General features: G+C 38.9%; 52 protein-coding genes and 2 pseudogenes (1 of these 54 running past the window's edge). 29 read left to right on the plus strand and 25 right to left on the minus strand.

Going from position 1 to position 57,671, the window contains the following annotated elements; all coding sequences use genetic code 11:
* Positions 1-273 precede the first annotated feature (273 nt).
* Positions 274-1,350: a mechanosensitive ion channel family protein gene (locus H5119_RS08590; protein ID WP_182701920.1), complete on the minus strand. Its 1,077-nt coding sequence runs from the start codon at positions 1,348-1,350 to the stop codon at positions 274-276.
* Between the two features lie 120 nt (positions 1,351-1,470).
* On the opposite strand from H5119_RS08590, the gene H5119_RS08595 reads away from it, so the two are divergent.
* The gene (locus tag H5119_RS08595) at positions 1,471-2,415 is read left to right on the plus strand and encodes a YihY/virulence factor BrkB family protein (protein ID WP_182701921.1); all 945 of its coding nucleotides are present in this window, start codon (positions 1,471-1,473) and stop codon (positions 2,413-2,415) included.
* Positions 2,416-2,445: 30 nt separating this feature from the next.
* Here H5119_RS08595 and H5119_RS08600 read toward each other — a convergent pair.
* From H5119_RS08600 to H5119_RS08620, 5 genes and pseudogenes are all read right to left on the minus strand, one after another.
* Positions 2,446-3,345 (minus strand): annotated as a pseudogene (locus H5119_RS08600) (LysR family transcriptional regulator).
* Positions 3,346-3,441: 96 nt separating this feature from the next.
* Positions 3,442-6,486 (minus strand): EAL domain-containing protein, encoded by a 3,045-nt coding sequence (locus H5119_RS08605; protein ID WP_182701961.1) that lies wholly within the window; start codon positions 6,484-6,486, stop codon positions 3,442-3,444.
* 643 nt (positions 6,487-7,129) lie between these two features.
* Positions 7,130-7,372, minus strand: coding sequence for a hypothetical protein (locus H5119_RS08610; protein WP_182701922.1), 243 nt, complete (start codon positions 7,370-7,372; stop codon positions 7,130-7,132).
* A gap of 10 nt (positions 7,373-7,382) precedes the next feature.
* The gene (locus H5119_RS08615; protein WP_182701923.1) at positions 7,383-7,829 is read right to left on the minus strand and encodes a hypothetical protein; all 447 of its coding nucleotides are present in this window, start codon (positions 7,827-7,829) and stop codon (positions 7,383-7,385) included.
* Positions 7,830-7,835: 6 nt separating this feature from the next.
* Positions 7,836-8,174, minus strand: coding sequence for a DUF883 domain-containing protein (locus H5119_RS08620; protein WP_182701924.1), 339 nt, complete (start codon positions 8,172-8,174; stop codon positions 7,836-7,838).
* A gap of 497 nt (positions 8,175-8,671) precedes the next feature.
* On the opposite strand from H5119_RS08620, the gene mraZ reads away from it, so the two are divergent.
* The 16 genes from mraZ (at position 8,672) to lpxC (ending at position 26,415) form a co-directional block, all read left to right on the plus strand.
* Entirely contained in the window at positions 8,672-9,130 is a 459-nt protein-coding gene (mraZ, locus tag H5119_RS08625) for a division/cell wall cluster transcriptional repressor MraZ (RefSeq protein ID WP_077535981.1), read from the plus strand.
* Between the two features lie 28 nt (positions 9,131-9,158).
* On the plus strand, positions 9,159-10,097 hold the full coding sequence (gene rsmH / locus H5119_RS08630; protein ID WP_077535980.1) for a 16S rRNA (cytosine(1402)-N(4))-methyltransferase RsmH: 939 nt from the start codon (positions 9,159-9,161) through the stop codon (positions 10,095-10,097).
* Positions 10,094-10,423: a cell division protein FtsL gene (gene ftsL, locus H5119_RS08635; RefSeq protein WP_182701925.1), complete on the plus strand. Its 330-nt coding sequence runs from the start codon at positions 10,094-10,096 to the stop codon at positions 10,421-10,423. Before rsmH ends, ftsL begins: the two co-directional genes overlap by 4 nt.
* Positions 10,420-12,237, plus strand: a complete 1,818-nt coding sequence (locus H5119_RS08640) for a penicillin-binding transpeptidase domain-containing protein (RefSeq protein ID WP_182701926.1) — start codon at positions 10,420-10,422, stop codon at positions 12,235-12,237. Before ftsL ends, H5119_RS08640 begins: the two co-directional genes overlap by 4 nt.
* On the plus strand, positions 12,230-13,708 hold the full coding sequence (murE, locus tag H5119_RS08645; RefSeq protein ID WP_182701927.1) for a UDP-N-acetylmuramoyl-L-alanyl-D-glutamate--2,6-diaminopimelate ligase: 1,479 nt from the start codon (positions 12,230-12,232) through the stop codon (positions 13,706-13,708). Before H5119_RS08640 ends, murE begins: the two co-directional genes overlap by 8 nt.
* Positions 13,705-15,087: a UDP-N-acetylmuramoyl-tripeptide--D-alanyl-D-alanine ligase gene (gene murF, locus H5119_RS08650; RefSeq protein WP_182701928.1), complete on the plus strand. Its 1,383-nt coding sequence runs from the start codon at positions 13,705-13,707 to the stop codon at positions 15,085-15,087. The genes murE and murF overlap by 4 nt, the downstream gene beginning before the upstream one ends.
* Positions 15,087-16,169 (plus strand): phospho-N-acetylmuramoyl-pentapeptide-transferase, encoded by a 1,083-nt coding sequence (gene mraY, locus H5119_RS08655; protein ID WP_077535975.1) that lies wholly within the window; start codon positions 15,087-15,089, stop codon positions 16,167-16,169. The genes murF and mraY overlap by 1 nt, the downstream gene beginning before the upstream one ends.
* Positions 16,170-17,504, plus strand: coding sequence for a UDP-N-acetylmuramoyl-L-alanine--D-glutamate ligase (gene murD / locus H5119_RS08660; protein WP_182701929.1), 1,335 nt, complete (start codon positions 16,170-16,172; stop codon positions 17,502-17,504). It abuts the gene before it with no gap.
* The gene (ftsW, locus tag H5119_RS08665; RefSeq protein ID WP_077535973.1) at positions 17,501-18,676 is read left to right on the plus strand and encodes a cell division protein FtsW; all 1,176 of its coding nucleotides are present in this window, start codon (positions 17,501-17,503) and stop codon (positions 18,674-18,676) included. The genes murD and ftsW overlap by 4 nt, the downstream gene beginning before the upstream one ends.
* Entirely contained in the window at positions 18,673-19,749 is a 1,077-nt protein-coding gene (murG, locus tag H5119_RS08670; protein ID WP_182701930.1) for an undecaprenyldiphospho-muramoylpentapeptide beta-N-acetylglucosaminyltransferase, read from the plus strand. Before ftsW ends, murG begins: the two co-directional genes overlap by 4 nt.
* Complete coding sequence (gene murC, locus H5119_RS08675) at positions 19,750-21,201, plus strand: UDP-N-acetylmuramate--L-alanine ligase (RefSeq protein WP_182701931.1); 1,452 nt, start codon at positions 19,750-19,752, stop codon at positions 21,199-21,201.
* Positions 21,198-22,118: a D-alanine--D-alanine ligase gene (locus tag H5119_RS08680; RefSeq protein ID WP_182701932.1), complete on the plus strand. Its 921-nt coding sequence runs from the start codon at positions 21,198-21,200 to the stop codon at positions 22,116-22,118. Before murC ends, H5119_RS08680 begins: the two co-directional genes overlap by 4 nt.
* Position 22,119: 1 nt before the next feature.
* Positions 22,120-22,899, plus strand: a complete 780-nt coding sequence (locus H5119_RS08685; protein WP_182701933.1) for a cell division protein FtsQ/DivIB — start codon at positions 22,120-22,122, stop codon at positions 22,897-22,899.
* The gene (gene ftsA / locus H5119_RS08690) at positions 22,896-24,128 is read left to right on the plus strand and encodes a cell division protein FtsA (protein WP_077535968.1); all 1,233 of its coding nucleotides are present in this window, start codon (positions 22,896-22,898) and stop codon (positions 24,126-24,128) included. The genes H5119_RS08685 and ftsA overlap by 4 nt, the downstream gene beginning before the upstream one ends.
* 21 nt (positions 24,129-24,149) lie before the next feature.
* Positions 24,150-25,400, plus strand: coding sequence for a cell division protein FtsZ (ftsZ, locus tag H5119_RS08695; protein WP_182701934.1), 1,251 nt, complete (start codon positions 24,150-24,152; stop codon positions 25,398-25,400).
* Between the two features lie 103 nt (positions 25,401-25,503).
* Positions 25,504-26,415 carry a UDP-3-O-acyl-N-acetylglucosamine deacetylase gene (lpxC, locus tag H5119_RS08700; protein WP_138584671.1) on the plus strand — a complete coding sequence of 304 codons (912 nt, stop codon included), beginning with the start codon at positions 25,504-25,506 and terminating at the stop codon, positions 26,413-26,415.
* A gap of 80 nt (positions 26,416-26,495) precedes the next feature.
* Here the strand turns inward: lpxC and yjjG are convergent, their stop codons facing one another.
* The 3 genes from yjjG to H5119_RS08715 all read right to left on the minus strand — a co-directional run bounded on the left by yjjG (position 26,496) and on the right by H5119_RS08715 (position 28,692).
* The gene (gene yjjG / locus H5119_RS08705) at positions 26,496-27,170 is read right to left on the minus strand and encodes a pyrimidine 5'-nucleotidase (protein WP_182701935.1); all 675 of its coding nucleotides are present in this window, start codon (positions 27,168-27,170) and stop codon (positions 26,496-26,498) included.
* A gap of 12 nt (positions 27,171-27,182) precedes the next feature.
* Positions 27,183-27,728, minus strand: coding sequence for an inosine/xanthosine triphosphatase (yjjX, locus tag H5119_RS08710; RefSeq protein ID WP_182701936.1), 546 nt, complete (start codon positions 27,726-27,728; stop codon positions 27,183-27,185).
* A 64-nt stretch (positions 27,729-27,792) separates the two neighbouring features.
* Positions 27,793-28,692, minus strand: a complete 900-nt coding sequence (locus H5119_RS08715) for a phosphoribulokinase (RefSeq protein WP_182701937.1) — start codon at positions 28,690-28,692, stop codon at positions 27,793-27,795.
* A gap of 157 nt (positions 28,693-28,849) precedes the next feature.
* Between H5119_RS08715 and H5119_RS08720 the strand changes: the two genes are divergently transcribed.
* Complete coding sequence (locus H5119_RS08720) at positions 28,850-29,725, plus strand: hypothetical protein (protein WP_182701938.1); 876 nt, start codon at positions 28,850-28,852, stop codon at positions 29,723-29,725.
* Between the two features lie 73 nt (positions 29,726-29,798).
* On the plus strand, positions 29,799-30,164 hold the full coding sequence (locus H5119_RS08725; protein WP_007579906.1) for a hypothetical protein: 366 nt from the start codon (positions 29,799-29,801) through the stop codon (positions 30,162-30,164).
* Between the two features lie 75 nt (positions 30,165-30,239).
* Here the strand turns inward: H5119_RS08725 and H5119_RS08730 are convergent, their stop codons facing one another.
* From H5119_RS08730 to H5119_RS08750, 5 genes are all read right to left on the minus strand, one after another.
* A complete protein-coding gene (locus tag H5119_RS08730; protein WP_182701939.1) occupies positions 30,240-32,813 on the minus strand; it encodes a M1 family metallopeptidase in 2,574 nt (857 codons plus the stop codon).
* Positions 32,814-32,939: 126 nt separating this feature from the next.
* Positions 32,940-33,620, minus strand: a complete 681-nt coding sequence (locus H5119_RS08735) for a hypothetical protein (RefSeq protein WP_182701940.1) — start codon at positions 33,618-33,620, stop codon at positions 32,940-32,942.
* A gap of 98 nt (positions 33,621-33,718) precedes the next feature.
* Complete coding sequence (locus H5119_RS08740; protein ID WP_007579911.1) at positions 33,719-34,069, minus strand: DUF2750 domain-containing protein; 351 nt, start codon at positions 34,067-34,069, stop codon at positions 33,719-33,721.
* 696 nt (positions 34,070-34,765) lie between these two features.
* Positions 34,766-35,047, minus strand: a complete 282-nt coding sequence (locus tag H5119_RS08745; protein WP_077535960.1) for a peptidylprolyl isomerase — start codon at positions 35,045-35,047, stop codon at positions 34,766-34,768.
* An 83-nt stretch (positions 35,048-35,130) separates the two neighbouring features.
* Positions 35,131-35,706 carry a glutathione peroxidase gene (locus H5119_RS08750; RefSeq protein WP_182701941.1) on the minus strand — a complete coding sequence of 192 codons (576 nt, stop codon included), beginning with the start codon at positions 35,704-35,706 and terminating at the stop codon, positions 35,131-35,133.
* A gap of 81 nt (positions 35,707-35,787) precedes the next feature.
* Between H5119_RS08750 and H5119_RS08755 the strand changes: the two genes are divergently transcribed.
* From H5119_RS08755 to H5119_RS08765, 3 genes are all read left to right on the plus strand, one after another.
* Complete coding sequence (locus tag H5119_RS08755; RefSeq protein ID WP_182701942.1) at positions 35,788-36,276, plus strand: GNAT family N-acetyltransferase; 489 nt, start codon at positions 35,788-35,790, stop codon at positions 36,274-36,276.
* A 116-nt stretch (positions 36,277-36,392) separates the two neighbouring features.
* Positions 36,393-38,387: an ATP-binding protein gene (locus tag H5119_RS08760; RefSeq protein ID WP_138586085.1), complete on the plus strand. Its 1,995-nt coding sequence runs from the start codon at positions 36,393-36,395 to the stop codon at positions 38,385-38,387.
* Between the two features lie 51 nt (positions 38,388-38,438).
* On the plus strand, positions 38,439-39,566 hold the full coding sequence (locus tag H5119_RS08765; RefSeq protein ID WP_182701943.1) for a PleD family two-component system response regulator: 1,128 nt from the start codon (positions 38,439-38,441) through the stop codon (positions 39,564-39,566).
* 34 nt (positions 39,567-39,600) lie between these two features.
* Here H5119_RS08765 and queG read toward each other — a convergent pair whose 3' ends face one another.
* The 4 genes from queG to H5119_RS08785 form a co-directional block, all read right to left on the minus strand.
* Positions 39,601-40,740 (minus strand): tRNA epoxyqueuosine(34) reductase QueG, encoded by a 1,140-nt coding sequence (queG, locus tag H5119_RS08770; RefSeq protein ID WP_220492871.1) that lies wholly within the window; start codon positions 40,738-40,740, stop codon positions 39,601-39,603.
* Positions 40,741-40,857: 117 nt separating this feature from the next.
* On the minus strand, positions 40,858-42,078 hold the full coding sequence (locus H5119_RS08775) for a methyl-accepting chemotaxis protein (RefSeq protein WP_182701945.1): 1,221 nt from the start codon (positions 42,076-42,078) through the stop codon (positions 40,858-40,860).
* A 51-nt stretch (positions 42,079-42,129) separates the two neighbouring features.
* Entirely contained in the window at positions 42,130-42,834 is a 705-nt protein-coding gene (locus H5119_RS08780; RefSeq protein WP_138586081.1) for a glycerophosphodiester phosphodiesterase family protein, read from the minus strand.
* Positions 42,831-43,697: a DMT family transporter gene (locus H5119_RS08785; protein WP_182701946.1), complete on the minus strand. Its 867-nt coding sequence runs from the start codon at positions 43,695-43,697 to the stop codon at positions 42,831-42,833. The genes H5119_RS08780 and H5119_RS08785 overlap by 4 nt, the downstream gene beginning before the upstream one ends.
* Before the next feature lie 164 nt (positions 43,698-43,861).
* Between H5119_RS08785 and H5119_RS08790 the strand changes: the two genes are divergently transcribed.
* The 3 genes from H5119_RS08790 to H5119_RS08800 are packed head-to-tail and all read left to right on the plus strand — an operon-like array spanning position 43,862 to position 45,725.
* The gene (locus H5119_RS08790; RefSeq protein WP_182701947.1) at positions 43,862-44,014 is read left to right on the plus strand and encodes a hypothetical protein; all 153 of its coding nucleotides are present in this window, start codon (positions 43,862-43,864) and stop codon (positions 44,012-44,014) included.
* Positions 44,011-45,114, plus strand: a complete 1,104-nt coding sequence (locus H5119_RS08795) for a sensor histidine kinase (protein WP_182701948.1) — start codon at positions 44,011-44,013, stop codon at positions 45,112-45,114. Before H5119_RS08790 ends, H5119_RS08795 begins: the two co-directional genes overlap by 4 nt.
* Positions 45,111-45,725: a DNA-binding response regulator gene (locus H5119_RS08800; protein WP_077535951.1), complete on the plus strand. Its 615-nt coding sequence runs from the start codon at positions 45,111-45,113 to the stop codon at positions 45,723-45,725. The genes H5119_RS08795 and H5119_RS08800 overlap by 4 nt, the downstream gene beginning before the upstream one ends.
* 106 nt (positions 45,726-45,831) lie before the next feature.
* On the opposite strand, the gene H5119_RS08805 is transcribed toward H5119_RS08800, so the two are convergent.
* The 6 genes from H5119_RS08805 to H5119_RS08825 all read right to left on the minus strand — a co-directional run bounded on the left by H5119_RS08805 (position 45,832) and on the right by H5119_RS08825 (position 50,732).
* Positions 45,832-47,469: an ABC transporter ATP-binding protein gene (locus tag H5119_RS08805; RefSeq protein WP_182701949.1), complete on the minus strand. Its 1,638-nt coding sequence runs from the start codon at positions 47,467-47,469 to the stop codon at positions 45,832-45,834.
* A complete protein-coding gene (locus H5119_RS08810) occupies positions 47,466-48,008 on the minus strand; it encodes a hypothetical protein (protein ID WP_182701950.1) in 543 nt (180 codons plus the stop codon). The genes H5119_RS08805 and H5119_RS08810 overlap by 4 nt, the downstream gene beginning before the upstream one ends.
* A 2-nt stretch (positions 48,009-48,010) precedes the next feature.
* On the minus strand, positions 48,011-48,511 hold the full coding sequence (locus H5119_RS20775; RefSeq protein ID WP_404936395.1) for a MauE/DoxX family redox-associated membrane protein: 501 nt from the start codon (positions 48,509-48,511) through the stop codon (positions 48,011-48,013).
* Entirely contained in the window at positions 48,512-49,411 is a 900-nt protein-coding gene (locus H5119_RS08815) for an SDH family Clp fold serine proteinase (protein ID WP_182701951.1), read from the minus strand.
* On the minus strand, positions 49,408-50,385 hold the full coding sequence (locus tag H5119_RS08820; protein ID WP_182701952.1) for an MvdC/MvdD family ATP grasp protein: 978 nt from the start codon (positions 50,383-50,385) through the stop codon (positions 49,408-49,410). The genes H5119_RS08815 and H5119_RS08820 overlap by 4 nt, the downstream gene beginning before the upstream one ends.
* A 182-nt stretch (positions 50,386-50,567) precedes the next feature.
* On the minus strand, positions 50,568-50,732 hold the full coding sequence (locus H5119_RS08825; RefSeq protein ID WP_182701953.1) for a hypothetical protein: 165 nt from the start codon (positions 50,730-50,732) through the stop codon (positions 50,568-50,570).
* Positions 50,733-50,892: 160 nt separating this feature from the next.
* On the opposite strand from H5119_RS08825, the pseudogene H5119_RS08830 reads away from it, so the two are divergent.
* The 4 genes and pseudogenes from H5119_RS08830 to rlmB all read left to right on the plus strand — a co-directional run.
* Positions 50,893-50,979 (plus strand): annotated as a pseudogene (locus H5119_RS08830) (DNA-binding response regulator); the annotation flags it as partial.
* A gap of 160 nt (positions 50,980-51,139) precedes the next feature.
* Complete coding sequence (locus tag H5119_RS08835; RefSeq protein ID WP_182701954.1) at positions 51,140-51,874, plus strand: enoyl-CoA hydratase/isomerase family protein; 735 nt, start codon at positions 51,140-51,142, stop codon at positions 51,872-51,874.
* Between the two features lie 388 nt (positions 51,875-52,262).
* Complete coding sequence (gene rnr / locus H5119_RS08840; RefSeq protein ID WP_182701955.1) at positions 52,263-54,755, plus strand: ribonuclease R; 2,493 nt, start codon at positions 52,263-52,265, stop codon at positions 54,753-54,755.
* Complete coding sequence (gene rlmB / locus H5119_RS08845; protein ID WP_007378377.1) at positions 54,752-55,495, plus strand: 23S rRNA (guanosine(2251)-2'-O)-methyltransferase RlmB; 744 nt, start codon at positions 54,752-54,754, stop codon at positions 55,493-55,495. Before rnr ends, rlmB begins: the two co-directional genes overlap by 4 nt.
* Before the next feature lie 292 nt (positions 55,496-55,787).
* Here the strand turns inward: rlmB and H5119_RS08850 are convergent, their stop codons facing one another.
* A protein-coding gene (locus H5119_RS08850; RefSeq protein WP_182701956.1) for a TonB-dependent receptor domain-containing protein crosses the window boundary here: on the minus strand, positions 55,788-57,671 show its 3' portion. 273 nt of this gene lie beyond the right edge of the window; 1,884 of the gene's 2,157 nt are visible here — the last part of the coding sequence; its start codon lies off the right edge, out of view; the stop codon is at positions 55,788-55,790.

The raw sequence follows: 57,671 nt of genomic DNA on the forward strand, positions 1-57,671 counted from the left end.
AGATAAAATGACAGAAATGTCATTATTTAAACGTTTACAGCTAAGCGTTTCACCCTGTTCATTAATGATAGCAATAACACTATTATTTGAATGCAAGTCAATTCCACCATATAGTTTCATACTAAGCTCCTCGAGATACTGTTTATGTTTTGGTCAACACAACTGTATCGAAAAACTCAAGGAGCTTTCTATATGATTATCAAATCTTGACTTCATATATCAAAGGTCTAGATTTGTAGTTTATTGCTGTGTGGTCAATACAATTTACCTTTCTTAAATAATATTTTTCCCTTGCTCAGGATCGCGTGATTGATCGGCTTGCTCTCTAATTTCGTCGGTATCACTGCTTACATCATTAAGTGTTTGGGTTTGCTCATGTGTTTCGGTTTTTTTGGTTTCACTATGCGATTGTGGCTGCTCTGAACTATCAAGTTCAGTATTTGGTGTATTTAGTAAAATTCGTTCGCGGGCATCATCAGGCATACTAATATTCTGTTTTGTAAACTCATTAACTAATTCGCGCATTAGTTGGGAGCTGACTTTTAGTGGACTGTGCTGCTCTCCATTAACCCAAAAATACAAAATAAAGTTAATGGTTGATGAGCCTAAGTTTTTTATTAGTACTTGCGCAGGTGGATCGCTCAGTACTGCAGCTTGTTGATTGGCAATATCTAGGGCGAGAGTTTGTGTACTGCGTATATCGTTATCGTAACCAATACCTATTTCTACTTTTCCGCGCATTTTGGGATTGGCGGTCAGGTTTTTAATGGTATTTTTGTACACTGTCGCATTAGGTATTTGAATATGGTTACCATCGTAATCAACGAGTGTTGTTGCACGCGCCGTTACTTTTTTAACAATACCTAATCGGCCATCTACTTCTATCACATCATCAATTTTAAAAGGGCGTTGCACGCTTAAAAGTAAACTGGCGATAAAGTTTTCAGCTATGTCTCTAAAGGCAAAGCCTAAAATCAGGCCGATTAATCCAGTGCCACTCATTATCGCCACCGCAAATTCGGTAAGCCCTGCTAAGCGTAAAAATAAGTACAGGCCTAATAAAATAATCAGGGTGCTAATACCACGCCTAGCCACTAGCACAACCAGTTTACTGTCGGTTATAAAATTAATGGGTTTTATAAGTAATCGCGACAGTGGCCCCGCAATTAAATAGCTTATAACGAGTAAAATAACACCTAATAGCAAAGTGGGTAATAATTGCGCTGCGGTGTGAAGTAATTGCATACCTTGGTCATAAAAAAACGGCCACGATAGTGTGCTTACTTTAATTGCTTCTGCCGCAGGTAGCGTATTAGTGAGTGTTATGTTGCTTGGTAAAATGCTGTGCATGGCTGCCTGTCTATGTTTGAGTCCTTTATAAACTACATAGTAGCAAGTTTAATACCAATCACTATTTTGTTTTGGCAAGTATTTTGCTGTATCAATGTATTACAAATACAGGAGCTTAGGATGAGTGAGGCTAAACGGGGTCAACAAGCAAAGCAACCAGCGCACATTCCTATTTTGGGGTGGTGGGATATTGCAAAGCGTATCTTTAAAAAAACAAGCCAAGATAATTTATCGTTGGTAGCTGCTGGTGTGGCTTTTTATGCCTTGCTGGCAATTTTTCCTGCTATTGCGGCTGTAGTGTCGGTTTATGCTTATTTTGCATCACCCACTGATATTAGCGAGCATTTAAGCCAATTTGTTACTTTGCTACCCCAAAGCACACGAGAGCTTATTTTATCGCAGGTATCTAATCTTGCAAAAAGCTCTCACACAAGCTTGAGCTTAAGTGCTTTGGGGACATTAGTATTAACGATTTGGAGTAGTTCAAAGGGGAGCCAAGCATTAATTACTGCGTGTAATATTAGTTATCACGAATACGAAAAGCGATCTTTTTTTAAAGCATTGTTAATGCGATTTATTTTTTCGGTTGGGGCGATTGTTGTCGCCATTTTTGCACTTGTGATCATAGGTATTTTACCTATTGTCCTTAATTTAGTGGGCTTAAAAGAGAGTATTGATTTATTAATTAAGCTTATTTCTTGGCCATTACTTGCATTTACATTTAACTTTGCATTGGTGTTGTTATACCGCTATGCACCGCATCGTAAGGCGGCTAAGTGGCGTTGGATCACGATGGGGTCGTCTATTGCAACCGTGCTTTGGATTGCAGCCTCCATTGGCTTTTCATTTTATGTGTCGCGCTTTGCGAGTTATAACGAAACCTATGGCTCTTTAGGTGGTGTAGTGATTATGCTTATGTGGTTGTATATCAGTGCATATATTGTCACGCTAGGTGCGGTTATAAATGCGGCAACAGAGCAGCAAACGGCGAAGGATAGCACCGTGGGGCCTGCTAAAAAGCGAGGCGAGAGAGGCGCATATGTTGCCGATAATTTAGATGTTTAAAGAAAATTACTTTAACTTTAAGCTGGTTACTTAGGTTTTGTTAATAATTATTTTTAGCTGTTCTTTAAATTCTTGTGCTGCGGGCCCAAGTCTGTCGGTGTCGTGACACGTTAAATATAAGCGTAAAGCGCGGGTTGCGCCTTGCGCTAAATTAAGTGCTTTTAATGTTTTATTATCAATAAGGTAAGATATATGTGTTATTGGTAGCCACGCAAAGCCTAAGTTTTGACTCACCATATCAATAGCGTCGCGTAAATGGCTCACAGTCCAGTGCATATCTAAATCTAAGCATTTTGTGCCACTACAATCTTCGTTGTAGCGGGTGTGAGTTATTAAATCGCGCACTATGATTTGTCGATGTGATTTTAAATCGTGAAAGCTTAATTGTTCAGGATGCTGATGCAAAACATGTTATTTATGAGCTACGGCAATAAATTCTATATCGCACAGCCTATCGCAGCTAATATCAAATGTAGGAATAGATGAAATAGCTAAATCAACAACGGCATTGTTTAAAAGCTCATTCGTTCTAGTAGGTACGTTTTCGATTAAATCGATTTTTAGTAATGGGTAAAGTTCACTAGTTTTAACAAGAGCTTGATATAAAACAGCTTGGGGGAGTGCTTCATCAACGGCTATTTTTAAGGTGTTTTCTATGCCTTTGCTGAGCGAAGTGGCAATCGACTCTATGTTACTTGCTTCTTGTATTAAAAATTCAGCCCTGCGTAAAATAAGCTTACCGCTGTCGGTTAAAAATGCTTTTCGGCCCCTCACCTCAAGTAACTTTATTTGCAGAGCCGCTTCTAACTTTTGCACAGCATGATGTACTGTTGATTGGCTTTTATGCACTGCGGCACTTGCACCTGCAAATCCGCCATACTCAACAACGGCTTTAAACATTCTCCATTGCTCTAACGTTGCTTTTGCCATGTTTCAATCCTATTACTGCTTTTATCGATTGAGTAACTTGACCGTATAGAGCCTGCTTTTATTGCACTTGTGGCGTTATTTAATCTGAACTGTGCTTTAGATAGAAATAATCATCTTTTTATCTGCTAAAAGTGCCATAAAGCGACTTTTATTTAGTGGCTTGGAGAATAAGTACCCTTGTCCGTAATCACATCCTGCAGCGAGCAGTAATTGCATTTGTAATTCTGTTTCAATACCTTCAGCAATAACCTTTAATCCCAATTGGTGCGCCATTACGATAATAGCTTCACAAAGGGCAAGCTCTTGGCTTCCTTGCGTAATATTATCAACAAAACGTTTATCTATTTTAAGGTAGTCGGTGTCCATTTCTTGTAAATAAGCAAGTGAAGAATAACCAGTGCCAAAATCATCCAGCGCTAATTGCATACCCGACTGAACCAAGGTTTTAAGACGTGTTTGTGTTAACTCTTCGGGATTAACCATCAAACCTTCTGTGATTTCGGCCACAATAGAAGAAGCAGGAAGTTTTGCTGCTTTTAACATGTTAGGCCAATCATCTATGCCGCTATCAAGTGTAGAAAGCTGCACTGGCGACACGTTAATGCTTATTTGAAATTCACTACTGGTTAATTTTTTAATGTCATTGAGTGTTTCTAAGGCTTGGCCAAACACAAACTGACCAAGTGCGTTTATTTGCCTAGTTTCTTCAGCTAGCGGAATAAATGAAATAGGGCTTATTAAGCCTTTTTCTGGATGTTGCCAACGAATTAATCCTTCGGCTTTGTGGATGTGTAAGTCACTTAAATTAACAATAGGTTGGTAAAATAGCTCGAATTGTTTGAGTTCTATTGCGCTTCGTAAATCTTTTAATAATTGCATACGTGCTTGAGCTTGTTCGCGCATATCCGCAGAGAAAAATTCAAAGCCATTTCGGCCATTATTTTTTGCTTTATACATCGCCTGATCGGCGGCTTTTAATAATTGCTCAGTATTTTCACCATCCGAAGGTGCGCAAGCAATACCTATACTTGCACTGATAAATAACTCTTCTTTTTCGACATTTAATACTGTTGATAGACTAAGTAAAATATTACTCGCAATTTGGTTTATATGGCGATTACTTTTAATTTTATTAAATACAATAACAAACTCATCGCCACCAATTCTTGCTACAAACTCTGCATTTTTTGCAGATTGCACTATGCGTTTCGACACTTGCTTAAGTAAGTGATCGCCGTAATGATGGCCCAATGTGTCGTTAACGTCTTTAAAATGATCGATATCTAACAGCATAACAACAAGTTGATTATCTTCGCTGGTTAAATCTGAAAAACGTTGATTTAAACGCTCTTTTAATTCTAAACGATTGGGTAAGTCGGTAAGGTGATCAAAATGTGCTTGTCGCCAAATTGTGTTATTCGCTTTAATTTTTTCTGTTAAGTCAGTAAAAATAGCGACACGACGAATAGGCGTGTGGTTACCGTCGTATACGGTATCGATTAATAACCATTCAGTATAAAGTTCGCCATTTTTTCTACGGTTTATAACTTCGCCTTGCCAACGGCCGGTGGCTTGAAGTTCTGACCACATTTTTTGATAAAATTCTTTTGGATGTTTACCGGATGATAAAATATGCGTTGTTTTACCAATAACTTCTTCTTTACTGTATAACGTGGCTTTACAAAATGCAGGATTAACATCATAAATTATGCCATCAGCGTCAGTTATTGCCATGCCTTCACTGCTGTTACTGTAAACCAATGACGCTAAATGCAATGCTTTTTCATCTTGTTTTTTCTGACTAATATCTCGCAGCACGAGTATGTATTCGTTTTCTTTGTTAAGAGCATTAATACGCGCTTCGAAAAAGTAATCATCAGTACCTTCATCGAGTTTAAATTCAAGAGTCACTTGTTTTTTTGATTTGGATAAATAAGACAAAAGTAACTGTGTATTCGCTTTTGGTAATAAGCACGATAAGTTCATTGGCGCGGTTGATTTTGTAAGTAATAGTGGGCTTATATGGCCACCAACATTGAGCAGCTCTCCATCACTATTTAATTTCAGGTAACCGTCAGGCAAGGCATTTAGCAAGCTGGTGAGTTCATCGTGTTTGTTTTTTAATCTTGCTTCTGTTGTTAATCGAGTTGCAGCCATAACCTCAAAGCGTTTATATAAAGCATATAACTCAGGGCTGTTAGGCTTTGCGTTACTGTCGGGCATGCTGCCACTGGCTAGCTGAGCAGTGGCTTTTGACAAATCTTTAAGAGGGTTGAATATACTTGATTTAATTACTCTTCGCGCTAAAAAAGTTAACAGGGTGATGGCAGCTAGGAAAGCCAAAATGGTCTTTATAAAGTTAAGGTTAACTTGATCTATAAAGTCATCAATAGGAAGCGTTATATAAATATCTAAATTATTGTTATTTATGTCTTTATATAAAACAGAACGATGAAATATTTGGTTAACCCCATTTTTATCTTTAAATACGGCATTTAATTTATCATCGTGGAGTAAGTTTTCGTTAGTAATCTTTTTACCTAGCTGATTTAGTGAATTAGGGTAATTAGCAAGAATTAACCCATTTGAATCAGCAATAACCGCATTTGCTCCATCTGGAAAGCTGGCTTGATTTAATTCAAGACTCCACCAATTTAGCGCAATAACGGTAACAAGTGCACCGATAAGCTGACCATTCTCATCGATAATTGGGTAAGAGAAATTAACGCTTTGTGCTTGAATGCTTCTATCGTATTGAAAATATCCGATTGAAAAACTTTTCTTTGAAATAGCGTTTTTAAAGTACGGGCGGTCGCTTATATTAATATTTTTACTGTATCCGTTGGTAACGCACTTTACATCCCCGTTTTTGTCGACAATACCTATATTGGCCACATTAGTATAAAGCGCTTTAATATCAGTAAAATAAGCTGGGCAAGTGGTTGGAAGAGCTTGATGATTTGAAACTTTTTTAGCTAAAAATAAAGTTAGTTTTTTAACATCACTGACCATCTGTTTTTGATGGTGGGTTAAATGCTTTGCTATGTTAATTACTTTTTCTTCACTTTTTTCTATTGCAGCATCACGCTCAATACACAGCGTAAATAGCGTTACAGCAGCGCCCGGTATGCTAAGCAAAATTAATAATCGATAGAGCTGGCTTTTAAGTGATGAAGTAAAAATAATCTGTTCCCTGCAATTTGTTTCCCTGAGAGATTATTGTAGTCAAAAAAAGAAAAAATAACCATGCTAAATATAGGGTTTTGAAAAAAAATTGTTTATTTTTAATTGCTTACCCTCTTTAGTGAGGGTTTTATAAACGTAAAGTATTATCCTTAATATGTAAATAGCAACTATGCTGGATTTTAATTCTAAAAAGTTGAATTGTAACTCAGCTTAACGGTGGAACTGTTTTTACAAATGTTAGTCACGCCAGCGCTTTTTATTATAGCGCTGCACAGATCACTTCTTGCAAATTTGGTGATCAATGTTTTTAGTGTCACTGAATTTGCGCAGTATATGAAAAAGTTGCGTAATGGGCTTTACGAGTACTTGTACGAGGGATTAAAAAACACACTTACTTAAGCGAGTTGAATTAAAAAGTGGTTTTATTATAGTGATAAATTCATTATTTGCTGGGCATGTTAGGAATTTATACTAAAAGGTGATGGAAGCAGTCATTGGTTTTGTCATGTCGAGTGACATTGTAGTTTTAAATGTACAATCTTGTTTAGCAAGGAGCACTTAACTATCTTTGATCAGATCGCGGCAAAGTTAATTGGCTTTAAGCTAATAACCTTACGAGCCAACCGTATTTTCTTACTAAGCTTGTTTCGCTTTTGCCTACTTGTACGGCGGCACCAGCTAAAAAGGCACTGGTTATACCTACCTTAGTTGCAGCTAGACGCTTTAATCTGTATTGAAATGCCGCATGGTTCTGGCGTTTTAATTCATTTTGCATATCCATCTTTTCACTTAAAGCTTGAACGTTCTTGTTCGGTTCTTTAATTAAATAATTAACTAACATATTAATTTCCTTACAAACTAAATAGCTGCTTTAAGCTTTTAAATGTTTTACTAAAGCCAATTTTATTGCTCAGATAAACGGTGTTTTTCCAAAGCCATACTAAACATGCTATTTGCAGCAAAGTCGCTGTTGCAATACCAAGCCATACCGATCCAAATAGATCGAACATAGCAAACCCAACAGCACCTAAAATCCCCGCCCACAACAAAACCAAACCACTGGCAAAGCATCCTAAAAATATCGTGATCAATGCAAGTGATCTAAGCGATAACCGCCATTCAGCTTTGGCAAGCTGATGGGTGATCTCTCCTTGAGTCTGGTAATCATCCTTGAGCTGCTTTGAATATGTTAAAAGCTTTGCAACATGATCTTGCCAATCATCCTTTTGGCACGGTTGCTCAGTAGTTTGGTTTCGTTCATTACCATCCTTGGCTGCGATTGTTTGTGGGTTATTCATAACAGGTTACTTACGACGGAATAATGATGTAATTAACATGCCCGCAGCAAAAGCAATACCTGCTGTTGCTAATGGATTTTCAGCAGCAAAAGCACGTGTTTTAGCTGTGCACTCGCTTAGTTTTTCGCGTGCTAAAAGTTGCTTTTCACTGAGTGCTTCAGCTGAACTAGAAGCGCCTTTGCGAACATTGCTTTCAGCTGTTGCCGCTTTGCTAGAAAGCGCATCTACCGCATCATGTGCAGCTGATGCCGCTTTTTCTGTAAGAGGCGCTTCTGTATTTGATGATTTAACGTCGGGCTTAATATCTGAAGTTGTGTTTGCTTTCGTACTTGTTGCAGTAGCCATAATCAATCCTTAATAAGTTAAAGTATTTAAATAGTGATTTAGATAATGCAATGATTAAACCAAACTTTAAATTTATTTAAAGTTATTGAATTTTAAGGTTTTTAATTTTTATGAGTGTTTTTCTATATTTTTTATTAAAAATAAACAGTAACTCTTACTCCCCATTTGAGTAAATTTTACAAAGCAATACAAAAGGATTAAATAAACAGTGAATATTCACTGTTTATTCAGTAAGTGTAGTTTGTCAAAAGTAGGTTACTTAAAGCCAATAAAGTTTTTTTTATACGATGACTCCACTTTTTTCCACACAATTCAATCGCTTTGCTTGAACCCTTATTTTTTCTAGCTTTGAGACTTGTTAAAGCGAGTCAGCTTACTTGACAAAAAGCCTTGTCAAGCCCTAAACTGGAGCACTGTGGAGAAAAGTGGTTTTTAGTGGATCAAATTGGATCAAAGTGATTTATAGTTGCTTTAAATAACTCAAAGTAGGCTTTTTTATGTTTCGTGGCGCAAGTTCACTGAGTTTGGATGACAAGGGGCGTTTTGCGGTACCAACCAAGTACCGAGAACCTTTATTGTCTGAAGATCAGGGAACGGTTATTTGTACCGTCGCATTAAATGAGCCGTGTTTATGGTTATACCCACTGGCTGAGTGGCTCGAAATAGAAAGTCGCTTAGCAAAAATTTCGAATATGAACCCACGAGCCCGTCGCATGCAGCGTATGTTGCTCGGGAACGCCACTGAGTATCAACTCGATAAAAATGGTCGAATTTTGTTAGCGCCTTCATTGCGTGCACATGCAGAGCTTGGCAAAAAAATCATGCTAGTTGGTTTGATGAATAAATTTGAAATTTGGGATGAAGCGCGTTGGCACGAACAAATGCGCCAAGATACTGAGCTTGAAAGGCTTGGTGATTTTGAGCCCAACTTAGATTTAGATAATTTCACACTCTGATAGCACAAAAAAAGGCAAACAATAGCTAATGACAGCGCAATTTGAACATGTATCCGTTTTGATGGATGAGACTATCGATGCCCTTGCAATTAAGCCAGACGGTATATACATGGATGGTACATTTGGACGTGGCGGTCATTCAGGGCAAATATTAGCTCGCCTTGGTGATGAAGGTCGTTTGCAAGCAATCGATCAAGATCCACAAGCAATACAGTCTGCTGAAAAGTTTGCAGATGACTCTCGTTTTGCAATTGCTCATAGTCGCTTTTCAAAACTTTACGAAGTAGCAGAGCAAAACGATCTCATTGGTAAAGTCGATGGCATTTTATTGGATATAGGTGTGTCGTCGCCACAACTTGATGACGCTGAGCGTGGTTTTAGTTTTATGAAAGACGGCCCGCTTGATATGCGAATGGACCCTACAACTGGGCGAAGTGCAGCACAGTGGTTAGCTGAGGCTGAATTAGATGATATTACCCATGTAATTAAAAAACTGGGTGAAGAAAAGTTTGGTAAACGTATTGCTCATAAAATTCTTGAGATCAGAGAGCACACGCCAATTACTACAACTAAACAGCTTGCTGATTTAGTTGATGAAGCAGTGCCGGTAAAAGATAAGTTTAAGCACCCCGCGACCCGTACTTTTCAAGCAATTCGTATTTACATAAATAGCGAACTAGAAGAAATTCAAACTGCGCTGCAGTCTGCTGTTAACGTGCTTAAACCTGGTGGGCGTTTAGTGGTTATTTCGTTTCATTCACTAGAAGACCGTATTGTTAAACAGTTTATTAGAAAACAGAGTAGGGGAGAAGTGTTACCCAGAGGTCTGCCTTTAACTGACGCTCAAATAAATAAAAATCTGACGTTAAAAGCAGTGGGTAAGGCTATTAAGCCAAGTGCTGCAGAAGTTCAGCGAAATCCACGCTCTCGTAGTTCAGTACTTAGGATTGCACAGAGATTGGGATGAGTAAAAAAGCGAATCATCGTCAACCACCCAACTTATTTTTTGAAATAGTTAAAGGTCTGGGAGCGAATGCGCTTACCTCGGCTTTGTTGGTTGTGATATTCGCTTCTTGTTTTACTGTTGTACAAATAACCCACTTTTCACGTGGTGAGCTAATTAAACAAGATATGCTATTGCAAGAGCGTGATGAGCTTGACTTGGAGTGGCGTTACTTACTGGTTGAAGAAGAGTTTTATTCGCAGCATGCGCGTATTGAAGAAGTTGCTATATCGCAGTTAAAAATGAAACGGCCGACAAGCCAAGACGAACAGGTAATAATATTACAATGAGAACGCGAGGGAAAAAACCAGCAAATAACTTAATTACATGGCGCTTCATGCTAGTGTGCGTTGTTGTGTTTATGGTGTTTGTAACCTTGGTATCTCGCGCCGCTTATTTACAAGTCATTGAACCTGATAAAGCGCGTTCTGAAAGTGACAAACGCACCGTACGTGTTGAAAAACTACATGTGCAGCGCGGAATGATTTTTGACCGCAATGGCAAAGAACTCGCTGTAAGCGTACCGGTAGTTAGTGTTTATGCTGATCCTAAGGCACTTCATAAATCACTCGTCGCTAAAGTTGTTAAACAAGCGCGTAAAAGTGGTGAAGATCAACAATCACTAATAGATAATACCGCAGAGCTTAATAAGCGCACCGCACTATATTACAAAAACGATATGCGTTGGCGTGAACTCGCTGATGTTTTACGTATTGACCCAAAAAAAATAAACACTCGACTTTTAGATGATCCGACTCGTCGATTTGTTTACCTCAAGCGCCAAGTTACTCCTGCCGTTGCTAATTACATTGGCGATTTACGCCTTCCTGGCATTCATTTATTAGATGAATCTAAACGTTACTATCCTGCGGGAGAGGTTAGCGCGCATGTTATTGGTTTTACCAATATTGACGGGAAAGGGATTGAAGGCATTGAAAAACTTTACGAAAACGCATTAACAGGTGAAGAAGGCCGCCGTACTATTCGTAAAGATGCACAGGGGCGCGAAGTTGAAGTATTGGATGAACGCGAACGCGTAGAGCCAGATAGCATTGCGCTTAGTATTGATCAACGTATTCAAGGTATTGCTTATAAAGCAGTAAAATCAGCAGTATTAACTTATAAAGCAACGTCGGGCTCGGCGATGGTAGTTGATGTCAAAACCGGTGAAGTACTGGCAATGGTAAATAGTCCTTCATTTAACCCAAATAATCTAACTGACGCTGCTCCACATAAACGCCGCAACCGCGCAATTACCGATTTGTTTGAACCAGGCTCAACCGTTAAGCCTCTAGCCATTTTGGCTGGGCTAGACTACGGCGCAATTCAGGCTGATGATAAAGTTAATACGTATCCGGGTTGGATGCGTTTGGGAGGGAGTTTAGTTAAAGATACTCGCAACCATGGCGAAATGACATTACGTGAGATTTTAAAATACTCTTCAAATATGGGGGTGGCTAAAATCACGCAACTAGTGCCTAAAGACTACCTAGTGGGTTTATATGAAAAAGTAGGATTTGGTAGTGATACTGGCACTGGCATGGTGGGTGAAAGTAGTGGTTTATTTTATCCAAATCGTCGTTGGTCAGATTTTGAGATTGCCACTTTATCGTTTGGCTATGCCATTTCAGTAAGTACTGCGCAAATGGCGCGTTTTTATACCATGTTGGGTGCCGGTGGCGTTAATCGGCCATTGACGATTTTAAAGCAAGATAATATTCCAGAAGGTGATCGTGTTTTTAAACAAAAAGACGTAGAAGCCGTCGTTCACATGATGGAAAGTGTGTTTGAAGACGGTGGTACTGCGCACAAAATTAAGGTTGATGGTTACCGTGCTGCTGGCAAAACGGGGACTTCTAAAAAAGCCGTTGCAGGTGGGTATGGTGATGAATATGTAGGTTATTTTGCTGGTATTGCACCTGCAAGTGATCCGCGTTTGGCTGTGGTAGTTATGATTAATGAACCAGGTGGTGATGTGTACTATGGAGGTGCTATTGCTGGCCCTGCATTTGCAGAAATCATCTCTAACGCATTAAGAATATTGAACGTTGCACCAGACAAGGACGAGGTTGCGTACGTAAAAGGTAAAGATAACGATGCGTGATTTAAAGGAAATTTTAAAATACATAGATATTGATGCGCCTTCGCAGTTGGTAAAACACTTACGCATTGATAGTCGTGAGGTAACGGCTGGTGATGTATTTGTTGCTATTAAAGGCCATACACTTGATGGCGGACAATTTATTGCTAAAGCAATAGAAAATGGCGCAGCAGCTATTATTGCTGACAGATTATGTGAATTTGAAATAGGCTTTGAACCACTGTACTTGGTGTCGGAGCTTGATAAAAAACTTCCAGAACTAGCAAGCCGTTTTTATGAACAGCCTAGTCAATCACTTGATTTGATAGGCGTAACAGGTACAAATGGTAAATCGACCACCACAGCAATGATTGCCCACTTAGCGCAATTTTGTAGTACTGAGTCCGCTATTATAGGTACTTTAGGTTATGGTCATCCTGATAACTTAATTCCACTGATAAATACCACGCCTTCAACAGTTGATTTACAGCATATTTTGAGCGATTTAAATTTGCAGCATAAAAAGCTGGTGGCAATGGAAGTATCGTCTCATGGGCTGGTACAGCAGCGTGTTGCACGGTGCCATTTTAAAGCGGCTGTGTTTACGAACCTCTCGCGGGATCACTTAGATTACCATGGTGATATGGCAAGTTATGGTGATGCGAAATTAATGCTATTTCGTGATTTCGAACCACAGGTTGTAGTGTTAAATCAAGATGATTTTCAAGCAGATCAATGGCTTGAAAAATACGATTTTAATAATCTTATTTGTTATGGCCGTAAAAACTTAATCCCAAAAAATGCTCAGTACGTTTATTTTTCTGATATTGAATATTCAAGTGCAGGTATTTCGGCGCAGTTATCTACTAGCTGGGGCGATACAGTAATAAAATCACCGCTGTTTGGCGAATTCAACTTATATAACTTAACGGCAGCGCTCGCTACATTACTAGGGCTTGGTTATCCGCTTAAGCAATTAGTTGCAGGTTGTGCGCAGTTACAACCAGTGGCGGGTCGAATGCAAGCATTTAGTCAAGCTGGTATGCCAACGTGTGTGGTTGATTACGCACACACACCGGATGCGCTTGCGCTTGCTTTACAAGCATTACAACAGCATGTCCCTGGTGGTGTGAGTTGTGTATTTGGCTGTGGTGGTGATAGAGATAAAGGTAAACGAGCACTCATGGCGCAAGCCGCAGAGCAAAACGCGGATAAAGTTATTATTACCAGTGATAACCCTCGCTCAGAAGATCCCAATGCAATTATTGCCGATGTGGCAGCAGGCTTAACTGACCCAAGAAAGGCGTATTTAGAGGCCGATAGAGCAACAGCCATCAGCTATGCAATAAATAATGCCAAAGCGGATGAGGTGATATTGGTTGCAGGTAAAGGCCACGAAGATTATCAAATTATAGGTGATGAGCGCATCGATTTTTGCGATCGCCGCTATGTACAAGAACAACTAAAAAAAGTAGTAAGAGGGATAAAACAATGATCCCAATGGATTTTAATTGGTTAGCTAATGTGCTAACAACCGATTATCAAGGTGATAATCTAAATGTGTTAAACATAAACACCGATACTCGCACAGTGTGTGAGGGGGAAGTGTTTTTAGCACTCAAGGGGCCTAATTTTGACGGTCACAAATTTATAGCCGAGGCTAAACAGAAGGGCGCTATTGGCGTTATTGTTCAGCACAAAGTTGATGTAGATATTGCGCAATTTATAGTGAGTGATACACGTATTGCACTGGGCGTCATTGGCACTGCGGTTATGGCGCAAGTGGCACCTAAAACAATTGCTATTACAGGCAGTGTGGGTAAAACCACGGTAAAAGAAATGTGCGCCGCTATTTTGTCGGTTCACGGTGATGTATTAGCCACTAAAGGTAATTTTAACAACGATATTGGTGTGCCACTGACGCTATTGCGTTTAGAGCCACAGCACCGCTTTGCAGTTATTGAATTGGGCGCAAATCACTTAGGCGAAATAGCCTATACCACAGCAATGACAAAACCTGATGTCGCTGTTGTGTGTAATGTTGCCGCAGCACATTTAGAAGGCTTTGGTAGCTTAATGGGCGTTGCAAAAGCGAAAGGTGAGATTTTTGATGGCCTCAAAGATAATGGGGTTGCCATTGTTAATTGCGATAGTGAATTTAGTCAGTACTGGTTAGACAAGCTCAAAAATAAAAATGTTAAGTGCTTATCAACGACCGAAAAACTCGATATTTGGGCAGAAGACATTTCACTTGATAAAAATGCGCGTGCAAGCTTTACGCTTTGTACTAAAAGTAAAAAACTACCCGTTACTTTAGCACTGCCAGGTAAGCACAATGTGGGTAATGCGCTTATTGCAGCAGCACTTACCAGCGAGTTTAATGTAAGCCTTGAAGAAATAGCCAATGCACTTGCCACAATGAATGATGTAAAAGGGCGCGTTAATTTAATTGAAGTATCTGATTTACTCACTGTAGTGGATGACACTTACAACGCTAACGTTAAGTCGGTAAAAGCAGCCATTGATTTATTAAGCGACATGCAAGGTCACCGAATTTTAGCGTTAGGGGATATGGGTGAGCTTGGCGAAGATGCACGAAAGTATCACCAAAAAGTCGGTGAATACGCTCAACAACAAGGCATCGATGAGTTATTTACGTTAGGGGTATTGAGTAAATGCGCGAGCGATGTGTTTGAGCTACCTAACCGTCATTTTTCGAATCGTGAGCAAATGCTGCAACAAATTCAAACAAGTATTAATAAAGTGAATAAAAAAACAACAATAGTCGTGAAAGGATCGCGCAGTTCTCGCATGGAATTATTAGTAACCGATTTAGTTAATGGCCAGCAACAAGCCATCAATGGAGTATCATAATGTTAGTTTGGCTGGCTGAGTATTTAACACAGTATTTTAGTGGTTTTCATGTTTTTTCGTATTTAACACTACGCGCCATTTTAGGTATTTTAACGGCACTAACTATGTCTCTTTATTTAGGGCCTAAGTTAATTCGTGGTTTGCAACGCATGCAAATAGGTCAAACAGTTCGAGACGATGGTCCACAATCGCATTTATCTAAATCAGGTACGCCGACTATGGGTGGCTTGCTTATTTTAGCGGCTATTTTTACCAGTACACTCCTTTGGGCTGATTTATCAAATAAATATGTATGGGCAACACTGTTTGTAATTGGCTCGTTAGGTATTGTTGGCTTTGTTGATGATTACCGTAAAGTTATTCGTAAAGATCCAAAAGGTCTAATTGCTAAGTGGAAGTACTTTTGGCAATCGGTCATTGCATTAGTTGTGGCGACTGCCTTGTACTTTACAAGTACACAGGCATCAGAAACCTCACTTGTTGTACCATTTTTTAAAGATGTGCTGCCACAACTTGGTTTATTTTATATTGTGATTACTTATTTTGCTTTGGTAGGCACCTCAAATGCGGTAAACCTCACCGATGGACTTGATGGCTTAGCCATTGTACCCACTATTTTAGTGGCTTCAGCGTTGGCTATTATTGCTTATTTAACGGGTAATATTAATTTTTCGGCTTACTTACATATCCCGCATTTGCCGTTGGCGAGTGAACTTGTTGTTGTATGTACCGCCATTGTGGGCGCAGGGCTTGGCTTTTTATGGTTTAACACTTACCCAGCACAAGTATTTATGGGCGATGTTGGCTCATTAGCACTTGGTGGCGCATTAGGTATTATTGCAGTGTTAGTTCGCCAAGAGTTACTACTTATTATTATGGGTGGTGTGTTTGTTATGGAGGCGTTGTCGGTAATATTACAAGTTGGCTCGTATAAATTACGTGGGCAACGTATTTTTAGAATGGCGCCAATTCATCATCATTATGAATTAAAAGGCTGGCCAGAGCCGCGTGTTATTGTGCGCTTTTGGATTATTTCTATTGTGCTAGTACTCGCTGGCCTTGCGACATTAAAGATTCGATAAATGCAGTATTTAAACGAGATAAAAAACAAACAAATAACAGTGCTCGGACTCGGTATAACCGGTCTGGGCATTGTGCGTTTTTTATTATCTCACGGTATTGCACCTAAGGTAGTTGATAGCAGAGCAAACCCACCGGGAATTGATTGGCTCAAAGAGTATGCACCAACACTAACTACCCACTTTGGTGATTTAGATAACGCAGCACTTTGCTCAAGCAATATGATTATTGTGAGCCCCGGCCTTAGTTTAAAAATACCGGCAATTGCACTGGCAATTAGCAATGACGTTGAAGTTATTGGGGATGTAGAGTTATTTGCGCGTATTAACACAAAACCGGTTGTTGCAGTAACGGGCTCTAATGGTAAATCAACCGTGGTGACACTTGCCTATGAAGTACTAAAAGAAGCCGGCTATAAAGTTGCATTAGGTGGAAATATTGGCACGGCGGTACTTGATTTACTTGATGATGAGTTTGATGTGTATGTATTGGAGCTATCAAGTTTTCAACTAGATACTACCAAAAGTTTAAAGCCTATAAGCGCAACTGTATTAAATGTATCTGAGGATCACCTAGATCGTTACGATAGCTATCAAGCTTATATAGATTCAAAACGCAGTATTTATAATTGTGCAGAGCTTATTGTAGTCAATGCCGACGATAGTCAAACACATCCTATTGAGCGTAGTACAACCCCCCAAATTAGCTTTGGTGCTCAACAAGGTGATTTTTATTTAGCGCAGTACAATAACGAAACTCATTTTATGCTTAAAGGCGATGCCTTTTTACCTGTGAGTACGCTAGCTGTGGTAGGTAAGCATAATTATTTAAATGCACTAGCAGTTATGGCGCTTTTAAGTCCTTTTGAAGTAAGCAAAAAGCAATATAAAAACGCGTTAGGTCAATTCAATGGGTTGGCTCATCGCTGCCAATTTGTAGCTGAGCTTAACGGTGTAAAGTATTTTAACGATTCAAAGGCGACCAATGTTGGAGCCACTATAGCTGCAATAGATAGTTTAGCTAGTGACGGTGAGAATCTTATTGTTATTGCTGGTGGCGATGCCAAAGGCGCTGATTTAAATGCGCTTAAACCTTACATAGAACAGCATGTAAAAGCATTAATTTGTTTTGGTAAAGATGCAAGTGACTTAGCTGCGATTACCAATAAGAGCTATTTAACAAACAATATGGAAGAAGCCGTTGCTTTGGCCAAAGTACTTAGTAGCGCAGGCAATATTGTTTTATTAGCACCTGCGTGCGCCAGTATAGATATGTATAACAATTATATGCAGCGTGGTGATGACTTTGTTCAGTGCGTTCTGGCAGATCAAATATGATTGCTTTTGCTGATATAAAAGACGCATTAACGCCCAAGCCTTCAGGGCAGTTGTACGACGTGCCGCTATTATACTGTGTAATAATGCTTATTGGTGTTGGTTTTATAATGGTTACTAGTGCGTCAATGCCTACCGCAGAGCGATTATTTAACGATCCCTACCATATAACTATTCGCCACAGCATGTTTTTAGCGATGGCCCTTGTACTTTTTTGGATAACTGTTTGCGTACCAATGGATTGGTGGAAACGTTCAAATCCTTATCTGTTGATACTGGGCATGGTGTTATTAATTGCTGTATTGATAATTGGACGTGAAGTAAACGGTGCAAAAAGATGGATACCCATTGGTCCCGTAGGCTTTCAGGTCGCAGAGGCTGCTAAATTATATTTCTTTAGTTATATAGCAGGCTATTTAGTAAGAAAGCGCGAAGAAGTACAAGAAAATATAAAAGGCTTTGCAAAGCCCATTGCTGTATTTGCTGTATATGCGCTGCTTATTTTACTGCAACCAGATTTGGGCACCGTAGTGGTAATGTTTGTAACAACCGTTGGTTTGTTGTTTTTAGCCGGTGCGAAGTTATGGCAATTTTTTGTATTGATTTTAACGGGGATTGGTCTCGTAGTTTTACTGATTATTGTTGAACCATATCGTATGGCTCGAGTTGTTGGTTTTTTAGATCCTTGGGATGATCCGTTTGGCAAAGGTTATCAATTAGTGCAGTCACTAATGGCTTATAGCCAAGGCGGTTGGTTTGGTCAAGGGCTAGGTAATAGCGTACAAAAACTGCAATATTTACCAGAAGCACACAATGACTTTATTTTTGCTGTAATAGGCGAAGAACTTGGTTTATTAGGCGTTGTAAGTATTTTAATGGTACTCGGTACCTTAGTATTTAGAGCCTTATTAATTGGCCAGCAAGCACTAAGGTGCGGTAAAGAATATGAAGGTTACTTTTCGTTTGCTATTGGTATTTGGTTTGCATTTCAAACCATGGTTAATGTAGGCGCGAGTGCTGGTATTTTACCAACAAAAGGCTTAACACTGCCGTTTATTTCTTATGGTGGTTCAAGTTTACTAATAATGACGATAGCCACGGGTATTTTATTACGCGTAGATTTTGAAACTAAGATGGCAACCAAGCAAGCCACCTCTCGCGGAGGTAAGCGATGAGCAAACGATTAGTAGTAGTGGCTGGTGGAACGGGCGGTCATATTTTTCCTGGCATTGCGGTAGCTGACTATTTAAAGCAGCAAGGTTGGCAAGTTAGCTGGATAGGCACACCAGATAGAATGGAAGCGCATGTTGTACCAAAGCATAATATAGACATTGACTTTATTAATGTAAAAGGCGTGCGTGGTAATGGATTAAAACGCCTTATAAAAGCCCCATTTATGGTGCTTAACGCAATACTGCAAGCGCGTAACGTTTTAAAAAAACAGCGTCCTGATGTCGTACTCGCTATGGGGGGGTATGTGACGGGTCCAACGGGAATTGCTGCTAAAAGTTTAGGTATCCCATTGGTGATCCATGAACAAAATGCCGTTGCAGGAATGAGTAATAAATGGCTCGCTAAATTTGCAGATCGTGTATTAGCTGCTTTTCCAAGTGCTTTTGCGCATGGTACTGCTGAGCTTGTTGGTAATCCGGTACGTCAAAGCGTTATTGACATACCTAAGCGCGAAATATCAAACCCTATCAATATTTTAGTAGTAGGTGGTTCGCTTGGTGCACAAGTGCTCAATCAAACATTGCCTGAAGCATTTAAAATGTTGAGTAATGCCACCGCAATAAGTGTATGGCACCAAACGGGTAAAGGGCATCTAGGTAGTGTAGAAGACGCTTATAAATTACATACTTTTGATGATAATAAAATAAAGATAGCTGAGTTTATTGATGATATGGATGCAGCGTATGCTTGGGCTGATATTGTTATTTGCCGAGCGGGCGCATTAACTGTTAGCGAAATTGCAGCCGCAGGGAAAATGGCTGTTTTTGTTCCGTTTCCACATGCCGTAGACGACCATCAAACCGCGAATGCGCAATACTTAGTTATGGTAAATGGGGCATTGTTAATGCCACAAGGGCAGTTTAACAAGCAATCAATAGTTGAACTTTTAAGCCCCTATTTAGCCAAGCCAATATTAATTAAACAAATGGCAGCAAATGCTCATAAACAAGCCATTTTAGATGCCACAGAATGCGTTGCAATGCACTGTGAGCAAGCAACAAATAAGAGAGTGTAAGTGAAAGAAACATCAGTACAAGAAAAACACACACGACCTGCAATGCGTCGAATTGAAACAATACACTTTATCGGTATTGGTGGTGCGGGTATGGGCGGTATTGCTGAAGTACTCGCTTTTGAAGGTTACCGTATTACAGGCTCAGATATTGCGCATAGTGCAATGACAGACCGTTTAATTAAAGCGGGCGCGGAAGTCTTTATTGGGCATCACGAAAACAACGTAAAAGATGCCAACGTAGTGGTCGTTTCAAGTGCAATTGACGAAACAAACCCTGAAATAATTGCAGCAAAAGCAGCAAGAGTTCCGGTTGTGCGCCGTGCAGAAATGTTAGCTGAGTTAATGCGTTTTCGCCACGGTATAGCGATTGCGGGAACGCATGGGAAAACGACCACAACGAGCTTAATTGCGAGTATTTACGGGCAAGCAGGGCTAGATCCAACGTTTATTATTGGTGGTTTACTCAATAGCGCCGGAAGTAACGCGAAAGTAGGTAAAAGCGATTTTTTAATAGCAGAAGCAGATGAAAGTGATGCATCGTTTTTACATTTACAACCTATGGTTTCAGTGATCACTAATATTGAAGAAGATCACATGGAAACGTATGGCGGTAGCCTTGAAAAAATGAAAGACACGTATGTGGATTTTATTCATAATTTACCGTTCTATGGCTTAGCTGTTGTGTGTATTGATTCGGAAGTAGCTGCTGAGCTCATCCCGCGTTTTGGCCGCCCTGTTATTACGTATGGCGAATCAAGTGATGCAGATTATCGGATGGGCAATTTTAGCCAATCGGCTAATACTTGTGAGTTTACCGTGACTAATAAGCAAGGTGAGAGCTTAACGGTAAAGTTAAACATGCCAGGTAAGCATAATGCACTTAATGCCACCGCAGCAATTGCTGTAGCAAAAGATCAAAATATTGCGAATCACGCAATTTTAGAAGCCCTACAAAAATTTGAAGGGATTGGTCGACGTTTTCAACACTATGGTGAATTTGAAAATGAACGCGGTAGTGTGATGCTCGTTGATGATTACGGACACCACCCATCAGAAGTTGCTGCCACAATTGCAGCTGCACGTGAAGGCTGGCCAGATAAACGCTTAGTCATGGTTTATCAACCACATCGCTTTACCCGTACACGCGACTTGTACGAAGATTTTGTTAAAGTGCTTGCTGACGTCGATCAACTATTACTGCTTGACGTGTATAGCGCCGGTGAGGAACCCATTTTAGGTGCCGATAGTAAAAGCTTATGCCGCAGCTTACGCCAACGTGGTAAAGAGCCATTGCATGTAGCTTCAAGTGGAGAGCTTGCTGGTATGCTGGCCGAGTGCTTACAAAATAACGATTTAGTATTAACCCAAGGTGCAGGTAATATAGGGCAATTAGTAAAAACCTTAGCTGCAACGGGCATGTCGATAGAAAAACTTAAACAAGGTGAAGTATGACTCAGGTAAATGCACAGTTTGGTAAAGTAGCGGTATTGCTAGGTGGAAACTCAGCAGAGCGTGAAGTGTCATTAAAATCTGGTCAAGCCGTTTTAAATGCACTGCAAAACAGTGGTGTTGATGCAATTGCATTTGATCCGCAAACTCGTTCATTATGGGAGTTAAAAGAACTAAACATAGAACGTGTTTTTATTGCGCTACATGGTCGAGGTGGTGAAGACGGTACTGTGCAAGGTGCGCTTGAATTTATGAACTTGCCTTACACGGGGAGTAATGTACTCGGTTCAGCACTTGCTATGGATAAAGTGCGCTGTAAGCATTTATTTAAGTCGGCCGGATTAAGTACGGCACCTTATACCGTTGTTGATGCTAAAAAAGGCTTCGATGCATCTTCAATAATGAATAAATTTAAAAAGGTAATGGTTAAGCCATCGCATGAGGGCTCAAGCATCGGTATGGCACAAGCAAGTACAGTACAAGAGCTTGAAAAAGCGCTGGCAAATGCATTTAAATTTGATAGCCAAGTGCTTGTCGAGCAATGGATTACTGGACGCGAGTTCACCGTGACGATATTGGGTGATGAAGTACAGCCAGTAATTGAAATGACGACCCCTAACGGGTTTTATGATTACCAAGCTAAGTATCAGTCAAGTTCAACGCAGTATCATTGCCCTGCAGATTTATCAGAGCAAGATACTAAGTACTTACAAGCTATATCGTTAGATGCGTTTGATTTAGTGGGTGCAAGTGGGTGGGGTCGTGTTGATGCAATGCAAGACGAGCAAGGGCATTTTTACCTACTAGAGGTAAATACAGTCCCAGGTATGACCGAAAAATCGCTAGTACCAATGGCAGCAAAAGCAAATGGGGCAAGTTTTGAGCAATTAGTTGTTCGCATTTTGGAGCAAACGCTTTAATATGCATCCCCTTTTAGAAAAAGCACTAAAAATCAAACAGCAACTAAATTGGTCGCTAATTTTTGGAGTAAGCTTTTTTCTAGTTGTAGTGATTGGTTTAGTGCAACTAACCACTGGTATTTCAGATTGGCTAGTTGAAAATAAAGATGCCCAAATTAAGCAGTTAACTGTGCAAGGACATCCAAAGTACACCGATGAAACCGCGATTATAAAAGCAATAAAAAAAGCGGATTTAAGTAGCTTTTTTGAACTCGATGTAAAGCATGTGCAACAACTTGTGCAAGATTTACCTTGGGTAGCTACTGTATCGGTACGAAAACAATGGCCCGATACAATACAAGTCTATGTAGTGGAACATGAAGTCGTCGCGCACTGGAACAGTGATTTATTACTGAATCAAAGTGGTGAAGCTTTTCAAGCTAGCAGTGATAAAATAAGTGCCGATTTACCGGAGTTGTTTGGACCAGAGGGTAGCGAACAAGAAGCATGGATTGCCTTTAAACAACTTGATGAGATGCTTAGAGTTAACTCTTTAACATTAAAAAGTTTAGCGTTATCGGAGCGTTTTTCGTGGCAGTTATGGTTAGATAACGGGGTGCGTTTAAATTTAGGGCGCAAAGATAAAGCTAAACGTGTACAGCGGTTTATAGATGTTTACCCGCGAATGAAACAACGTGAAGATGCACAAATAGACACAATCGATTTACGGTATGATACCGGCCTTGCAGTGAGTTATAAGCCAGTGCAAGAAGAACAATTACAAAATAAGAGTAAGGCATGACTAAGTCAGCAGAAAGAAACCTAGTAATAGGATTAGACGTTGGCACCTCGAAAGTGGTTGCTACGGTAGGTGAAATCACCGCAGATAACAAGCTCAGCATTGTTGGTGTGGGCAGCCAAGTATCTCATGGTATGGATAAAGGCGGTGTTAACGATTTAAACTTAGTGTCTGAGTCTATTCGCCGAGCTATAGACGAAGCTGAATTAATGGCTGATTGTCGTATTAGCTCTGTGTACTTGGGTATCTCTGGTAAACATATTCAATGCCAAAACGAAAGCGGCGTAGTGGCTATTAATAATACCGAAGTGACGGATGAAGACATTGAAAATGTTATTCATATCGCGCGTTCTGTACCTATTTCGGCTGAACGTAAAATGCTGCATGCTCTGCCGCAAGAGTACAGTATTGACATGCAAGAGGGTATTAAAAACCCATTGGGCATGAGTGGCGTTCGAATGGAAGCACGTGCACATATTATTACGTGTTCAAACGATATGGCTAAAAACATTGAAAAATGCGTACACCGTTGTGGCCTTGAAGTCGATCAACTTATTTTTACAGCATTAGCATCGTGTTATTCAGTGCTGACACCCGATGAAAAAGAGCTCGGTGTTGCTGTACTTGATATTGGTGGTGGTACAATGGATATCACTATTTATATTAATGGCGCGCTGCGTCATTCAGCGGTTATTCCTGTCGCCGGTAATCAAGTGACGGGTGATATTGCAAAAATATTTCGTACACCTATATCACATGCAGAGTCACTCAAAGTACAATATGCATGTGCAAGTAGCCAAATGGCAAGTAGCGAAGACACAATTGAAGTACCAAGCGTGGGCGGACGACCAGCAAGATTGATGTCGCGTCATACGTTATCAGAGGTTGTTGAACCTCGTTTTAGAGAATTATTTGAATTGGCGATGGAAGAAATTCGTCGTTCGGGTTTAGAAGACCAAATTGCGGCAGGCCTAGTTATAACAGGCGGAACTGCTAAAATGACTGGCGCAATGGAAGTGGCAGAAGACATTTTCCAAATGCCAGTAAGAATAGGCAAACCAATCGGGATAGTTGGTTTGACAGACTACGTAGATGATCCTTCGTACGCAACCGCTGTTGGTTTGTTACAATACGGCCGTACCATGCAATCGATGAATGCACAAAAGTCGAAAGCAGAGGATAACAATAATTGGTGGAACCGCATTGCAAAATGGTTTCAAGGCGAGTTTTAATGCTCAAGTCGGAGAGTAAACATGTTTGATATAATGGAACAACACAGCGAAGAAGCTGTCATAAAGGTAATTGGCGTGGGCGGTGGCGGCGGTAACGCTGTTGAGCACATGGTAAAACAACAGATTGAAGGCGTGCGCTTTATAGCGGCTAATACGGATGCACAAGCATTACGTAATTCATCTGCAGATATTACAGTACAATTGGGCACGCAAATAACCTCTGGGCTGGGTGCGGGCGCAAATCCTGATGTAGGCCGTCAATCGGCTGAAGAAGATGCTGATACCATTCGTGCTAGCCTTGAAGGCGCAGATATGGTCTTTATTGCAGCGGGTATGGGCGGTGGTACAGGTACTGGTGCAGCACCGGTAGTTGCTAAAATAGCGAAAGAGCTAGGTATTTTAACTGTTGCAGTCGTAACACGTCCTTTTGACTTTGAAGGCAAAAAGCGTGCAGCAGCTGCTGAGCAAGGTATTAATGAATTGTCAGAAATTGTAGATTCGCTTATTACAATTCCGAACAATAAATTACTTAAAGTTTTAGGAAAAGGGACTACACTTCTAGATGCCTTCGCTAAAGCAAATGACGTATTATTTGGCGCGGTTCAAGGTATTGCAGAGCTAATTACACGTTCTGGTTTAATTAACGTGGATTTCGCCGATGTAAGAACGGTAATGTCTGCAATGGGTACTGCTATGATGGGAACTGCATCTGCATCAGGCCCTGATCGTGCCCAAGAAGCAGCAGAAGCGGCTATTTCAAGCCCATTACTAGAAGACGTTGATTTAACCGGCGCTAAAGGTATCTTGGTTAATATTACCGCCGGTATGGACATTGCGATTGAAGAATTTGAAATTGTGGGTAATCACGTTAAAGCGCTTGCGTCAGAAAACGCAACGGTTGTTGTTGGTGCAGTTATTGACCCAGAAATGACAGATGAATTACGAGTAACAGTTGTTGCAACTGGCTTAGGAGGCGATCGTCGCCCGCAGTTTGGTATTGTAGATAACGGCTTTAAAAAAGCATCAGGTTCTGATGTTGCAAGTTCTTCAAACCAATCGAGCAGCATGTACGTACCAAGCTTTGCGAGTCAAGGCACAAGCACTGAAGAAAGTAGTACTGCTAATGCAAAAGTTGAGAGCAAAGAACAAGCGCCTTCTTCTAGCTCAAATAGCAATATGAGTTCTTCAACGCAAAGCAGTAAAAAAGCGGATAAATCAGAAGGCAGTGATTATTTTGATATCCCCGCTTTTTTACGTAAACAAGCTGATTAATAAAATAGTACTTTCGTTCGTAATTTGAACGAAAATTGGATTTTAGGCGTATTTATGTTAAAATCCGCCGTCTGAATGTAATTAATTTTAAGTGAGCGAACCTATGATTAAACAGCGTACGATTGCACAAGTAGTCAAAGCCATAGGAATTGGACTTCATAAAGGTGAGAAGGTCACAATAACTCTCCGACCTGCGAGCGCAAATACTGGGATTGTATTTCGCCGTGTAGACCTTGATCCGGTTGTTGATTTTGAAACAACACCTGAAGCCGTTGGTGATACGCAATTATGTACCTGTTTAATTAATAAAGATGGCGTTCGCTTATCGACTACTGAGCATCTTATTGCAGCAGTTGCTGCAATGGGGATTGATAATCTAATTGTTGAATTAGACAGCTCAGAAGTGCCGATTATGGATGGTAGTGCATTACCATTCATATACTTGTTACAAAAAGGTGGTATTGAAGAGCAAAATACGGCTAAACGCTTTATTCGAATCAAAGAAAAAGTACGTATTGAAGAAGATGGTAAGTGGGCTGAAGTTGAGCCGTATGATGGTTTTCATATCGACTTTGAAATTGCATTTAACCATCCAGCTATCAACGAAAGTCGCCAACGCATTGGTTTAGATATAACAACACAAAGCTTTATTGAAGAAATCAGTCGCGCGCGTACTTTTGGATTTATGAAAGACATTGAATACATGCATGCAAACAACCTAGCGCTAGGTGGTAGTATGGATAGTGCTGTGGTACTTGATGAATTCAAAGTTTTAAATCCTAACGGTTTACGTTATAGCGATGAGTTTGTTAAGCACAAGATATTAGACTGTGTTGGTGACATGTTTATGACAGGTCATAACCTTTTAGGTAAAGTAACCGCATTTAAATCGGGTCATGATTTAAATAATAAATTACTTCGTAAAATTATGGCTACAGAGTCAGCATGGGAGTGGGCAACATTTGAAACGCCTGTGACGATGCCTGCACCCGGTCTTGAGTTAGCTCCAGCCTAAAAACAGTAAAAGTACAGTTCGCAAACAGTTATAAAAAATGACGCTAATTAGCGTCATTTTTTTGCGTGAAATTCACTCTATTATAACTCTAAAAGAGCTTGTAACTGATTTAGATGAGTTACGGTATAGGTTGGCTTTATTCCGTCGGCTAATTGCTCACCAGGATGCTGTAACCAGCAAGTATCAATACCAGCATTGTTGCCGCCAAGTATGTCACTTGCTGCGGTATCACCTACCATAAGTATCTCGCTTTTATCTGGGTTACCCATTAGCTCAAATGTGTGCTCGAAAATAGCTTTATTCGGTTTTGCTATACCTACAAGTTCAGATATAACTAACCATTCAAACATATCTTTTAAGCCAGTATGTTCAAGTCGGACAGTTTGTAAACGCGCAAAACCATTAGTAATAATACCTAATTTAGCATTTAGTTTTAGCTTATTTAAGAGCTCAATAGCGCCTGGTAATGGTTCACAAATTTGTGCCATCGCATCTAAAAAAGCATCGTTTAGCTCTTTTGCTGGTACATTGAGCCTGGCAGCCCATTCATTAAAGCGTGTTACTTGTAAGTAATCTGCGCTAATAGTGCCATTTTGATAATCAACCCACAGTTGCTTATTGGTTTTTTGATAATGAATATAATCGTCTTGGCTAAAATCTACGTTGTAAGCTTTAAACATGCGAGTCATGCCCGCTAAAATATCAAACCTAAATAAGGTTTCGTCTGCATCAAACAATACATAGCTGTATTTCATTAAACTTCCTAATTAATTTGTTTGGCTGTAAAGATCGACGTGTAAAAAAGGCGCCATAGCTAAAGTGAGTGCTTGTGTATAGGTACTTTCACGGGTGGCATGGTTATTTGTTAGTAACCCTATAGCGCCTCCTTTTTGTTTAACATTGATAGTATTAAATGCCTTGTCCATTACGTCGCCAAGTTCTTCGCCATTAAGTAATGCGTTATAAAGCACTTGAGGCAAGGGGAGGTTGCTGCTGCGCCCTACAACTTGATTTAAGGTATTATCAATAACTACGTAAGCAAAGGTTGCTGCACCATAGCTAAATTGCTCTGCACCTCCTTCCATTGCCACGTAGTAGTGAGCTTGGTGATGTTCTTTGCAATAATTAACACGATTTTGTGCGCCAATACGTGTTTCGTCTTCGCCAATAGGTTGATCGGGCACATTGGATGGGGCATCAACACCTTGGCAATCAATTTCATGATCAGGGAAATACATTGCAAAAATATATTTAGCCGCGTTAATTTTTACAGGGTTTTTAGAACCCACAATAATTTTTAATGAGTACAACACAATGTCCCTTATTGTTACTAAAAATCAGCAGTGTACGTGAGAGAGCTCAATCTTAGAAGAGGAGTTAAATAGGTATATCCAGAGGTGCTAAGTTTTCCAGTGCACGCTTCTTCAAAATTATATCTTTAATGAGAGGGGTAAGTACCAGCTCCATTGCTAAACCCATTTTACCACCAGGCACCACAAGTGTATTGATACGGGACATAAAGCTGCCTTCGATCATGCGTAAATAATACGGAAAATCAACATCATCAATTCCTCTAAAGCGAATAACGACAAAGCTTTCATCAAGTGATGGAATATCTTTTGCGCTAAATGGGTTTGAGGTATCAACTGTTGGTACACGCTGAAAGTTTATATGCGTACGCGAAAATTGCGGAGTAATGTGATTAATATAGTCATCCATGCTACGCACAATAGACCCCATAACAGCTTCGCGAGAATGGCCACGTTCAGAAGTATCACGGATTAGCTTTTGAATCCATTCAAGGTTAATAATAGGTACCATACCTATTAATAAGTCGACATGTTTCGCTACATCTACATCCTGATCGACAACGCCACCATGTAAACCTTCGTAAAATAAAATATCAGTGTTTTGATCAAGATCTTGCCAAGGAGTGAACGTACCTGGTAATTGATTGTAGGGAACAGCCTCATCAAATGTGTGTAAATAGCGGCGTAATTTGCCTTGTCCAGTTTCGCCATAATTGCTAAATAATGCTTCTAGCGCGCTGAAGTCATTGGCTTCTCGGCCAAAGTAACTAATGTGTTTGCCTTCTTGTTGTGCTTCACGCACTTTTTTATCCATTTCAGGGCGAGTGTAACGATGAAAGCTATCTCCTTCGATAAAAGCAGCTTGAATATTTAGGCTACGAAAAATATGTTTAATTGCATTGGTTGTGGTGGTTGTACCCGCACCCGATGAACCAGTTATTGCAATAATAGGGTTTTTAGCTGACATGTTAATTCTCTTTTTTAGGACCCGATTTTATAACCAGACTAAACTTAACACTATTTTAAGTTGTTTGGATATTTTAAGCGTTGACTGACTCAGGCCAAGTGACGGCATCAGCGAATAACGTTATCATGAGGTGCTTAAAATTAAAACGAGAGAAAGCATGAAACTTATTAAACCATTACTAGGCTTCTTTTGCGTAAGTGTCCTGAGCCTAGGTATAGCACACGCTAGCATGCCAAAAAGCCAAATATTACTTGCTGATTTAAATACACCTTATGGCTTGCAAGTAACGATAGTGAGCGATAAAACAAGTTATAACAATCAGCCTTACTTAACCAGTACAGGTTTATATTTTACTCACGAGGTATTAGTTGGTGATAAAAGCCAAACTGATATTGCCTACTATGACTTAACAACTCAGCAGGTTAGCAATCTCACCAAGTCAGCTGTCAGCGAATATTCGCCAACATTGATGCCAGATAAAAGTAATTTATCAGCTATTGTAGTTGAAGCCGATGGTAAGCAAAAACTCTGGCAATATTCAGCTTTAAGTGAGGGGCCCGCAACACGAATTTTTGATTGGATAGAGCCCGTTGGTTATCATGCTTGGGGTATTAAGAATGATTTAGTGATGTTTATTTTAGGTGAGCCCCACACACTTCAATATACTTCAGTAGAGGCTGCTAAAGGTCAGGTTGTTGCAAGCAACATTGGCCGCACGCTTATTTATAATAACTCGACGGCTACATTTTTATTTAGTTACACTAAAAACGAACAACACATTTTAGCTAGCTTTAACCCTCAAAATAAACAGGTTGAAGACTTACTAAGGTTACCATCTCAAGTTCAAGATTTTATTTTAAAAGACGATGCAACGATTGCTTACGCTATTAAAAACCGTGTTTATCAGCGCAAGCTTAATGGCAGTAATGAAATATCGCAATGGCTTGATTTAAGCACTTACTGTAAAACGAATATAACAAGAATGAGTTATAACAATGAAAAGCTCGCTTTTGTATGTGATATAACGAAGTAAAGCAGACAAATAAATTCAGATTTTATTGTGTATGCGTTAATCTAATGCGTAAATTAACTAATAGGGATTACACGTGGCTTATAGTGCAGACGAGCTGACAGAGCAGCTTATTAAATTACAATGCAGAAGTAATTTTAAGATTAAAAATATTGCAGAATACATGTTAGTAAACTCTAAAGAAGCTTTTTATACTCATAGTGAAAGTGGCAAAGGTAAAATAGTAATTCGCCCTGCATTTGAAGTATTTAGCGATGATTTTAGTGATATTGATGGCGTAACACGTGCGCAAGGGTATTTTCATAGCAGCGAGATGACACGCTTCCCGACACGTATTTTTAAAAGCGCCCAACCTATTCACTACGGTGTGGCATTTAAAATAAACTCTGAGCAAGCAGCCAAAGATTTTATAGCCAAGCTTACAATGATTATTGGCAACTAATTTTATATAAAAAGTAAAAAGCCGCCGAATTTATATTCAGCGGCTTTTGTATTTTTATAGCTTAATCACTAAGAATTACTTACTTTTTAAGAAGCTATTAACCGACTCTAGTTCGCGAGTTTTAAGTGCGATACAGTCATTTGTGCTTTCTTCAAGTTTACTTAACGTACGTGCATAACCTGCTACATAGGCCACTTTTTTGTTAAAAAAGTCTTGTGTTTTAGCTAAGCTTTTTGCATTACAACTTGCGGTTGTAAAGTACGGTAAGTTAGGTACAAAGAACGGTGGCAAGCTTGTTGTTACTTTATCGTAATTGGCGTATATCCAGTCAATAAACAATGCTTGGCGTTCGTCTGTGTAACTTTGACCAGACAAAATAGTACGCATATCAGAGGCGGTTACTTCATCCGTTAAGCTGTAAGCTAAAACGGATTTTTGTAGCTCAGGGTTACCAAAAAAGCCCATTGCAGCAAGCATATTAGTGCGTACTTGTGGATCTTTTGTGGTTTTAAATGTCGTCATAAACTGATCAAGTAATGCTTTATCACCATGAAAAGCTGCCAGTCTTAAATAAGTGCCCGCTAAGTAAGGATCTACTTTTTGTGGGTTGTTTAAATACACTTGCGTTTGCTCTTTGGCTTTATTAATTATAACTTGATCTTCACCATCAAAACCTAAGCGTGATACAACCGCCGCACGAAGTTGTGCAATAGCACCATCTTCTCCAGCTTTTGCCTCTAAACCATATTTTTTAGCTGCAGGAGTAACTGCATCACGAATAAATGCAGGCCATAGGTCTTTATTGCTATCGTCTTTAAACGTACGTTGTTGCGATACTAAGTAACCTAATGCGGTATTTGCTACGCGAGGGTGGTTATCGCTTGCGAATACTTCAAGTGTTTGCATTAACTTAGCCGCAGATATAACACCAGCATCAAGTAGCGCGTCAGTGGCTGATAATAACGCCAAACGCTCGCGGTCAGTCAATACGCTTGCTGCATTATCGATAAGTGCGTTAAATTGCGTGTCATCCATTACCCAGCGGTAATAGCCTAGTGCACCTTGATCAGGATAAATCCATTCTGGTTCAAAGTCTAAATCTAGCGTTTGGCTTTGTTTATTAAGTAATACGTTTGCTGTTTTTACTTTATCGCCCGCGCCATATTTAATTGCAACAGGTACATTCCATAATTGTTCTGGGGCATCAACGCCTGCGTTTACAAAGCGGCTTTGTGAAATAGTTACTTTGCTACCTTGCTGAGTTACTTTAACTAGCGGGAAGGAGGACTGTTCAATAAACGATTTTAAAACACCCGCTACATCTTTATTTGATGCTTTACCTAGTGCTTGCCATAAGTCAGCCGCTTCTGCATTTTTGTAAGAGAATTCTTTCAAGTAGCTTTGAATCCCTTTTTGAAACGCGTCTTCGCCAATCCAGTTTTCAACCATCGCAAGTACTGAGCTACCTTTGCTGTAAGCAAGACCTAAACCGTCCATAATGTCGGCTTCAGTTTTTATTGGCTTACGAATAGGCTTAGTACTTAAACGCGCATCAAGTGCCATTACGTTGTTTTGTGGCAGGTCTAAGTGCGATTCAAACTCAGGGTTAAGCTGCTTAGTAATTTTGGCAGCCATCCAGCTAGCAAATGCTTCGTTTAACCATAAATCGTTCCACCATTTCATGGTGACTAAGTTACCGTACCATTGGTGAGCAAGTTCGTGAGCAATAATTGATACATTACGTTGTTTTTTACTGCGTGTTGCTGCAGCTAAATCAACTAATAAAATATCTTCTCGGTAGGTCACTAAGCCTGAATTTTCCATTGCACCAAATGGAAATTCTGGCACTGCAACAGAGTCTAATTTTTTATATACATAAGGAATGCCAAAGTATTCTTCAAGTGCGCTCAGTACTTTTGGCATGTTTTCTTTTGCGTATTGGGCTAAGTGAATTTTACCTTGCGGGGTAATTACACGACCAGGAATTGGCATACCTTTAATTTCTAATTCTTCAAACGGGCCAACAGCCATAGCGACTAAATATGAAGGAATTGGCGGCGTTTTATCAAAGTAGTGTGTGGTCATATCGCCATTAACGATTGCTTTAAGCTCAGGTGTGTTGGCATATACTTTTTGTGATGTAGGCGCAGTAATTGTTAACTGAAATGGGATTTTGTAGCTTGGCTCGTCAAATACAGGAAACGCACGACGCGCGTCGCTCATTTCAAATTGAGTAAATAAGTAAGGTGTACCTTGATCTAACGTTTTGTACAAGCCTACGCTTTGGCGATTATACGGCGCTGAAAAATCTACTTTAAGAGTGTATTTACCTGGTTGAATTTGTTCACCACAGCTAAATTTTACTTTACCTGTTTTAAGCATTTCATTGTTTAAATCACAGTTTTCATCACCAAGCAGTTGCGCCATTTTAACAGCGTAAGCTACGCCATTTAACTCAATGTATTTTGTTGGTTTTAGTACTTCTAGGGAAATCTCAGTCATCCCTGTAAATGTATCTTGGCTTGGGTCGAGTGTTAACGACACCTTTTGTGAACTTGGTTTTGCGAGTTTTTCGATAACGAATTCGTTAGCGTGTGCAGCATTCATTGCCAGTGCAACGCTCACTGTTAAAAGGCTTTTAAAAAACATAGTGATCCCTTGATTGTTGTTGTTAGAAACACCCAAATAAATTAGGCGCAAGGTATCCTATCAGTTTTTTTTCATTGAGTAATTTATTATACCAGCGCTATAGCGGGTAAATAGTAACAAAGTTTGTCAGTGACTTTCGCGTGTTATAAAGCGCTGCCAGCTTAAATTAGTATTAATGGTACGTAGTTGTTGAATAACAGTATTTAGCAAAGTGGTGTCGTTAAACGTATCGTGTTGATACTCGTTAAAGCCCATTAAATAATTAAAGGCATCTTTAGAGCTGGCTTGTAGGGCGTATATACGAACTTGCTGCTCAAAGTTAAGGCGCAGGCTGCTTATTGCTGTTTTCATACCGAGTTGATCTACGTTTGGGATATCACATTTTTGTAAGTAGCCAGCCCGCTCACCTTCACCTGAAAACCAAATACGTACTTTTTCGCTGTATCTGCCCGTTTTAGCCGGTAAATCGAACATTAACCTGTGGTGTTTTTGCGATTTAATAAACGCTATGTATTCATTAAAGCCTGCATTGATAAGTGCTTGATGTACAGGGACTAAGCGAGGTTTTATTTTTCCATGTGTATGAAAGTTAAAGCATAGAATTTTTTTTTCAACAGATAGATCGTCAAGTGTTAAGCAACCAATCTCATCGCTGTAAGCGCCACTATAGTAAGCAATTAAAGGCAGCCAAAAATGCCAATGTTTCGCTTGTTCGCGAGCAACCTTAAAATCACCGTATATATATCCATTATAAAGCGTGTGTAGTTCCATGGCGGAAAAAGGCCGGCGACCAAGATGGGTTTTCAACGTAATACCTTGAAAATAATGATGTGTTTTATCTTATACCCAACTAGCAGTTGATGCTAGTTGGGTTTACTCGCTTTAAAAATAAAGCGGGTAACGTATTATTCACTCAGTGCGCGAGCTAAGCCTGTTGGTTCAATTTCTGCGCATACTTGGTCATCATTCCAGTTAATGCCAACAAGTGCATTATCTTCATTTAAGTCTTCAACCCAAGCATCTAAAAATTCATCGAGATTGATCTCTACAGGGCTGTAGTCTTTCCACTCTTCTTTACATTGCGCTTTAGCTGCTGCTTCACTTTCCCAAAGTAGTAACACGTCAGTTTCGTCAAATTGATTAGAATCACATACTACAAAGCCATTATCTTCTGCACCAAGTGCCCAAATTACTTCGCTAACACGTACTTTTTCTACGAAGTTAACCAGTTGTGATTCAATTTCGATATCGCTCATGTGTTTACCTTTTTAAATTAGTGACGAGAATTAGTATCTATTGCCGCTTAGTGCTTGCTGTATTGCTTATTAAAAGCAATACGCTTTGGATGCTGACAAAAGTCAGTCCGCTCGCGAAAGCAAATCAAGTAGGTAGTATAAACTGATGTTGGGGTATTCACAGCTTTTAAATACTTGATCACATAAATCAGTATTTAAACAGTTTAATATTTGCTCAGTCGGTTCGTTTGTAAGTTAGAAAACGTATCGCTAATTTGATGCAATTAGCTTTGGCTGGCTTCTTGAAGCAAAAAGCGCACTATGGAGTTAGAGTTAATAAGCATGAACATAGCGTTGATTTAAATAGGTGTTTTTTTGGGAGAGGTACTTTAGGGCGTGTTGACCTTTCGTGATTGATTTTGCAGCTGACTGTTTTTTTTAGGCAAGACAGAGCCTATGTCGTGTGGTTATTCCCCATAAATAGGCGATAACGCAGCATAAATGCCAAACATGCGCTGCCCTCTGGGTTCTTTCTAGAGACAATTAACTCTTTGTTACTCGGTTTTTACTTAGCCCGCTAGGTTACAAACCTCGCGCCGCGATTAAATCGCCCCTAGATTGAACAAATTTCAATCCACAAAGGTCAACAGCTCCTAGTGCATGGGTATTTAATAAAAAAGCCGCACGAGCGGCTTTTAATAAATGGTATGTATCAAATTATTCTGAACGACTGGTTACTTCAAGCAAATGATAACCAAATTGTGTTTGCACTGGGCCTTGTACTTCATTAATTGGTGCAGAAAATACCACTTTATCAAATTCTGGTACCATCATACCGGGACCAAATTCACCAAGGGCACCGCCGTCTTGGCCTGAAGGACAATTAGAATGTGCTTTTGCTAACTCAGCAAAAGCTTCACCTTGCTCAATTTTTTCTTTTAAGTCTAAACATTGTGCTTCACTGTCTACTAGGATGTGTCGTGCGCTTGCCACTGTCATAAATTCTCCGCTTATATTTGGTGTTTTTTTAACCTAATGAAATGTCATTCTAGTTAGTTTCAACTAATTGTACCAGTATAAACTTATTTCTCAGAAAGCACAGTTTCAATTGCTGATATCATCGGCTCTGAATTTGGTAACATTTTACTATTAAAACGCAATATTTTTTTACGATCCGCAGACACGAGGTACTTATAAAAGTTCCAGTTAGGAGAGCTGGTTTGTGCGTTTAAGTGATTAAAAATTGGATTTGCGTTGCTGCCACGTACTTCACTGGTGGCAAACATAGGAAAAGTAACCCCATAGTTTATAAAGCAAACTTTAGCTGTGTCTTTTTCATCGTTTTCTTCTTGAAAAAAGTCATCAGAAGGAAACCCCAATACGACTAACCCTTGTTCTTTATATTGTTGGTATAGTGCTTCCAGATCTTTAAACTGAGGTGTGAAGCCACAATTACTTGCTGTGTTTACTATTAATAGCGGTTTATTTTTGAATTGACATAAATTGATAGATTCTTCAGAGCGCAGTTTACGAATATCGACATTAGTAAAATCCGTGCAGGTTTGTTCTGATTGCTCATTGCTATCGAAATTATTTTGAGCTTGCGCGGTAGCAGTTATAAATAAAATACTGAATCCTATAATTACTTTTTTTAACATAACGAACGCCTATATTTCCGATTGTTAGAGTTGATGATGATACGCTAATATAGAGAAAATTGATCAACCATGTAATGACTTATGACCACTCGTTTAGCAAATATTAATGATCTTAGCGACATTGTCGCCATTTATAACGAAACCATTGCTGGGCGGATGGTAACCGCCGATACAGAAAATGTAACTGTTGCAGAAAAGCGTGATTGGTTTAATAGTCATACCGCAGAACGGCCAATTTACGTTTACTGTGAAAACAACCAAGTATTGGCATGGTTAAGTTACAAATCATTTTACGGTCGTCCAGCCTACGATGGTACTGTTGAAATGAGTATTTACATTACCGCAAAAGCACAAGGTAAAGGGTTGGGGAAAAAATTAATGAATTTTGCACAAACCCAAGCTAAGCAATTAAATATTAAAGTATTACTGGGCTTCATTTTTAGCCATAACTTGCCAAGCGTTAAACTATTTAAGCATTTCAACTTTGCAGTGTGGGGAGAGCTTCCTAATGTTGCCATTATGGATGGGAAGCTATACAGCCTAATGATTTTTGGAAAACATTTGCAATAACTCACACCACAATATAGTTATTTTTTTCTTGTAAATATATATGGGAAAATGTGCTAACTAATTATTTTAGACTACGCTATTTATATATTAAGTTAATTAACTGTAAGTGTAGCTTGATGATTCGGAAAATATTAATCGTAGATAGCAGCAGCGTAATCGCTATGCGCGTAAAGGTACTTTTAGAATTAATTGGCTGTGAAGTCGAATTAATTCATTTTTCTATGCTAAAAATGTATACCAATGTGAGTTGCTACGACTTAATTGTCATAGCACACGGCGTACCTGTCACTGCAATAACATGTTTAGTTGAAAAAGTACCGCAAGAGCGTTTTATGCTTCTTGCTCCAAAAGCTGAAAGTGGCCAGCAGCTTACTACATTTAGTGAGCTCAATCATGTTGTGCCTAATGCAACAGTGGTTTACCCGTTTTTTTCAAACAAAGAAATTACGTCTTTATTAGAAAGTCTGTTAGAAATAGGCTCAAATCATATACTTCAATTACCAACCATTTTATTAGTGGACCATATACCTGAACGTCTCGAAAATATGAAAAACAGCTTAGTGGGCGCGCACATAAGAACATATACAGCCACTAACTTCGAAGAAGCGTTGGAAGTCGTTACAAATAGGGATTTAGATATACTTATTAGTGATTTTAGTTTGGGCGATACAACGGGACTTGAAATTTTTTCTAAGTTAAAAGTTGAACACCCCCGTTGCCGTTGCTTACTCTTTACCTCTCGCTCAGATCAAGTTTCGATGATAGAAGCAATTCGTCAAGGCGTTGAAGATGTGTTAATTAAACCACTTAATGATAATGTTCTTTTGCAGTCGGTACATAAATTATGGCAAACCGAGTTATTGCAAAGACACAATACTGAGCTCGTCGAAAGGCTCCAAGATACAGTAGATGCGCTTATTGAAAAAGACAGCTTACTGCAAGTTATTTATAAAAACACACCTGATGCGATTATGCTATTTGAGCGTGATGGTAACGTAATTGAAGCTAATAATTCGTGTTTAAAGTTATTTAATTTGACCTTTAATGAGCTTGAGAATAAGTCGGTTTTTAATTTTTTAGACTCAGACTCAAGCGCAATTATTAAAGATAAAATATCCACTTTGAACAGTAATCGGCAATTTAGTTGTGATCTATACTTATCAAAAACAGCGGGTGGGTGCATACCACTTGTGGGGTCATTTAATGAAATAGATCATCATGGCGAAATTGCACTTGCGGTAATATTTAAAAACGTCACACATTTAAAGCAAAAAGAAGAGCTGCTACTTGAAGCAAAAGATATTTTAGAAGAGCAAGTAAGAGCGCGTACTTCGCAGTTAGAGCATGCTAAAAATGTTGCTGAGGCCGCAAACTTAAGTAAATCAGAATTTTTAGCAAATATGTCACACGAACTACGCACCCCAATGCATTCAATTTTAAGCTTTGCGCGTTTTGGTTTAAATAAACTAGAAGCAGGTGATCTAGCAAAAGAAAAACTTTTAAAATATTTATCTCGTATTGAAAGTAGTGGAGAGCGATTGCTTTCTTTGCTTAATAATTTGCTCGACTTATCTAAACTTGATGTAGGGAAATTTCCTTTTAATCCTCAGTCAAATAATTTAGCCAATATTATTAAAATGAGTATTGATGATGTTGCAGGTACTGCAATGGAAAAGGAAATTGAAATTGTATTTATAGCTCAGCCTACAGCCGTTATTGCGCAGTGTGACGAAGAGCAAATAAATCAATTATTACGAAATGTATTAGGTAACGCACTAAAGTTTAGCGATCGGAAAAGTAAAATAACTGTCAGCTTAGAGTCAGACAATGGGTTTGCCATAATAGAAGTTATTGATGATGGCGTTGGTATACCAGAGGATGAACTTGAATATATTTTTACTAAATTTGTACAAAGCAGTAAAACAAATAGTGGTGCAGGTGGGACTGGTTTGGGGCTTGCTTTATGTAGAGAGTTTGTGTCCTTGCACCAAGGCAATATCAGAGCTCTTAATAACGAAAATGGTGGAGCAACGATTTGTATACAAGTTCCACTGAAGATCAAGCAAGATAAACACTCCGCAAATGAAGAGTTAGCACAGCAAAGTAGCTGAAATTGCTAGGCAAACACAATAACGTTCTAGAATTTGAATGGATAAAATATTATGGCTTTAACTAAAATTCTTGCAGTTGACGACGAACCTTTTAACCTAGAGATAATTGAAGAAATTTTAGAGTCTCTTGATTTTGAATTAAAAGTTGCCACGAGCGGCCCTGAATGCTTGGACATGGTTGAAGAATATATGCCACAAGTTATTTTACTTGATGTGAGTATGCCACAAATGAATGGCTACGAAGTGTGTAAAAATCTAAAATCTAATCCAAATACGGCACATATAATTGTTATGTTTGTATCTGCAAGGGGAACGGTTGAGGAGCGAATGGAAGGTTACTCTGTGGGCGCTGAGGATTATATAGTCAAGCCATTTGGGCATAATGAACTTAAGTCTAAATTAAATAATTTAAGCCAAGTTTTAAGGGAAAAAGAAAGCCTTGAGAAACAGGTTGAAGCGGCTACCTCAACAGCATTTAATGCAATGGCAAATAGTAGTGAAATGGGGCAAATAGTTAATTTTGTCGAAAATATAGGTTTTATAAATGATCCTCAAACGCTTGGTAAGGCTCTTGTAAGCTGCCTACAGTCATTTGACCTGCAGAGTAACGTTGAGTTTAGGTATGACAATAATATTGATCATTTTGCATTAAATGGAGTGTGCTCACCTATTGTTATTGAGTTATTTGAGATGCTTAAAAATAAAGGGCGATTACATGAGTTTTCACATCGAATTTTAGTGAATTATGAATTTATTAGTTTATTGATTTTAAATATGCCAGACCATGATCCCGATAAACATGGGCGTATTCGTGATCACGCTTGCTTTATTGTCAGTGTTACTGAGCAGCAATTGCGTGCGATATTAACTAAACAAATGCTTGAATCTCAGCAAGAAAAACTAAATTCGGTGGCAAGTGCCGTGCATAGTAAGTTTCATGGCTTAATTAGTTTGCTAAATGATAATCGTAAAAATAATGAAAAAGTGTTTAAACAGCTACAAGAAGATCTAGAAGTAAGGATCCCAACTATGGGATTAGATGAAGATCAAGAAATATTCATCTATAAAAAAGTAGATGAAACAATTCAAAAATCAATTGCGAGGGAAGAGTCTGTTCAGCAAGTTAAAGCCGCTTTTGCCGAAATAGAGCAAGATCTGTCATTACTTTTGAAAAACTAACTACTTCGCAATATAAAGGTTTACTCAAGTTATGTTATGCATCTCTGGGTAAGCCTTTTTCTACAATTCTTATCAATCTGGCCGTTTTACGTAGCGCAACTCGTTGTTTATCATTTTGTTGGGCTAGTGCCCATTCAATATGCTCTAAAACCAGCGCACTGCAATGTTGACCTTTATCTTCAAGAGCGTGAATAATAGCCGGGCTAAACTCAGCATTACCTAAACCCACTGCTATATTACGTAACCAACGTTCGTGGCCAATGCGACGGATAGGGCTACCTTCAGTATTTTTTAAAAATGTAGGCTCATCCCAAGCAAATAACTCAAGTAAGTCTTTATCTTTTAATTGTGTGCGAGGGTGAAAGTCATTTTCATCAGTAATTTGGCCATATCGATTCCAAGGGCAAACTAACTGGCAATCATCGCAGCCATAAACACGATTACCTAATAATGCTCTATATTGCTCTGGAATAGGCCCCTGAAGTTCTATTGTTAAATAGGATATACATTTACGAGCATCTACTACATAGGGCTCTACAATCGCACCCGTAGGGCAAAGCGTTATACAGGCAACACATTTACCGCAGCCCTCAAAGGTGTTTTCGGCGTCTATAGGTAATGGCAAATCAATAAATAGTTCGCCTAAAAAAAACCACGACCCTGCTTCTTGATTAATTAGTAAGGAGTTTTTACCACGCCAGCCTAAACCTGCTTTTTCAGCTAACTGACGTTCAAGTACAGGGGCTGAATCTACAAAAGGCCTAAAGCCATATTCGCCAATTTCTTGTTCTATTTTTTGGCCTAATTTTTTTAATCGATTACGCATTAATTTGTGGTAATCGCGACCCAGTGCATAACGGCTTATATAGGCTTTTTCTTTATTTTTTAATGTTTTTGCAAAGCCAGCATCGGGCGGAAGGTAATTCATTTTTACCGAAATAACGCGTTGAGTGCCAGGTACAAGTTCGGCTGGTCGAGCGCGCTTCATACCATGTGCGGCCATATAATCCATCGAACCATGAAAGCCTGCATCAAGCCAGCGCTGAAGTTGTACTTCGTGCTGGCTTAAATCAATATCAGTAATACCCACTTCACTGAAGCCAAGTTCTAACCCCCAAGCTTTTATTTGTAGGGCAATTTTTTTATAGTCTAGGGTCGGGTTGCTCACACACATCACACGCTTAAATAAATAGCGGCGTAATTTAGCATATTTACTCGGGTGTGTTTATCTTTGTGGATTAAAAGTAGTTCAACCTCTAAAAAAAAACACGTTTTCATAAGTCACCGATTGTTAAAGCACAAACCGTTTTAATTGTTGTTGAGTGTGTAAGCTTAGCTGTTGGGATTGCTCACAATCTGCCGATGCAGTGTCTATTAGCTGTTTAGCATGTTCACCAAGCTCCACAATTTGCTCAACAGATTGGTGAGTTTGATTTTGTGTTTGCTCAAGTAAATGTACAGCGCTGGCTATTTGCTGTAATTGTTGCTGATTATGCTCAAACTCATTGAGCATTTTACCAAACCCATCAGACGTTGCGCTTATTGAATTTTGCGCATTGTTGGAGTGAGTAATTAATTGCTCTGACTCTTTATTTGTTTCGTTTACTAGCTCATTCATTTGAGTAATAAAATCGCTAATTTGCCTTGTTGCGCCACTTACTTTTATAGAAAGTGTGCGTACTTCATCGGCTACAACAGCAAAGCCTCTTCCAGCTTCGCCGGCTCTTGCTGCTTCTATAGCCGCGTTTAATGCTAATAAGTTGGTTTGATCTGAAAACTCTTCAACCATCTTCAAAATACTGCGAATGTTTTCGCTATTTTCTTTTAAACCCGCGATCGTATTTGAAAAATTTCCCAGCATATTGGTAATTAATTTAACTTGCTCAACAAGTGTTGAAAGCTCCTTCGCTGAGAGTTTTACAAACGCTAAATGTTCATTATTAACATTGTGTACACTGTCGGTATTACTCACGATATTTTGTAAGCTTTGAGTTATTTGCATACTAGCGTCAATAATACTGCGACTTAAATGTATTTGTTGCTCGCTTGAGTGCTGTGTATTTTGCATTGATTCGCTAACCGCTTTATTACTATCAGCACTTGCTTCAGCGCTGCAATAAGTTGTATTTAGCAACTCGCCTAAATGAGTAGTAAATGCATTGTATTGCGTGCTTAAATCTCTAAATTCGTCATATGAAAAATGAGGTAGCTTAGCGGCTAAATTACCATCTTGTTGATTGATTTTTATAAGCGTATTACGCATAGCAGTAATAGGGCGAACGATTAAAAAACGCATATAAAAAAGCGTAAACACAAAGCCTGTAACAATTACCAGCGTGAGTAACCAAAACACCCCTGTACTTTGTTGCTGCTCGCTTAAACTTTGGTATAACCAAAATAGCGTAATAGCTTGAAATAAAAATACAAAACTTAAATTACCTATAATTTTACGAGTTAACGTAAAAAAGAAGGTTTGCTCAATGTAGTTATAAATTTTCATAAAACCGTTCATTTCCATAAACCTTTGTGATTTTAATTTAGTAATAAATCATAAGTAAGGCAGTTAGCTTGTTTGTAACGATAACAGGTAAGCTTTAGTTTGCGTAGGATAGTTTGTAAAAATCCCATCTATGCCGTAATCAAGCATTAGCGCTATATCTTGTTCTTTATCGACCGTATAAGCATAAATCTTTAGCCCTCTTTTTTTTGCATCGTCAGTAAACGCTTTATTTACAAAGCTTTTGTCCACATGAACACTATAGGCGTTTAGGTCTTCAGCAAATTTAGCATAGTTGATAGGAATCGAAGACGTGAGTGCGCCTATTTTCAACCACGGTAAACGCCCCTTAAGCCAGAGTAATTGATGGTGATCAAATGACGATACTAAAACATTAGCACATGATATTTTTCTCGCACTTATGTTGTTTTCAAGTTGAGTGGCAAATTTCTCAAGTTCAAAAGCATGTTTTAGTTCAAGGTTGAGTAATGTTTTGTTGTTATTCCAATCGAATAGTTGTTGTAGTGTTGGTATTACTTCACCATTACCCGCATTTAATTTAGTTAATTCAGAGACGTGAAACTCATTTACTTTGCCTGTGCCATTTGTAGTTCTATCTAGCCATGAGTCGTGAATTAACATGTAATCATCAATGGCGCTTTGTATGTCTACTTCAATGCCATCTACGCCTATTTTTAATGCTTCCAAAATAGCGCTTTTAGTATTTTCAGGAAAATGCCCGCTTGCGCCTCTGTGTGCAAATATTTTCATTGTCGTCCTTTTCGTGTAATTGACCAAGTTTCAAAACAGGCCGCACTAACAATTAATACGCCACCAACAAGCGTCATTATTGACGGGCGTTCATGGATGATAATTATAGCTAATAGTGTGCCGTAAAGAGGTTGAAGGCAAGAAATTAACCCCGCAGTAGCGGCAGATAAATGCTTTAAACTGGCTGCAAATAATGAATGGGGTGTTGCTGTAAATATAATTCCGGCAATTAAAATTAATAATAAGTCATGGTTACTTACTTCATATACCGGTACTTCAATAAAAGCACATAACATAAGGCTGGCCACTAAAGTTTGATAAAACATCGTTTGTGGGCCGCCATATTGGCTAAAATAACGTTTATGGGTAATATTTCTTATTGAAAAAAATAGCGCCGAGACCACGCCAGTTATTACTCCGAGGGTGACATCATCACCTAAATTTGCCGTAGGCACGAGTAGGTAAATACCTAATATAACGACTGCGGCACTAATCACATCTTTAGTTTTAGGTTTACTTTTATTTACTAAAGGTTCTAAAAACACCGTAATAACTGGGTAACTAAAAAATGCGAGCATACCAATTGTTATCCCCGCCATTTGCATGCCAGCAAAGTAAGTCACCCAATGTATACCAACAGCCGCACCGAGCAATATCGCAATTAAATAATCTTTAGGCTTATTAAGTTTAATCTGTTTTTTTTGCACATTAAGTAAAATGTAAATGGCAATGCCAGCAATTGCTGCTCTATAAACGGTTATATCAAGCGCATTTAAACCAATCAGTTTTGCAAACAGAGCCGTTCCGCCAAAAAGTAATACCGCAATATGTAAGTAAAGTAAGCTTTGTTGTTGAGATTGCATTTAGATTCCTTGTCGTGCTTTTTTAGCATATTAACATCGCTTAAAAATTCTTAAGATGAATTTTTTAACATCTGACAAATGTCAGTAATGTTGGTGACAATCCACACTCATATTACTTATGTATGTTGTCATAATTGCCCTACTTAAAAGAAGGGAATTAAAATATGAGTACATTTATTTTATTCAGTTTATCTATTAGCGATTTTTTAGAGTCGCTTAGTCTTACTATTACCTATGTCGATTGCTTTATGTTTGTGTGTGTTTTTGTGTTATTTATCTTTATTAATAAAAATAATATGCCTGAGGTATTAGTATGAGCTCACTTAACACTTACTCTCAACAAAGCGATAAAGATTTTTGGAAATATGGACATTTAATTTTTACCGGCTTTTATTTACTCCCACTAATAATTAATTTTGCGAGCTTTACGGCTAACCAAATAACTATGTCTTTAGCCTTCTATATTGCTTTTATTCTTTTGTATGTAAAAGCAATAAACTGCAAAAATACAGGTGTAACTAAGTTGTTTATAGCTATGCTATTAATTTGTTTCTGGGCTACTTTTTATAACTCAGGCACGCCTACCTTATTTGGTTTTGTCGCCTATGTAGCCGGTTACACATATAGTAAACTGCAAAGATTCTATGCCGCATTAGCGATAATTCTAACTGTTTTATTAAGTGCATATATTGGTGATATAGGAAAAGTTGAGTACTTTTTAGCTGTGGCTTTGATTCTATGTGCCGCCTTATTTAGTTACGGTATTGCAGCTAAAAGAGAGAGCCGTTACAAAAAGCGTGAGCAGGAAAGTGCTAACCAATTAGAGCAGTTAGCAGCTATTGCTGAGCGCGAACGGATAGCTCGCGACTTGCACGATATTTTAGGTCACTCACTGTCATCTATTGCTTTAAAGGCTGAGCTTGCTAATAAATTAAACCAAGGTGAGCGTTACGCTCAAGCAAATAGCGAGATTGCACAAGTGGCAGATCTAGCAAGGCAATTACTTAGTGACGTAAGGAGCGCCGTAAGTGATTTAAAACAGCTTAATCTTGTAAGCCAAGTAGCACAGCTAAAACAACGATTAATAGAGCAAGACTTTAATGTTACATTTAATGTGGTTTTAAATACTTTACCCTTTAAAGTCGAGGGGTTCGCTGGTCTTATAATTAAAGAGGCAGTTACAAATCTATTGCGCCATAGCAGCACAAAAATCTGTGAAATAAATATAGAGCAAACACCGCAGCAATTACTCATAACCGTTATTGACCATGCTCCATGCAGCGCATTGAATTCGGGTAATGGCCTCAGTGGTATTAAAGAGCGAGCAGAACAATTAAATGGCAGTGCTTCATTTACCTGTGGCGATACCTTTACTTTAAATGTAATGCTGCCAATTACGGCTAAGGATTTACAATGATCAAAGTATATTTAGTGGAAGATCAGGCGCTTGTTCGTGATGCAATTGCTGCACTGTTGAGCCTTGATTTTAATATAGAGGTTATTGGGCAAGCAAGTAACGGCCAAGATGCACTCAATGCAATTAAGATGCTTGATAGTGATTTACATCCAGATGTAATTTTAACTGATATAGAAATGCCAAACATGAATGGGATAGAGCTTAGCGAGCAAATTGCAGCCAAATATCCAAAAATAAAAATGGTTATTATGACTACGTTTTCTCGCGCAGGTTATATAAGGCGTTCGATTGCCGCAGGGGCTAAAGGCTTTATTTTAAAAGAAGCACCAAGTGAAGAATTAATAAATGCCCTTAAAAAAGTAATGCAAGGTCAAAAAGTAATAGACCCAGAGCTTGCTATTAATGCATTAGATGACTCGGACCCGCTGACCGATAAAGAGCGTAAAGCGCTAAAACTCGCAAGCGATGGCCTTAAAACTAGCGAAATAGCCAAGCAGCTATTTATCAGCGAGGGCACCACACGTAATTATCTCTCAGATGCTATCGCAAAGCTTAATGCCACAAATCGAATAGATGCAGCACGTATAGCTAAACAAAAAGGATGGCTATAGAGAATAACTTTTTAAGGTGGGCGACTTTATAGCTGATCATTACAGTAATATACTTCATCAACATCTGAAGTATATTACCCATGTGAATCGAATACTATGATTTATCCTAAAGCATAATTAAGTTGTCAGCCTTTTCGAACTGCGACTCTTTATGGGTAATAATGATTACTGTTTTATTTAGTAATAACTGTTCCATTGCTTGCTCTATACAATGTCGATTTTTAGAATCGAGTGCGCTTGTGAATTCATCTAGAATAACCAGTTCTGGTTCTTGCAGTATTGCTCTGGCAATGGCAATACGTTGCTTTTGACCTCCAGATAATTGATTTCCCCGATCACTAATTGGCGTATAATAACCATTAGGTAAAAGTTCGATAAATTCATGGGCATTAGCCTTCTTACATGCATTTATAACTTTTTTCATTTGCTCTTGTGTTGGTTTTTCCCCTACATCTGGGAGTAGGTTTTCAATTATCGATGAAGAGAATAAAATAGGTTCTTGTTCCACATAAGCAATGTTGCTGCGAAAACTAGCGATAGTATGTTTATTTAACAATTTTTCCCCAATTTTTATTTCCCCGCTTGTTGGTAAATAATACCCTAATAAAAGTTTGGCTAAGGTCGATTTACCATTACCGGAAGGACCTCTAATAACTGTTTTCTCTCCTTGCTTAATATGGATATTAAGCATATTAAATACTTTCTTTTCAGGGTTGTTAGGATAAGAGAAAGCAACATTATTAAAGCTAATATTTCCCATTTCAATTGCTTGTTGACCGTCTTGTTGTTCGGCGTCTGTATCATTATTTAATAGCTCAAATAAATAGCGAGTAGCTCCCAATGAATGAACCCATTGCGCCCAAAAACCAGCTAACATATTTAAGCTTGTAAATGCCATTCCTAAATACAGCACATATGAAGCGAGCTCACCTACGGTTAACGTATTTTTTTGAATAAGATGACTGCCTAAAATTAGCATGAAAATTAGGCTACTAAAAATTAAAAAATTAAAAAAACCTTGAAAAATAGCAATAGCTGAAACGGTTTTTTTAGCACACGAAACATAATGTTGATTACTTTGATCATATCTATTTTGGCTTGCTTGAAACCAGTTATATAATTTTATTAATGTATGCCCATTTAAGTTGTCAAATGCCACTTTATTTGTTTTAGCTAAGGCTGTTTGCTCTTGATCAGATAAAGCCTCTACCTTTTTACTTAACAACTTAGTTGCAATAATAAATGTAGGAATGCAGAAGAATAGTACTGAAGAAAGTATTGCAGAGAGAGTGAACATCATCACAATGCAACCGATAGCTACAACGATAGAGCGCATTGCTTGCGCAGCACTAGTTGTGAGGACATCTTTTAAACTTTGGGTGTCTGAATTAATTCTACTGGCGAGCTCAGCCGTATTGTTTGCATCATAGTAACTGGCAGTTTTTCTTATCAGCACTTGATGTAACTTTAATCTAAAATGAGTAATTACCTCGATACCAAGGCGCTCAAATAAATAGAAACGAACAGCACTTAATAATGAAAACAGGATGACGGTAATCAATACATAAAAGTGAAAAGGTTCTAATAACGATGATGGAGCCCTTCCATCAACATAATAATTGACTAGCTTAGGTAATGTAAGCTGGATAAAAGCTGTAATTAGCATAATTAAAAAAGCAAAAAATGCTTGAAATTTAAAAGGAGCAAGGAGCTTTATTCGTTGTAAATAATGTGGATAGATCAATTTTTTTCACCCAAAATTTGTTGTTTGAAATAACGCCAATTTTCATCATCTATCATTCCTTGGCCCTCGACTTCACTATTTTCATTGATGAATAAATAGGCAGGCGAAACTTCATGAGGGTTAACTGATTTATAATCAGCGTAATTAAGCTGCCAAATTAAGCGAGTTAAAGTTGATTGAGCAAAAAAAGATCCAATGTTTTCCATTTTTTCATGCAAAAGAATATGAAGAGAAACACCATTTAATTGTGCATTAACAGCAAGCTCCTCCAGCATAGTGATTTTACTTTTACATTTGGGACAATTTGTAGCAAGAAAAATTAATGCACTTGGTATATTGATGTTTGTATAAATATGCTTTTTAGTATCCAGCTCCATAGCTTGAAGCGATGGAAATGTTTCAATATTAAAAGAGGGGGCGTCTAACTGCTCTTTAGCTCTGACAAATTTTTTCAGCATTACTATGTTTAATGAAATACTTACAAAGGTAAAAAAAGCTAAAAGTACAATAATGTATTGCCATTCTTCAGTAAGTTGCATGTTTATTCCGAATGTAAAAAAGTGCTGATAGATTTAAGGTTGATCATGAGATTAACTAGGGTTAAAGCTAAAAAAAATAAAGTGAGTATTTGTAGATTAAAGGTTTGTAATGGCGGTGCTATACACAATAGTAAGCTTGCCAAAAATAGAATTGTGTTACGAAGAAGGTCTTGCCAATCTAATACACTGCTTTGACCAAAACAATTGCACTGAATAACTTTTCCTGTCATCAAAGTGTATAGTGGAATGAAAACAAAAATGAGCATTATAAAACTGATTAATTGATATATTATCAGAGGCTTAGTAGGGAATAGTAATGTCGGGAGAATGGATAATTCACATGTGATAATAGTAAATGCGGCGAATTTACTAAAAGCTCTAGGTACCTTGAAAGATAGCTCTAACGTTGACTGAAACTCTTTAAAAATAATAGACTTTTTAATTCCTGCAAATAAAAAAGTAAAGGCTAATAACATTGCGCCGAATGTACTCAACAAAGACATTTACTTATCTTCCTCATAGGTACACCATTTGGGGTTTAGTCCAGACATATTTTTCCAGCGACTACTGCTGCTCTTTTCGCAAACTATGATTGAATCACACCAAGATTCATTTAGTTCATTACGGTTTCCACCACCGACGTACAAACTAAAAAATTCTACTAAAGGCCAAGTGGCTGCGTTTATCCTTAGATCGGTTTTAAAAGGTAAATCAAGTTTAGCTAATTGCGTACCAGTTATCGCATAATCATGACTATGATAACTGAACATTAATGTATCAATTATTTTGCTTTGTGTGGTCTTACAGTGTTGACCCGCTAGCTGTAACAGCTCTTGTGCTATTTCTTTAACTTCAAGTACTGTGCGATAGAATGTCGTTAAAGTTGGTGGGAATATGTGTTCACAGAGCATACTTAGCATATTACTTTTATCTGCAACTTCAGTATTAAACCAGTCTTTAGACATATCACTAAACAGTTTTATATCAGCACTGGATAAAGCAGCATTTTGATCTCCTTGCCCACCATGAAGATGTGGATCAATAGCAGAAAAAATAGATAAAGGAGAAAAGTAAACAGCATTAGCACTTAGCGCTAATAAAGTTCCTGATGATTGGCAGTAATGAGGTGCAATGATATTGAGATTATGGCAGTAATCATTTAGTAATAAAGCAATTCTTCGCGTCGCATTAACATCTCCGCCTCGAGTATAAAGTAAAACATTTAGGGTATTAGTAAAGCCCAATATATTTAAATGATTATATAACTGAGGTAAAAGGTCCATATCAAGGTGTGATGCAGCAATGACTAAGATTTGCTGTTCTTTGCCTAGCAGCTCACTTAATTTTGCTATCACTGGGGACGCTACATCTTGTAATTTTTGACTAAACTCAGGTGTATTCACTTACAAGCTTCCTCTAATGCTTCAATCAATGACTTCGTTATTTTTAGCTCTGGTACATTTTCTTCTACGAAACGGTATTGTCCATTTGGATTGTTTTCCAAAAAAACATATTCACCTTGAGGAGTGACAATTAGATCTAATGCTGAGTAAGTAAGTTGATAACTGTTTACGAATTCTAAACAAGCTTGTTCAATTTCTTCAGGGAGTTGATAGGCTGACATTGGCACTTGCACATTTAAATTTCTACAGTCTACTTGGCTTTCGGGGTGTAACTGTGAGTCAAGTTTTGCTGCGAACACTTTACCAGCAATAATAGTTACTCTTAACTCATATGCTTTTTCAATATATGCCTGAAATTGATTAGGTAGCAAGCGTAATGAGTCAGAATCATGAAGCATATTTTCGTCGATTAGTGTTGTCGCAACCCCTTGGCTTTGCATTTTTGGGCTTGTAATTACAGGGTCTGACATTACTTTATATACGACTTTTTTGTGCTTTAAGAAAAATGATCTAATTTCATTTGGATCATTGCTAATTATAGTATCAGGGATCTTAAAGCCTAATGTTAAGGCTCTTTGTAATTGCTCTCCCTTCCACATCGATGCACGTAAATATTTAGGATGACTTACCCAAAAGCAGTTGATGCCGTATAAAGCGCTAAATAAAGCATGTTCTGTTTCTTGATTAGAAAATTGCTCAATAGATTGTTCCATATCACTGACTAGGTAAGAAAAATTAGCTGGTTTTCGCAACCAAATAGAACCTATATTTGAAAAGTTGATATTTTGTTTTGTGTGTATATTTTCAAGGGTGGTTGAGAACTCGTTATTTCCAATCGATTGTTTTATCAGGTAGTTTTTTGGAAATTGGTCTAATTCGAGTAAAAAGTAATTTGAATTCTTACTTTTTAACACTTCAATCGCTTTTTCTACGTGATAGTCTTCACTGTGGCTTATAATCAATATTGATTTCATGTGCACTCCGATGCATTTTGAGAGGTAACCAACAGTAGGATTTTGGAGGGTTAGTTAAATATTATTATTCTTATTTATAGAAATTTATAATGTATATATTAGTTAAAGGGTTCTATAAATTAATATCGATTTGAATGAAACGACAATAAAACAGCTGATTGTCGTTTTAAATAAGTGTTAGTTTAACACCAGATACCATTGTCTTTACCATTCCAGCGATCATTGGCTCGAGCCCATGGTCCAGTGCAACCCGCTGTAGCTGCTTTATTTTCAGCTTGCCATTTTTTTTCTTGCTTTACTGTATTTTTATTTGCTGCAGCAAATGCAAACGGTTTTGTATTTTTCATAATTATTTCCTTTTGTTAGTTATGATTGACCTTCTTTAGGTCAAAAAAAACACTACACCTGTTTCTTGTTTAGGTCAATATGTATTAATGATGTTTATTTAGTTAATTTTGTGTGTGTTTGTGGGGCTGGTATTCTTTAGCCCATTTATATATTCCCACCCACTATCTCTCAGATGCTATCGCAAAGCTTAGTGCCACAAATCGAATAGATGCAGCACGTATAGCTAAACAAAAGGGATGGCTATAGATTTAAAACAAAGCATAAAACACGTGAATGCGTTTGTGCTCGTTCGAGAATAAAATAGTGGGTTTATAAGTTATAAGTAAAGTATTACTATGCTACCAATAACTATAAAAGTAACGAACAGCGCTTAAAATCAACTTAAAAAGCGTTAAAAGAGGGTTTAATGGCTAATCTAATAGAACTAACAACTAAAAACAACACCGCTATACTCACCATGAATACCGCTGAAAACCGTCACAATCCAGCGTTTTTGGCTGAGTTTAATTTACACCTTGACCACATTGAAGCAGATCAAAATATTAAGTCAGTTATTTTAACGTCTTCGAGTGACAAAAACTGGTCATTAGGTATCGACCTCGAGTGGATGTCTAACCCAAGTATTTTACCTGCAGCAATTTCCGATTTTATGGTGCAAATAGGCGACTTATTCAAGCGCATAGTTACTTTCCCTATGCCTATTATTGCTGCGTTAAACGGGCATATCTATGGTAATGGTTCTGTGCTTGCGTGTGCGTGCGATTTTAGATTTATGAAGTCAGATAAAGGCTTTTTTTGCTTCCCTGAAGTGGATGTAATGGTGCCGTTTGTACCCTCAATGTTTCCTATAATTAATAAAGCAATTTCGCAAACATTTTTTAATCGTTTAGCTATGTCGGGTGAGCGAGTCGGCGCTCTGCAGTTGCTAGACAACAAAGTGGTTGAAGCGGTGTTTACAAATAACGATGAGCTACAAGTTGGCGTGCTTGAATTTGCTCAGCAATTTAATAAAAATCGCTGGATCTATAAACAAAATAAAACACAAATGAACAAACAAATCTTACTAACAATGAAAGAAGAAGACCCAAGCTTTATTGATAATATAAGTAAAGTGCTTTGGAAAAACTTACAAAATAAATAGTTAACCTAAACTCTGGTTAAGATATTTACTAACACATTGAATTATGGTGATATTTAGATTTATTTTCTCTAGCCAGAGATTTTCAGTGAAAGCAAGGCGAATTTACGCGTCAATAGCGGGCCTATTGCAAATAAATTCAACGCAGTTAGCGCTGAAAATAGCAGCTTGAGATAGATTTATTATCCAGAGTTCAGGTTAGTTAGTAAAAGCGGTGTTAGCTAAATCCAAAACTCGTTTCACAATTAAGGACTCGTTAAGGCCCATTGCGCTAGATTTTCAGAGCAAACAGCAAGGTAAAAGTGCTTTCTTAAAAGTTTAACAGCTTTTACCTGTCTCATTTTAACTATATGGGTTAAAATACCTACATAACCAACTAACAAGATAGTGAATGTCAAACCAAGATCCAAATCTCAGTCGAGAACAAGAAAAGTACGAAAACCCAGTCCCTAGCCGTGAGTTTATACTTACTCACCTTCAAGAGCGTTCAAAGCCTGCTAACTATGCGCAATTATGTGAAGAACTAGCAGTAAATGATGACGAGCGCCAAATAGCATTTAAACGCCGCCTTCGCGCTATGGAGCGTGACGGACAGCTGTATTTCAATAAATTTAAATGCTACGCCCTGATTGACGAAGCCGGTTTAACTAAAGGCAAAGTAATAGGCCACAGAGACGGTTTCGGCTTTTTAGAAGTTGAAGGCGAGAGTAAAGATTGGTTTATTGCTAAGCACCAAATGAATATGGTGTTACATGGCGACATTGTACTTGCTAAAGGCACCAAACGTGGCTCAGGTTCAAAATGCGATGCACGTATTATAAAAGTTCTTACAAATGAGCGTGCGCCAGTTGTTGGCCGTTATTTTGTTGAGCACGGTATTGCTGTTGTAGTCGCTGAAGACCCGCGCATAACGCAAGATATAATGATTTTACCAGGCAACGAAAACGGTGCCCGCCATAACCAAATGGTGCAGGTTAAAATTACCCAAAATCCGAGTCGCAACATGAATGCGGTAGGTAAAGTTGTTGATGTACTGGGTGAGCATTTAGCCCCAGGTATGGAAATTGAAGTAGCGCTGCGTAATCACGATATTCCACACGTATGGCCAGAAGAAGTTGAAGCACAAGTTGCTCACCTAGGTGAGTTTGTTGAAGAGGCTGACAAACAAGGCCGTGTAGATTTACGTGATTTACCACTTGTAACCATTGATGGCGAAGACGCTCGCGACTTTGATGACGCCGTATATTGCGAACCTAAAAAATCAGGTGGCTGGCGCTTATGGGTTGCTATTGCCGATGTATCGCATTATGTAGGAATGAACACGCCGCTTAACAAAGAAGCAATTTTACGTGGTAACTCAGTGTATTTTCCTGAGCAAGTAATTCCGATGCTACCAAAAGTGCTTTCTAACGGATTATGTTCGCTTAATCCAAAAGTAGATCGCTTATGTATGGTTGCCGAAATGACCGTATCGAGCGCGGGCAAACTTTCGGGTTATAAGTTTTACGAAGCGATAATGAACTCGCATGCACGTTTAACTTACACCAAAGTAAATGCTATTTTACAAAACGACGAAAAACTACGCGAAGAATACTCAGCCGTAGTGCCACATTTAACTGACTTACAGCAAATGTATATGGCACTTAAAGCAGCACGCCAAGAGCGTGGTGCCATTGAGTTTGAAACCCTAGAAACACGTTTTGTATTTAACGCTCAGCGTAAAATAGAATCAATAGTGCCTGTTATTCGTAACGACGCGCACAAACTAATTGAAGAATGTATGATTTTAGCCAACGTATCGGCGGCTAAAATTCTTGAAAAGCATGAAGCGAGCGCGCTTTATCGTGTGCATGACGAACCCGACAGCGAAAAGCTAGGTAACTTTACTAAGTTTTTAGGCGAGTTAGGTATCGAAAGCACATTAAGCGACGAGCCAACACCAAAAGAAATAACCCAAGTACTAGCGCGACTAGGCGACCGCCCAGAAGCCGAGCTTATTCAAACTATGCTACTGCGTTCAATGAAGCAAGCTGTATATCAGCCAGATAACATTGGTCACTTTGGTTTAGCGTTATCGGCTTATGCGCACTTTACATCGCCAATACGTCGTTACCCAGATTTAGTCGTGCATCGTGCTATTAAAGCAGTTATAAAAGCACAAGGTCAGCAAACGTCTGGCGAATACGCGTATACCGATGATGAAGTTGATCAACTCGGTGAGCAGTGTTCTACAACCGAGCGCCGCGCCGATGATGCAACTCGTGAAGTAGCTGATTGGCTTAAATGCGAGTTTATGCAAGATCACGTAGGTGACGAGTTTAACGGTGTTATTTCATCGGTCACTAACTTTGGTTTGTTTATTCGTTTAGACGATTTACAAATTGACGGATTGATCCATGTTACTAATTTAGGTGACGAATTTTTTGCACACGATGCTGCAAAACATTGCTTGATTGGTGAGCACACCAATACTGTATATCGTCTTGGCGACAAAGTCACTGTACAGGTTGCGTCGGTTAGCTTAGACGATCGCCGTATAAACTTAACGCTTAAAGGCGATGTAGCACAAGACAGATACTCTCGTCGTCGTGCACCAAAAGGCGCAGGAAAATCTGAGCATGCACCAGCAAGCGTACGTGCACAATTAAAAGCAGGCAAAGTTCCGGGTAAAAAATCGCACAGCGATGACAAACCAAAAGGCAAAAAAAAGCCAGCGAACAAAGATAAAGGTAAGCCTGCAAATAAGTCTGCAACTAAACCCGCAGATAAAAAAGCAGCAGACACTGCCGTAAAGAAAAAACCGAAGAAGAAGGCCGTTAAAAAGCCTAAAAGACCAGGCAAAAATGCCCGTAAACGTACTAGCCCAGGAGCAGACAATACGTGAGTAATGAATTAATTTTTGGCTTTCATTCTGTTGAAGCAATTTTAGAAAGCGAACCAGAGCGTTTTGTTGAAATTTACGCCCTTAAAGGCCGTGACGACAAACGCTCAACTCCGATTATTGATGAAGCACGTAAATTTGGTATTTCAGTACAATTTATGCAGCGTAAAGCCCTTGATAGCAAATCAAAAGGTGAGCAGCATCAAGGTATTATTGCCAACGTAAAAGCAGCGCCTACGTTTAATGAAAAAGATCTCGATGCGATCATCGCCCGTGAAGATACACCGTTTTTACTTGTGCTTGATGGCATTACCGATCCGCATAACTTAGGCGCATGCCTACGTAGTGCAGACGCTGCAGGTGTTCACGCTATAATTGTACCTAAAGATCGCTCTGCAAAGCTTAACGGCACAGCACGTAAAGTAGCTTGTGGCGCAGCCGAAACAGTACCGCTTATTCAAGTGACTAACCTTGCACGTACGCTTCGCGAAATTAAAGATGCAGGCGTATGGGTTGTAGGCACTGCTGGTGAAACGGATAACCACGTATTTGATGCAAGCTTAACAGGCCCAATGGCGATTGTTATGGGCGCAGAAGGCGAGGGCATGCGCCGCTTAACGCGTGAGCATTGCGATATGCTCGTTAAAATCCCAATGGCGGGTACTGTTTCAAGCTTAAACGTATCGGTAGCCACGGGTATTTGTTTGTTTGAAGTATTACGCCAACGTAACGCAAATAACTAATACCTAATTTAAATTAAGTATTAAAAAGCCGAGATTGAAATTCAATCTCGGCTTTTTTGTATCTGTAATTTACGCTTTAACTTTGTAAGCTTTGGTAAACGGTTTAATAACAAGGCAATAATTTAGATGTGTAGTGATCTTACATAAAAAATTATTAACGCTGTTAGTGAACCATTTCTCCTATACAAAGCGCAGGTAAACGGTTTAATAACAAGGCAATAATTTAGATGTGCAGTGTTCTTACATAAAAAATTATTAACGCTGTTAGTGAACCGTTTAACCAGCTTTAAGCTTAAAAGCTATAAGTGTAGCCCATCTGTACAGTACGTGGCTTACCAGGCTGAATGCCACCGTTTGAACGGTTAGCAATGTATGTTTTATCAAACAGGTTATCAACGCTTAGGTATACTTTTTGATTTTCATCAATTAAGTATTTAGCGGCTAAATCCCACACAACGCGGCTATCAATTGCGTTTAAGCCTGACTGCGTTAAGTTCGCGTGCGCATCAGATACGTAACGTACTTGGCTGTTTACTACAAAAGCAGAAAACTCAGCACCTAACGATAACGCTACTTGGTTCTCTGGTACGTAAGGCATTGCATCGCCTTTTTCTACCGCGCCCCAAATCTCTGAATCAAAATCGTTTTTAAATTCAGAATCAGTGTAAGTGTACGTTAATTTAACTGGGAACATAGCTGCATCAGTCGCAAACGTACGGCCAGCGCTAAATTCAAAGCCTGATACTTCTACTTTACCGTAGTTGTATTGGTCGCCAATGTTGTCGTCGCTACAACCAACCGCTGCAGTACAGTTACCGTGCATGTTGTCGTAATCAGAGTAAAATGCAATAACTTCACCGCTGAAGCTATCCATATTGAAGCGAGAGCCAAACTCGATGTTTACACTTTCTTCTTCTTCTTGAACTGCATTACCCGGTGCTGCAGGTGCATAGCCTTTTTGAATGCCCGCAAGTAGTGTCACGTTTTCGTTAAGTGTGTAAGTAGCACCTAACGACGGAACTAAAATTTCGGTATCGTTCGACACATCTTTAGTTAAACCGTTGCTGCGCGTTGGATCTGATTTAGACCACTCTTCACGTGTAATAGTAATGTCTTCATAACGAAGACCCGCACTGATCACTAACGCATCAATTGTCCACTCGTCTTGAATAAACAAGGTACTTGCTTTTGCGCTATCTACACGGTTGCTATCAGAGCCTGGAACACCTTGCGATGTTAGCGTCATGCTTAAATCTTGATTTAGTGTGTATTTGTCTTGCCATTGAAAACGATCCATTTCGTCTTCGTGGTAACGTACGCCAACCGTAATGTAGTGATCGCCAGCAGGGATATGTAATTCAGACTGAACCCCTTTAGCTTGGTAATCGCGGTTGTTAGCTTTAATAGCAATATCTTCGATACCTTCGCTTGTTGGGTTTGCTTCAAATTCGCTGTATTGCGCAAGGTAGCTTTCACTTACCTTGCTGGCTTTATACCAGTTACGATGAAAATCGTTTAAGTAAGCTGTAGCTAAAAGCTCATAGCCAGCACCAAAACGATACGCGTAGTTAAGCTGGTATGCATTGTGGCGAGTGTTCATTTCATCGTTTTGTGATGCAGCATAACGACGATAAGGACTCTCTTGATAGTCTTCGTCTGTTAAGCCCATGTATGTTTCGTCTGATGTTTCGTCAGAGTACTTAATTTTTAGCTCTAAATTATGCGCATCGTTTTGACCAAATGTGTGGCCAAATTTTAATAGTAAATCTGTTTTTTCAAAGCCGGTGTTGTCATTGCCTACTGGCAGCTCTTTAAAGCCGTCTGCGCCGTAAGTAAATACTTCAATTAAACCTGCTGTGTTGTTTTTTTCTTTACCAAAGTAAGCGTGACCTTTGTAGTAGCCGTCGCTACCAAGGGCTGCATCTACCATACCTTTTGAGCTATTTGGTTCAGTAGGTAGGCTGCGTGAAAGTAAGTTTAAAACACCGCCCGTAGTACGAGGGCCATACTTAACAGAAGCCGCACCTTTTAATACTTCGATAGATTCCATACGACCCATAGTAGGGAAGTAGTAAGCAGAAGGGGCAGAGTAAGGCGCAGGTGCAACTAGTACACCGTCTTCCATTACAGAAATTTTATCGTTACGGCCAGTACCTGTACCGCGCATACCAATGTT

Source organism: Pseudoalteromonas sp. SG45-5 (assembly GCF_014164085.1).
Taxonomy (GTDB): Bacteria; Pseudomonadota; Gammaproteobacteria; order Enterobacterales; family Alteromonadaceae; genus Pseudoalteromonas; species Pseudoalteromonas aliena.

What these genes read in the sequence shown, in the direction of transcription:
- H5119_RS08590 (WP_182701920.1), bottom strand. Translation starts at nt 1,350, where the DNA reads ATGCACAGCATTTTACCAAGCAACATAACACTCACTAATACGCTACCT.
- H5119_RS08595 (WP_182701921.1), top strand. Translation starts at nt 1,471, where the DNA reads ATGAGTGAGGCTAAACGGGGTCAACAAGCAAAGCAACCAGCGCACATT.
- H5119_RS08610 (WP_182701922.1), bottom strand. Translation starts at nt 7,372, where the DNA reads ATGTTAGTTAATTATTTAATTAAAGAACCGAACAAGAACGTTCAAGCT.
- H5119_RS08615 (WP_182701923.1), bottom strand. Translation starts at nt 7,829, where the DNA reads ATGAATAACCCACAAACAATCGCAGCCAAGGATGGTAATGAACGAAAC.
- H5119_RS08620 (WP_182701924.1), bottom strand. Translation starts at nt 8,174, where the DNA reads ATGGCTACTGCAACAAGTACGAAAGCAAACACAACTTCAGATATTAAG.
- mraZ (WP_077535981.1), top strand. Translation starts at nt 8,672, where the DNA reads ATGTTTCGTGGCGCAAGTTCACTGAGTTTGGATGACAAGGGGCGTTTT.
- rsmH (WP_077535980.1), top strand. Translation starts at nt 9,159, where the DNA reads ATGACAGCGCAATTTGAACATGTATCCGTTTTGATGGATGAGACTATC.
- ftsL (WP_182701925.1), top strand. Translation starts at nt 10,094, where the DNA reads ATGAGTAAAAAAGCGAATCATCGTCAACCACCCAACTTATTTTTTGAA.
- H5119_RS08640 (WP_182701926.1), top strand. Translation starts at nt 10,420, where the DNA reads ATGAGAACGCGAGGGAAAAAACCAGCAAATAACTTAATTACATGGCGC.
- murE (WP_182701927.1), top strand. Translation starts at nt 12,230, where the DNA reads ATGCGTGATTTAAAGGAAATTTTAAAATACATAGATATTGATGCGCCT.
- murF (WP_182701928.1), top strand. Translation starts at nt 13,705, where the DNA reads ATGATCCCAATGGATTTTAATTGGTTAGCTAATGTGCTAACAACCGAT.
- mraY (WP_077535975.1), top strand. Translation starts at nt 15,087, where the DNA reads ATGTTAGTTTGGCTGGCTGAGTATTTAACACAGTATTTTAGTGGTTTT.
- murD (WP_182701929.1), top strand. Translation starts at nt 16,170, where the DNA reads ATGCAGTATTTAAACGAGATAAAAAACAAACAAATAACAGTGCTCGGA.
- ftsW (WP_077535973.1), top strand. Translation starts at nt 17,501, where the DNA reads ATGATTGCTTTTGCTGATATAAAAGACGCATTAACGCCCAAGCCTTCA.
- murG (WP_182701930.1), top strand. Translation starts at nt 18,673, where the DNA reads ATGAGCAAACGATTAGTAGTAGTGGCTGGTGGAACGGGCGGTCATATT.
- H5119_RS08680 (WP_182701932.1), top strand. Translation starts at nt 21,198, where the DNA reads ATGACTCAGGTAAATGCACAGTTTGGTAAAGTAGCGGTATTGCTAGGT.
- H5119_RS08685 (WP_182701933.1), top strand. Translation starts at nt 22,120, where the DNA reads ATGCATCCCCTTTTAGAAAAAGCACTAAAAATCAAACAGCAACTAAAT.
- ftsA (WP_077535968.1), top strand. Translation starts at nt 22,896, where the DNA reads ATGACTAAGTCAGCAGAAAGAAACCTAGTAATAGGATTAGACGTTGGC.
- ftsZ (WP_182701934.1), top strand. Translation starts at nt 24,150, where the DNA reads ATGTTTGATATAATGGAACAACACAGCGAAGAAGCTGTCATAAAGGTA.
- lpxC (WP_138584671.1), top strand. Translation starts at nt 25,504, where the DNA reads ATGATTAAACAGCGTACGATTGCACAAGTAGTCAAAGCCATAGGAATT.
- yjjG (WP_182701935.1), bottom strand. Translation starts at nt 27,170, where the DNA reads ATGAAATACAGCTATGTATTGTTTGATGCAGACGAAACCTTATTTAGG.
- H5119_RS08715 (WP_182701937.1), bottom strand. Translation starts at nt 28,692, where the DNA reads ATGTCAGCTAAAAACCCTATTATTGCAATAACTGGTTCATCGGGTGCG.
- H5119_RS08720 (WP_182701938.1), top strand. Translation starts at nt 28,850, where the DNA reads ATGAAACTTATTAAACCATTACTAGGCTTCTTTTGCGTAAGTGTCCTG.
- H5119_RS08730 (WP_182701939.1), bottom strand. Translation starts at nt 32,813, where the DNA reads ATGTTTTTTAAAAGCCTTTTAACAGTGAGCGTTGCACTGGCAATGAAT.
- H5119_RS08740 (WP_007579911.1), bottom strand. Translation starts at nt 34,069, where the DNA reads ATGAGCGATATCGAAATTGAATCACAACTGGTTAACTTCGTAGAAAAA.
- H5119_RS08745 (WP_077535960.1), bottom strand. Translation starts at nt 35,047, where the DNA reads ATGACAGTGGCAAGCGCACGACACATCCTAGTAGACAGTGAAGCACAA.
- H5119_RS08750 (WP_182701941.1), bottom strand. Translation starts at nt 35,706, where the DNA reads ATGTTAAAAAAAGTAATTATAGGATTCAGTATTTTATTTATAACTGCT.
- H5119_RS08755 (WP_182701942.1), top strand. Translation starts at nt 35,788, where the DNA reads ATGACCACTCGTTTAGCAAATATTAATGATCTTAGCGACATTGTCGCC.
- H5119_RS08760 (WP_138586085.1), top strand. Translation starts at nt 36,393, where the DNA reads ATGATTCGGAAAATATTAATCGTAGATAGCAGCAGCGTAATCGCTATG.
- H5119_RS08765 (WP_182701943.1), top strand. Translation starts at nt 38,439, where the DNA reads ATGGCTTTAACTAAAATTCTTGCAGTTGACGACGAACCTTTTAACCTA.
- queG (WP_220492871.1), bottom strand. Translation starts at nt 40,740, where the DNA reads ATGTGTGTGAGCAACCCGACCCTAGACTATAAAAAAATTGCCCTACAA.
- H5119_RS08775 (WP_182701945.1), bottom strand. Translation starts at nt 42,078, where the DNA reads ATGAACGGTTTTATGAAAATTTATAACTACATTGAGCAAACCTTCTTT.
- H5119_RS08780 (WP_138586081.1), bottom strand. Translation starts at nt 42,834, where the DNA reads ATGAAAATATTTGCACACAGAGGCGCAAGCGGGCATTTTCCTGAAAAT.
- H5119_RS08785 (WP_182701946.1), bottom strand. Translation starts at nt 43,697, where the DNA reads ATGCAATCTCAACAACAAAGCTTACTTTACTTACATATTGCGGTATTA.
- H5119_RS08790 (WP_182701947.1), top strand. Translation starts at nt 43,862, where the DNA reads ATGAGTACATTTATTTTATTCAGTTTATCTATTAGCGATTTTTTAGAG.
- H5119_RS08795 (WP_182701948.1), top strand. Translation starts at nt 44,011, where the DNA reads ATGAGCTCACTTAACACTTACTCTCAACAAAGCGATAAAGATTTTTGG.
- H5119_RS08800 (WP_077535951.1), top strand. Translation starts at nt 45,111, where the DNA reads ATGATCAAAGTATATTTAGTGGAAGATCAGGCGCTTGTTCGTGATGCA.
- H5119_RS08810 (WP_182701950.1), bottom strand. Translation starts at nt 48,008, where the DNA reads ATGCAACTTACTGAAGAATGGCAATACATTATTGTACTTTTAGCTTTT.
- H5119_RS20775 (WP_404936395.1), bottom strand. Translation starts at nt 48,511, where the DNA reads ATGTCTTTGTTGAGTACATTCGGCGCAATGTTATTAGCCTTTACTTTT.
- H5119_RS08820 (WP_182701952.1), bottom strand. Translation starts at nt 50,385, where the DNA reads ATGAAATCAATATTGATTATAAGCCACAGTGAAGACTATCACGTAGAA.
- H5119_RS08825 (WP_182701953.1), bottom strand. Translation starts at nt 50,732, where the DNA reads ATGAAAAATACAAAACCGTTTGCATTTGCTGCAGCAAATAAAAATACA.
- H5119_RS08835 (WP_182701954.1), top strand. Translation starts at nt 51,140, where the DNA reads ATGGCTAATCTAATAGAACTAACAACTAAAAACAACACCGCTATACTC.
- rnr (WP_182701955.1), top strand. Translation starts at nt 52,263, where the DNA reads ATGTCAAACCAAGATCCAAATCTCAGTCGAGAACAAGAAAAGTACGAA.